Here is a 55,748-nt window from a genome sequence, read left to right on the forward strand (position 1 = left end):
TTTTTTGCTACTTTTTGTTCACAAAAAGTAGCCTTCCCTTTCTTCCCTTTCTTCCCTTGCCTGACCCTTGACCATCGGCCAGCGTTGGGCCCTGTGAGCTTTATGAAGATATTTTCCGATTGGCGGGGGCTGCCGGCTTCGGCGCAAGGGGCGACGGTGGCGTTGGGCAATTTCGACGGCGTGCATCTCGGCCATGCCGGGGTGGTGCAGGCGATGCACGCCGCGCGGCCTGGCGCGCCGTTGGCGGTGCTGACGTTCGAGCCGCATCCGCGCAGTTTTTTCCGCCCGCAGGACCCGCCTTTCCGACTCACGCTGAGCGCCGAGCGCGCCGCCGCCCTGGCCGCCTTGGGCGTGGACCTGCTGTATGAACTGCCGTTCGACGCCGCCTTCTCGCACCTCACCGCGGACGAATTCATCGACCAGGTGCTGCATGCGGGCCTGCGGGCAGCGCATCTTGCCTGCGGCGGGGATTTCGCGTTCGGCCATCGGCGGGGCGGCGATGTCGCCATGCTCGGCCGCCGCGCCGGCGCGCTCGGCATGGGGCTGACGATCGTGCCCCCCGTCGTGGACGCGCAGGGGCCGATTTCCTCCACGCGCATCCGCCGCCTGCTGCAGGATGGCTACCCGGAGCGCGCCGCCGCTTTGCTGGGGCGCAACCATACCATCCGCGGCATGGTCACGCATGGCGACAAACGCGGGCGAACCATCGGCTTTCCCACCGCCAATATTCCGCTCGGCGAGCATCTGGAGCCCGCGCGCGGCGTGTATGCCGTCACCGCCCGGCTGCCGGACGGCGGCACGGTGCAAGGGGTGGCGAATATCGGCCTGCGCCCGACCGTGGGCGGCAAGGAATCCCGGCTGGAAGCGCATCTGTTCGACTTTGCCGACGACCTTTACGGCGCCGAGCTGACCGTGGCGCTGCATGCGTTCTTGCGTGAGGAACGCAAATTCGAGACATTCGACGAACTGAAGGCGCAGATCGCCGCCGACGCCAAGGAAGCCCGCCTGCTGCTTGACAGAAGGCCAAAACCCGCCAATCCCCTAGCCTCATGAGCGATACCAAGGCCGATTACAAAACCACCGTCTTCCTGCCCACCACGGAATTCCCGATGCGCGGCGAGCTGCCCAGGCGTGAGCCTGACATGCTGCGCCGCTGGGAGGAGATGGGCCTGTGGGACAAATTGCGCGCGCAGTCGCAGGGCCGGCCCAGCTTCATCCTGCATGACGGCCCGCCTTATGCGAACGGCAACCTGCATATCGGCCACGCGCTGAACAAGATCCACAAGGACGTGATCAACCGCGCGCAGCAAATGTCCGGGCGCGATGCGAACTACATCCCCGGCTGGGACTGCCATGGCCTGCCGATCGAATGGAAGATCGAAGAGCAGTACCGCAAGAAGAACAAGGACAAGGACGAAGTCCCGGTTCTGGAATTCCGCAGGGAGTGCCGCGAATACGCGCAGCATTGGCTGTCCGTGCAGTCCGAGGAATTCAAGCGCTTAGGGGTGGCCGGCGACTGGGCGCACCGCTACGCCACCATGGATTTCGACTCGGAGGCGCGCATCGCCGGTGAGATCGGCAAGTTTCTGCTCAATGGCGCGCTGTATCGCGGCCTGCGCCCGGTGATGTGGAGCCCGGTGGAGAAGACCGCGCTGGCCGAGGCCGAGGTTGAGTATTACGACAAAAAAGACACCGCGATCTATGTGCGGTTTCCTTCCGCCGCGACGCAAGGCCCGCTCATGGGGGCTTCCGTCGTCATCTGGACCACGACGCCCTGGACCATCCCCGGCAATCGCGGCCTCGCGTCCGGCGCCGAGTTTGATTATATGGTCCTGCACGTCGATGCGGTCGCCGAAGGCAGTTTGGCCAGACCGGGTGAAAAACTCATCGTCGCCCAGGCGCTGCTTGAAGATTTCCTGAAAGCCGTCGGCATTGTCGGCCACACGGTTCTGAGCCTTTTCAAGGGCGCGGCGCTGGAGGGGGCGAAATTCCGCCATCCGCTGGCGCGCCAGGACAAAGGCTACGATTTCGAGGTCCCGCTGATGCTCGGCGAGTTCGTGACCACCGAGGCCGGCACTGGCATCGTGCATATGGCGCCCGGCCATGGCGAGGACGATTTTTTCCTCTGCCGCGCGCATGGCATCGCCGTGCCCGACACGGTGCAGGGCGACGGGACTTATTATCCGTCGGTGCCGCTGTTCGCGGGCGTGCATGTGTACAAGGCGGCGGACCCGGTCTGCGGGGCCTTGGCCGCCGCCGGCACGCTGCTGCACCGCGCGGAGTTCGTGCACTCCTATCCGCATTCCTGGCGCTCCAAGGCGCCGCTGATCTATCGCGCCACGCCGAACTGGTTCATCCGCATGGATGGCGCGGAGCATATCCGCCAGAGCGCTTTGGCGGCGATCGACGCCACGCATTTCGTGCCGGAAATCGGCCGCAACCGCATCCGCTCGATGGTCGAATCGCGGCCGGACTGGTGCATCTCCCGCCAGCGCGCCTGGGGCGTGCCGATCCCGATTTTCGTCCACAAAACCAATCATGAGCCGCTGCGCGACCCGGCGGTGGTGGCGCGGGTGGTGGAATTCTTCACGGCGGAAGGCGCGGATGCCTGGTATGTCCGCCCGGCGCAGGATTTCCTCGGCCCTGACCACAAGGCCGAGGATTACGAGCAGATTTTCGACATCGTCGATGTCTGGTTCGAATCCGGCTCGACCCATGCCTTCGTGCTGGAGGCGCGCGGCCTGCCGACCCCGGCCGATCTTTATCTCGAAGGCTCGGACCAGCATCGCGGCTGGTTCCAGGCCTCGCTGCTGGAGTCCATCGGCACGCGCGGCGCGGCGCCGTTCAAGGCGATCGTGACCGACGGGTTCGTGCTCGACGAGCAGGGGCGGAAAATGTCGAAATCCCTCGGCAACGTCACCGCGCCGCAGGAAGTCAACGACAAATACGGCGCGGACATTCTGCGCCTGTGGGTGATGAACGCGGACACCTCCGAGGATCTGCGCATCGGCCCGGAAATTCTCAAGCAGCAGGCGGAATTGTACCGCCGGCTGCGCAACAGCCTGCGCTGGATTCTCGGCTCGCTGGACGGGTTCACGGAAGAGGAGCGCGTGCCGGCGGCGGAATTTCCGGGGCTGGAGCGGTTCCTGCTGCACCGGCTCTGGGAGCTGAACGAAAAAATCGCCGGCGCGGTGCGGAACCATGACTGGACCGGGGTCTATCCGGCGCTGCATCAGTTCTGCACCACGGATCTCTCGGCCTTCTATTTCGATATCCGCAAGGATTCGCTGTATTGCGACCGGCCGGACGCGCCGCGCCGCCGCGCCAGCCGCAGTTTTCTCGATATTCTGTTCCGCGCCCTCACGGCCTGGCTGGCGCCGGTGCTGCCCTTCACGGCGGAGGAGGCGTGGTGCGCCCGTTTCGGCGACGATGTTTCGGTGCATCTCACGCAGTTCCCGGAAATCCCCGAGGCTTGGCGCGATGATGCGCTGGCCGGGCAATGGACGAAAATCCGCGAGCACCGCGCCGGCGTGACCGGGGCGATCGAGCTGATGCGCAAGGACAAGCAGATCGGCTCCTCGCTGCAGGCCGAGGCCATCCTTTCGCGCGAGGCCGAGGCCGTGCTGGGCGACGCCGATCTCTGGGCCGAGATCTGCATTTCCTCCGCCGCGTTGTTCGGCGCGCAGGATGGCGCCGCCATCGCCGCCGGGCAGAAATGCGAACGTTGTTGGCGCGTTCTGCGAGAAGTGGGCGCGGACCCGAACCACCCGACGCTCTGCCGCCGTTGCTGTGAGGCGGTGGCATAATGGACCGCCGTCTTGCCGGGTACCTGCTGGGGCTGGCGGTCCTGGTGGCGGACCAGGCCACAAAATACTGGGTTTTGCACGGGCTGCATTTGCAGGACGGGTCTCGGCTGGCGGTGCTGCCGGTGGTGAATTTCGTGCTGGTCTGGAATCACGGCATCACCTTCGGGATGTTTGCCGGCGCCGGCGCCAAGGTTCTGCTCGCCACAATCGCCTCCGCCGTCATCATCGCGCTCTGCGTCTGGTTGTGGCGCAGCCGGAACTGGCCGACCGTGCTGGCGATCGGGGCGATCACCGGCGGCGCCATCGGTAATGTCGCGGACCGGCTGCGGTATGGGGCGGTGGTGGACTTCATCCAGGCGCATATCGCCGGGATCTATTTCCCCTGGGTCTTCAATGTCGGGGATTCCGCGATCTGCTGCGGGGTTGCGGTGTTGATGCTGGAAAGCCTCCTCCGCCGCTCCCCAGTTGCGGCCGGCGACAGGCAGAGATAGGAAAGCGGCATGACAATCAGATTCGCCGCCGCCGGTTGCACCTTCGTTCTCGCGCTCGCCCTGACCGGTTGCAGCGATTCGACGAAGAAAGAGTTTGGCCTGGAGGCCAATCCCCCCGACGCGTTCCAGGTCGGCACGCAGGCGCCCCTGGCGCTGCCGCCGGAGCTGAGCCAATTGCCGGCGCCCAACCCCGGTGAGCCGCGGCCGCAACAGGAAAATGCCGCGCAGGCGGGCGCCGAGGTGCTGGACCCCGAGAACGCGCTGGTCGCCGCCCCGTCGACCTTGAGCGCCGGCGGGCAGGCGCTGCTGCAGGAAGCCGGCCCCACGCCGCCGAACAATATCCGCGCCGAGATCAACCAGAACGCCCTGGTCGCCAGCAAGCCGGCGGGCTTTGTCTCGTCGCTGATGGGCAATGGGCCCACGCCGCCCCCGACAGTGAATGCCCCGGCCGAGCAACGCCGCCTGCAGGAGAACGAAGCGCTGGGGCAGCCGGTGACGCAGGGGGCCACGCCGCAGGACAGCAATGCCAACTCTGGTTTCTTGAACCGCCTGGCGAATTTCTTCTGATTTGCCGGGCAAAATCGGCATGTGATTTCGGTTTGTTCAGGAAGCGGCCAATGACATTTCGCGCCCTCTGTCTTGCTCCTGTGCTGGCGATGCTGGCGGCCGCCCCGGCTCTGGCCAATGTCACGCTGGTGCTGGCGAACCCTGCCCCGCGGGCAGCTGTCGCGGCGCCGCCGCATATACTGGTGCTCTCTTTCAGCGCCCCGCCGCAAATGGGCTTTTCCAATGTTGCCGTCACGAATCAAGCGGGCAATCCGGTCCAGGCCGGGCGGCCGGAGGCTGTGGCCGGTCAGCCTTTTGAGCTCGCCGTGCCCGTGGCGATCACCCTGCCGGGCCGTTACACCGTGAACTGGCAAATTCGCGCCTATAACCAGCGCAGCACCGGCAGTTACAGCTTCACGGTCACCCAGTAACCAATGGATGGCGGCGTCTGGCTGGCGCTGCGTGCCGCCATCCGCGGCGTTCAGATGGCGGGTTCCTTCGGGCTGTTCGGCACGTTGCTGCTCAGCGCCACGTTGCTCCGCCGCCATCATGTGGTGGGGCTGAGGCGTCTCGCCTGGGTCTGTCTCGCCGTGGCGCTGGGGGCGGGGCTGGTCTGGTTCCTGTTGCAGGCCGAAGAATTGTCTGAGGCCCAGACCATGCCCGATCTGGTCGCCGCCCTTCCCATCGTGGCCTGGGACACGCGTTTCGGCACAATGCTGCTCGGGCGTTGCGCCGCCTTGGGCGTGGCGGCGGTCTGCTACCAGCTTGGGCGCGTGCGGCTGGCCGCCTTGCTCGCCGGCGGAGCGATCGTCGCGGAGGCCTGGCTTACCCATGGCGGCTCGATGGAGGGCCGGCTCGGCACCGTGCTGCTGTCGACGTCCGTGGTGCATATCCTGGCCGGGGCGTGCTGGCTTGGAACCCTCCCGGCTTTGTATCTGGCGATCCGGCGTTTGCCTGAGCCCCAAATCGCCGCGCTCGCGGCAAGCTACTCGCCGCTCGGTATGGCCTGTGTCGTGGCGCTGTTGCTTACCGGTTTGATCGAATACCTGGTCTTGATCGACCAGCCGGGGGCCCTGGTCAGCACGGCCTATGGCCTCGCCGCCCTGGCAAAAATAATCAGCTTTGCCTTTCTCATCGCGCTTGCCGCCATGAACCGCAATTGGCTGACACCGCGTTTGCCGGCAACGCGGCGGCATTTGCTGCGCAGCATCGGCGCGGAAATGCTGCTCGGCCTGCTCGTGCTGGTGGCCGCCGGGCTGATCCTGCAGTTCACCCCACCCGCCATGGCGGGCATGCAGATGGGCGATTGATCTAAAGCCCGTTTGAAGCAGGCCGGTTAAGCCGCCACCGTGGCCACGAGCGTGGCGATGGCCGTGCCGGCATCGATCTTGCCCTTGAGCGCGTGGCGGCCATGGTCCCGGAACTCGATCCATCCCTCGTTGAAGCCGTCGAGCATCCTGATCCGTGGCATCGGATTTTTCATCCCTTGTGAACGGAACAAGCCTTCCCAGGAATCGCGCGGCACGATCTCAACGCGTACGGGCCTGCCAAGGGCATTTGCAAAAGCCGCCGCCAGATCATTGGGCGAGACGCGGTGCGGGCCTTCCAATTCGACGACGCGATGGCCGCTCCATTCTTCCTGGATCAACGCTGCGGCAACCTGTCCGACATCTTGCGTCGAGACCATCGGGAACGGCCGGTCGGCCGGCTGTAGAAAACTGTAAATGACGCCTGCGTCGCGGGCCGAGGAAACGTCCCAAAGCGCATTATCGATGAACCAGCCGGGCCGCAGGATCGTCAATGGCAGCCCAATGGTGCTGACGGCCTGTTCCAGCATCGTTCGCTGCGACAGCAAATTATCCTCAGCGGCGTCCCCCCCAATGGTCGAGAGACAGAGCACCTTGCGCGGCCGCGCGGCCTTAAGCGCCGCGACGACGCTGTCGATAATGGTCTGTGCCTCGGGATAGCCCGGCTGCGGATCGAACTCGGGTGGCGGCAGGATGAACACTGCGGAAGCCCCCGTAAAGGCGCGCGTCAGCGCCGCCGCGTCATCCATTTCGGCGAGGGCGATCTCGCAGCCCAGGGCGGCCCAGACATTGCCCTTCCGCTCGTCACGCAGGATGGCGCGGACCTTCTGGCCGGCCGTCAGGAGCGTGCGTGCCATTTCTCCGCCGACTTTGCCCGTAACGCCTGTGATCGCATACATTTTCGTTCTCCGGTTCAAACCAACGGGTTGTTTCGCAAATGCTTAGACTTGGCGAGCGCTTGGCCCGCCGCGGGCTTTTACGTAGAGCAAGCGCGGTGATGACTTGAGCGCATAAAGATCAATGCTAAGATGACGTTTAATCACCATGAGGCATGAGTGAGCTTCGATGCGCGGATCCTGACTGGCGTCGGTGTGCTGGCCGCCGTTACGGAGGCTGGAAATTTTGCACGCGCGGCCGAGACGCTGGGCCTGACCCCGTCGGGGGTCAGCCGGGCCATCGCGCGGCTGGAGGCGCGGGTTGGCGTGCGGCTATTCGACCGTACGCCGCGTTCCGTGACGTTGACCGAAGAGGGGAGGCGCTTTCATGCCCGCGTGATGCCCCTGCTTGCAGGCATCGACGAGGCGGCGACCGAAATTGCAGGGGCTGCTGCTGCGGTGAGCGGCAAGCTCAGGCTGAACATCGACCCCTGGTTTGCGCGCATCGTTTTGGCACCGAACCTGCCGCGCTTCCTGGAGCGGCATCCGCTGCTCTCGCTGGACATGATCGTAAGCAACCATCGAGAAGAGATGATGGGTGGGATGGATCTGGCCGTGCGATTTGGACCGATGGAAGGCGCCTCGCTGATCGCGCGCAAGCTTCTGGAAACACGCGTGTCGACATACGCCGCGCCCGCTTACCTCAAACGGAACGGCGTACCCGGCACACCGCACGAACTCCTCCACCACGAAACCATCCTGTTCCGCGACCCGCAAACGGGCCGGCCCTTCACCTGGGGGTTTTCACGGGACGGTGAAACATTCGACGTGGACGTTCGCGGGCGATTCACGACCGACGATCCCACAACGGCCATCGAAGCCTGCATCGCCGGCCAGGGCATCTTTCAAGGCTTGGAGCTGGGAATTGGCCGCTGGATAGAGCGTGGTGAGCTGGTCCAGATTCTCGCCGACTGGTCGGACGAGACCTATCCGCTCTACGCCTACCGCGCATCGCGACACCTGCCGCCCGCAAAGGTTCGCGCGTTCCTGGATTTCGTGCAGGAGATTGCCCGCTAGCTTGTTTATTTAGAGGCGGATTCAGATTTTAGAGCGGATCGCTACGCGATTCGCGATCTAAGATCATCCGGCTCCAGGCGGCAGATACAGGCGCAGCGTTTCGCAATTGGCTGGCGCGGACAGTCCAATCGATCACGACATCGTAGATGATCGGCGGCATCTAAATTTTCAGTTGACGCGACACAAAAACAATTACAACTATGGATTGAAATAACCAAGAGCGAGTTAAAATGCTGCCGCGTTTGTCGATCACAACTCAATTCACGATTATCGGTCTTTTGGGTCTTTTCCTGACCGTCGCGGCATTAGGCCTGAGCCTGAACGCCTCCTATAATCTCGATCTCCAAGCCAAGAAAGACGCAATCAAGTCTCTCGTCGAGGCTGGCGTCACCACGACGGAAGGGTTTGTGGCGCTTGCGCAAGAAGGAAAAATGTCCGAGGCGCAGGCGCAGGCAGCGGCGAAGGCCGTATTGAGCTCCGCGCGGTTTGATGGCGGCAACTACTACTTTGTCGATTCTTACGACGGAACGGGCATCGTCCATCCGGACAAAAGCGTTATTGGGACGAATCGATTTCTCGCTCTGGACTCCTATCGCCATCCAACCGACGGTCCGATGATCGACGCGGTGGTCGCGGGCAAAACGGCCTTTAATCATTATTACAAGCCAAAAGCAGGCTCGAACGTCCCGCAGCCGAAAATTTCCTACATGCAGGGCGTGCCGGAATGGCACTGGGCCATCGGGTCGGGGGTCTATGTCGATGATGTCGAAACGGATTTCCTAAACCGCCTGTATAATCTCGCGATGATTTTCTCACCGCTCTTCCTGGCGGGCATGGTCATCGTCTATCTGGTGCGCCGGTCGGTCGCCAGACTGCTGTCCGAGATGACCCGGAACATGGAGCGTATTGCCAAAGGTGATCTGCAGGCCGAAATTTCCGGGCTCAGCCGTAAGGACGATCTCGGCAGAATGGCGCAAGCGGTGCTGGTGTTTAAAAACGCCGCCATCGAAAAGAAGGCGATCGAGGAAGCGATGGCCACGGAAAGAACCGCTGCCGACGCGGAGCGCGAGATGGCCTCTCAAGAACGTGAAGCAGCGACGCGCCAGTTGGAATTCGTCGTCGAGTCTCTGGCAACCGGTTTGCAAAACCTCTCAGCCGGTCAGCTGACATATCGGCTCCAAGAGACATTTGCCGCAGGGTATGAAAAGCTGCGCGGCGATTTCAATGCGGCGATGGAGAAGCTGCAGGTGACGATGCAGTCGATCGCCGCCAACACGCAAGGCGTGCGCTCGGGCGCCGAGGAAATCACCCAGGCGTCGGACGATCTGTCGCGGCGCACCGAGCAGCAGGCGGCGAGCCTGGAAGAGACGGCGGCCGCACTCGATGAGATCACCGCGACGGTGCGGCGCACCGCCGAGGTGGCGAACGAGGCGCGCGACCTGGTCTCGACCTCGAAGACCGATGCCGAGCGGTCCGGCGAGGTGGTGCGCCAGACGGTGGGGGCGATGGACGGGATCGAGACCTCGTCCAAGCAGATCGCCAACATCATCGGGGTGATCGACGAGATCGCCTTCCAGACCAATCTGCTGGCGCTCAATGCCGGCGTGGAAGCGGCGCGCGCCGGCGATGCCGGGCGCGGCTTTGCGGTGGTGGCGACGGAAGTGCGGGCGCTGGCGCAGCGTTCGGCCGATGCCGCGAAGGAGATCAAGGCGCTGATCTCGGCCTCGACGCAGCAGGTCGATACCGGCGTGAAGCTGGTGAGCGAGACCGGCCAGGCGCTGGGGCGGATCGTCGCGCAGGTGAGCCAGCTGAACGGGCTGGTGGTGGAGCTGGCGGCCTCGGCCAAGGAACAATCCACCGGCCTCGGCGAAGTGAACGCGGCGGTGAACCAGATGGACCAGGTGACGCAGCAGAACGCGGCAATGGTCGAACAGGCGACTGCGGCCAGTCACAGCCTGGCCGCAGAGGCCGAGGCCCTGGCGCGTCTGGTTGGGCGGTTCCACATCGGCGCGGAACATGTTGCGGGACTCAGCGAGCCACTGGCCGATCACGCTTCTTCAAGGAAGGCATTACCGCGCCAGCCACGCTTGATCACGGGAAACAAACGAAACGTCGTTGCTCTTGCCTAGAGCCGGATGATTTTAGATCGAATCGCGTAGCGATCCGCTCTAAAGTCATCGCGCTCTAGCGTCGCTGAAGGGCCACAGATCAAGGGAACAAAACATGCGCACTCAACTTATTGAAGGCGCATGTTTTCTCGGCGAGACCAGATAAACCTCACCGCTGCTGCGCAATCTCGTGTGCCGTGCAAGCGAATCTACCAGCGTGCCAGGTACGGCAACAGCGCGCGTGACAGCAAAGTGACGGCGCCACAGCCCACGCCATACCAGATGACGATGTAGAGAGCATCGTTGAACGGGCAGGCGAAGACGAAGACGAAGGCGCCCCAGGCCGCGGCCGCGATCCCGATCAACCAGGCTGATTTCGCCTGGTCTGTCGGTGCACCACGGCGCATCAGCATACCGAGCCCGACCATCGGCGGTATCGACAAGGCGAACATCTTGAATGCACACTGAACGCCGTCCCGCCAATCGATGCGGTGGATGAGGCCTGCGAGTCCGTCCCAGCCGATATCGAACCATAGCCCTGTCAGAAGACAGATGCCGATCACGGCGTAGATCCAGCGCAGCGCGCGCCGCGGCGAATAGGCCGGGTTGAAGGAAAGTATGGCCGGGATGCAGCTGATCACGGCGATCAGCCCGAGACTTATGAGACGCCACCAGAATGTCGGCTGACGCATTTTCATCGGCATGTTCGGCAGGGCGGCGCCGAGGGCAAAAAAGATGCCGATCTCGGCGATGCAGATTAACGCAATGATCGCCGCATCTTGCCCAAAACGGCGCGGGCGCACCGGTTTCAAATTCCCAGCGAGTTGGTCGATTAGGGGGTCAAACGACATCCTGTGCCTCTATCGGAGACGAAACATAGCATGTGGTGCTACGCGACGCCACGCCAGGGCAACATGGCCGGTCCCCAGGGTCTTGATCCGCGGTGACATTGCCGAGGCGTTGCCCCGCATCAGGCGAAGAGGGCGGCGCGCGCGCGCAGCCGCCGAATCATGATCCGCTGAACCAGTTGTAGCCCTGGTTTTCCCAATATCCGCCGGTCCATTTGTTGGTGACCTCCATGGCGACGATCGATTTTGGATTTTTGAAGCCCAGTTTGGTGGGAATCCTCAGCCGCAGCGGCGCCCCGAAGGGCGCTGTCAGCGGTGCGCCCAAAAAGTCGAGCGCGAGAATGGTCTGCGGATGCAAGGCCGATTCCATGTCGATGCTGGTGAAGTAGCCATCGGCGCAGCGGAACGCGACATAGCGGGCTCTGGTGTCCGCGCTGACGGCGCGCAGAAAATGGCGCAGCGGCACGCCGCTCCATTGCCCGATCGTGCGCCAGCCCTCGACGCAGACGAAGCGGGTGATCTGGCTCTCCTGAGGCAAGGTGCGGAGCTGGTCGATACGCCAGGCGCGCCGGTCGCCGATCTGGCCCGCCAGTTCGAGCTGCCATGCGGCTTCATCGACACGCGGCGCTTGGGCGATGTCGTAGAACGCGTTGAACCGCGGCGGCCGCGTGATCTGCGAAGCCTGGAAGGTGGGCGCCAGCGTGTTCGGGTTGAACAAGGCGGCCTGCACTTCATTGTTCCAGCCCGACATCAGCCGGAGAAAGTCGTCGGCAAGGTCGGGATGGCTGGGGTCGTCGAAATCGCAGCCGGGCAGCAGGCTCACCGCGCCAAAGGCGGCGGCGCGCGTCAACAGTTTCCGGCGCGAGGCAGTGAAGCTGGTCATTGGTGGGTCTCCGAAACATCGAGGCGGCCGCCGGTGATCATCGGCAGCACAACGCGCGGGACGAGAGCGGCGAGCAGAATATGCACCGCCAGAAACAAAACGATGCCGGTCATCGCGATGAAATGGATGACACGCGATATGAAGAAGCCGCCGAACAGATCCGAGAGCGGCCAGAGCTGGACCGGCTTCCACACGGCAAGGCCGGTGAGCACGGCGAGAAGGCCGAGCGCGATCACGCCGAGATAGAGAGCGCGCTGCACGGCATTATAAACCCCGACCTCGTGCGGCAGGCGAAACCGCACGGCGGCCCAGACATCGCGCAGCACCGAGCGTGGCGAAACCGGCCAGAATTTCCGGCGGAAATGCCCGGTGGCCAAACCCCAGGTCAGATAAGCCAACCCGTTCAGCATCAGCAGCCAGATCGCCGCGAGATGCCAGGCGATGGCGGCGCCAAGCCATTCTCCGATCGTCGCCCAGTGGGGAAAAACGAAAGGCAGGAAGGGCGAGGCGTTATAAATCTGCCAGCCGGTGCCAATCAGGGTGACGATGGCGACCGCATTCAGCCAGTGCATGACCCGCAGTGGCCAGGGGTGGATCACGCGCCGCGCCCGGCCCTTGCCGTGGGAACGCGCCGGCGGTGGATTTGCCATTTGTGTGCCGGTCATTGCGGGCTCCTAATCGGCTGAAGCAACGCGCACCTGCGAGGGTGTTGCGCGATAATAAGTCGGGAACAGCTGCGCCAGCGCGGCGACTTTGGGGGCATCGATGATCGCGATGTAAGGGTAGTCGGGATGCAGCACGGCGAAATTCTGATGATAGGCTTCCGCTTGATAGAACGGCATTGCCGCGGCCACCTGCGTGGCGATGGGGGCATCGAATGTGTGCGCGGCGGCCAGCTGCTGCAGATAGGCGGTTGCGACCATGCGTTGTTCCGGGTTTTCCACCCAGATCATGCTGCGGTATTGCGGACCGTGATCCGGCCCCTGATAGTCGAGCTCGGTCGGGTTGGCCGCGACGGACACGAATATGCGCAACAGCGTTCCGTAGCTGACGATGGCCGGATCGTAGGTGATCTTTAAAGACTCGGCATGCCCGGTGGTGCCGGTGCTCACGGTCTCGTACTGCGCGGTGCTCGCGCCGCCGCCGGTATAGCCGGAAACCGCTTGCTCCACGCCGGCAACATGCTGGAAGACATCCTGCATCCCCCAGAAGCAGCCGCCCGAGAGGATCGCGGTTTCGGTGCCATGCGTTTTGGCCAACGGCGCGTCGACGGTCGGCGCTGGCGCGAGCACCACGGATTCGGCGGCTGATGCGCCCCCTCCGGCAAAGGCCGCCAGTACGCCGGCGAGGCAGCTCGATAAAAACAGTTTACGCATCATGCAGTTCTCGGGGTGAAGGACAGCGCCACGCCGTTCATGCAATAGCGAAGTCCGGTTGGTTGCGGGCCGTCGGGAAACACATGGCCGAGATGGCCGCCGCACTGGCTGCAATGCACTTCCGTGCGCTGCATGCCGAAACTGTCATCCCCCGACGTGAGGATCGCACCGGGCAAATGGTCCCAGAAGCTCGGCCAGCCGGTGCCGCTGTCATATTTGGTCGCGGAGGCATAGAGCGGCAGCGCGCAGCCGGCGCAGCTGAAGACGCCCACGTGCTCCTCGTGCAGAAGGGGCGACGTAAAAGGTGGCTCGGTGCCGGCCTCCCGGAGCACCTCGTAGGCGGCGGGATTGAGCAGCTTGCGCCATTGTGCATCGGTGTGAACGACCCGGTAATCAGCGCCCGTTGCCGGGGCCGCGTTCGCGGCACGGCGCCGCGTGAGCCCGGCCATCACCACGGCCGCGATCGCGCTGGATGCGTAAAGAATCTTGCGTCGGTTCATGGTCTCTTGCTCCTGTTCGGCTTGAGATCTCGGATCAGCCGACACCCCGAATACCGGAAGGCTTCCTGGAAGGGCGATCCGATACCTGCCGAATCGCCCTTCGCACGAAAGGGCCACGCCCTTTTCGGCACAATCGGCCGGCTGGTTACTGGGGCTTCGACATGTGGTCGTTGCTCATCATGTTGTGCGCCATCGAATTGCCCATGCTGTCATGCGACATGCCGTTGCTCATCGTGTCGTGCGCCATCGAATTGCCCATGCTGCTGTGCGACATGGAATTGCCCATGCTGTCATGCGACATGCTGCTCGGGGCCATCATGTTGTTGTTCGACATGCTCGACGAGCTTTGCGCCAGGGCCGGGGCGACGGAAGCCACGGTGAGCAGGGCGACGGCAGCAAAGGTCGGGACGCGTTTAAACATAAGAGTCTCCATTGATATGTTGTGTCGACGTGCAGCATCGATCGCGCATGTCTGCCTCTGTATCCGGTCGAATGGGTGCTTTGGTTACAGCACGACAGAAAGATTTTTACGGACAGGGAGATTTTTGGCGTCACCTACGTGTCATGCCCGTGGAGTTGGCGACGGCGCTCAAGTTATTCTATAACACTCATACTAAAACCGGTCCGTCGCCACGGATGCCGGGGCGACACATGGATTTCAGGAGACGGCGTAAGCTGTGGAGCAATTCTTAAGCCTGCCCGGAAGATGCAGTCGGCTCGTCACCGTGGGCTCGGCCAGTCTGCGTCACGGCCAGGGCGGGGCACGAACCCGCCCCGCCGTGAGACCTCACCATCGTAGCGCCGCAGATCGCTAAAGTGCCGGCGTCCACCCCCACACCAGAGCCGGAGGGATCCGTCCCTCATGACGGACAGCGGCTGGGGTGGGACGCGCTGATGGAAGCGGCGCAAGCCGGCGACGCGGTGGCATATCGTCGATTGCTTGGCGAGATCGGCCCCTGGCTAAAGCGCTATTATTCCCGACGCCTTCCGCCTTTCATGGTCGATGACGTCAGCCAGGAGGTGCTGCTCGCGGTCCACGCCAAGCGCCATACCTACGATCCTGAACGGCCGTTCATCGCCTGGCTCGCCGCCATCGCCCGCTATAAATGGATCGATTCGATCCGGTCGCTCCAGTCGAACGCGACCGTGCCGCTCGACGACGAGCTGGCCGCCCCCGGTAATGATGAATCGACGGTAACAAGCGCATGGACGCTCGAAAAACTTCTCGGCACCTTGAAGCCCGCGCAAGCGGAGGTCATCCGGCTGGTCAAACTCGAAGGGCGCAGCGTCGAGGAAGCCTCGCGGGCAACTGGGCAGTCGGCATCCCTGGTAAAGGTCAATATTCATCGCGGATTGGGCCGGCTGGTCGCATTTCTCGAAACGATCCGCGATGACTGAGTGGTTGCGCGCCCGTGGAGATCGCGCTTCGCGCGGTCACACCTGGACCAGGAAATGAGCGGGCTTACCTGGCGTGGCAGCCGAGGCGCCGATGCAGCGCCGCGTGCGTTCATGTCGTTCATGTATGGATGGGGGAATGCCGAGACCAAGGGAATTTGACGAGGACGCCGTGCTCGATGCGGCGATGCAACGCTTCTGGGCGCATGGTTATGAATCGACCTCGGTTAAGGACCTGGTCGAAACAACCGGAATCTCATCGGCCAGTTTGTACAACGCCTACGGCAATAAGCGTGCGATATTCGGGGTCGCATTTGAACATTACGTAAAAAAATCGTTCGTGGAGCGCCTGGCGCGATGCGAAAAATTGGCCCCACGGGAGGCCATCAAAGCATTTTTCGATGACATACTGTGGCGCTCGATCAATGATCCTGAGCACAAAGGGTGCATGGTTGTGAACGCCGCCATGGAGCTTGCAACGCATGATCGCGCGGTGGGCAAGGCCGTGGCGAAGGTGCTCCGGCGATTGGAAGCGTTTTTCCGAACCTGCGTGGAGCGAGGCCAGGCCGAGGGAACGATCACCCGGTCGCGGCCGGCTGCCACCATGGCGCAGCATCTGCTGAGCGTGCTCATGGGCGTCCGCGTCCTGGCGCGCGTGCGCCCGGAGCGGCCGCTTCTGGAAGGGGTGATCGCAACGGCGCTCGCCTCGCTCGATCCGTAATAAAGGCGGGGGCGGTTGCCCGCCATGCGGCCGGTCGCGTCGTTCGCGGCTAACGATAGATTAGGACTTGCATACGATTCATTATTTCGATTACATCTTATTTTGGAAGTGAATTCACGTTCGCTACGGAGGTATAACGTGACCCTTGTTACTTCGCCTAACGCTCCTGCGAGCACGGAGCTGTCCGATAATACCCATGTGACAACGACGGATCCGATCATGTCCGGCCAGAGTCACATTCCTGCCGGTGTCAATGGCACGGTCATCACCGAAATGGGGGGCGGGGCCGCTGAGGTCCTTTTTGGCCCGCCGGTAAATGCGACTGAAACCGTCTCGGATAGCTTGCTCGCCGTCGCGTAAGCACCGTCGGCCGCCCGGAAAATTTTTTGGGCAGGATTTTTAGGGGGATTCCCGGCGTAGATGCACGCGCGGCCGCCTGCGCCGGCGCGGGAAGCTGGCGTTCGGTCCTTCCTCCACGCCACGCAGCCGCTCAAGGGCGGCGATTGAGCTTGGTCCCTGGCGCCATTTTCTTGCAAAAAATCACCGCTTTCCGATCTGGCCGCCCGCTGCCCCTCGTCAATTGTTGGGCGTGAGCAGCCGGTGCAAATAATGATGCGTCGGAGCGGGCAGGCTGGGATCGGCGTCGCGTTTGATGATCTCCTGCTCGATCGCATCGGCGGGGTTGCGGCGCTGGAAGCCGAGATCGGGGTTGGCGTTGTCGTCGTTGGAACCGTTCTGGCTGTCGCCGAAACCGTGCGCGCCGGGCATGCCGCCATTGGTGGCGTCAAGCGACATGCCCTGTTGCATGCTGCTTTGCAGTGCCGCCGCGGCCTGCTGGAGATTCTGGATCGCCGCCGATTCCGCCGATTGCGCGTGGCCGTTATCCTGCCGGCTGAGGGCCGATTGCGCTGCCTGCATGGCTTGCCCTGCCTGGGCCATGCCCGGCAGGTTGGCGATGCCCGCTTTTTGCAATCCGGCGCCCAGGCTTTGCAGGCCGGCGCGAAGCTGCCCTTGCTGGCCGGCGGTGGCGTTGCCTTTGGCGGTCTGGTCGAGCAGGCGCGCCTGATTCTGCATCAGTCGGCTCAGCGCCTGCGCGCTCTGCGCGGCCGCTTGCGCGCGTGCCGCCTCGGCGGCGGACATCGGCCGCGCCGCTTGCAGTGCCCGCAGCGCTGCGGCCAGTTGCTGCAACTCCGCCTGCGCCTGCTGGCTGCGCCCGGCCTGCTGGTCGGCGGCGATCTGCTGCGCCAGCCGGCTCAGTGCCGAGCGGTCGACATTCTGCGCCTGGGACGTGTGGGATGCCTTGGCGAGGGCCGCGAGATGCTGGGCGAGCGCCTGCTGCATGGCCTGCAGCAGCCGGTTCAGCGTGTTCTGGTCGACATGGCCCCGGGCCAGCGCCTGCAGCAGCGCCTGCGCGGCGTGGGCAAATGCCTGGGAGGCGGCGTAATCAGGGCCGGCCTCGAGCTGCCGGATCAGCGCGAGAAGACGCGCTACGGATTGGGCGGGGCTGGCAGCGTGCAGACGCATATCGGTGGCCAGCGCCGCGAGTTGCACATCCACGGCGTAGGATATGCGGCTGGGCGGGGTTTGCGCGGTCTGCATCAGCTCCCGGGCGATGAAAGGCGCGCGCTCCGGCATCAGGGCCAATGTCTGCCGGTCCGCGGCGAGCCGCCGGGCGGTTGGGTCGTGCAGTGGCACCGCCGGCAGGGTTATGCTTTGCGTGCCGGACATTGCGGTGAGCCCGGCGAGGTTTCGCGCCTGCAGCATCACATCGACGGCAAGGCCGCCATAAGGGCTGTCGGAAACATCGAGCCGGGCCGTGCCCTTGCCCGTGGCGGTGGGCAATGACGTGCTTTCAGGCAAGGCGCGCGGATAACCGTGCGGGCGCAGCGTGGCCCGCAGCGCGGCAAGGCCGTAAGGGTCGCTGGCCTGCCAGGAAAGTTGCGGCGCGTCGCGCACCAGCGTGACGGGCGCGAGGCTCAGAACCGGCGCGGCCGGCGGAACGACGGTGACGCGCCAGCGCGCCAGGCGGTGCCACCACGGGCCGATGCTGATGACGCCCGAGGCCGACAGCATCCCCTCGGCGCGCCGGCTATGCGCGGCCAGAGTCGCGGTGGGCAGTCTGGCGCCGGCAAAGCGGATGGCATCATCGCTGCCATTGACGACCACGGTGAGCCGGCTGCCTTGCAGCACCGTCACAGCCTGCCCGCGCGTCAGCAGCAGGGGCGCCTGGCCGGCATAGGCGGGCGGGGTGACCCAGGCGTTCACCTGGGGGACGGCGAAAAGCCGCCAGGCGGGGAGCGAGAACGCGCCGGAAAAGCGGGCCGGCAGCTCCGGCCCGGCGATCACCAGGCCGGTGACGAGCAGCAACCAGAGCAGCGCGCGCAAGGAATACGGGTCGCGCAGCGCCGCCAGCGGCGCCGGCCAGCCGGTGCGGGCCCGGGCCAGTGAGGCAGCCGCCCGCGCCTGGTGCGTGGCCCAGAGCGTCTTGCCCCAGGCGCCCTCGGTCTCCAGCTCATCCTGCAAGGCGAGCAGAGGCCGGTGTTTCAGGCCCGAGGCGCGCTCGATCCGGCGGTCAATGTCCGCGGCGCGGGGGAGCCGGAGGCGAACCGCCTCCCAGCCGAGGGAAACCAGGGCCAGGATCAGCGCGGTGACGAGGAGCGGAAACCCGCCGAAACCGAAGATCACCGCCACCAGCCAGGCGGCGAGGATGAAGGCGGCGGGCATCACCGCGTGGCATAATGTTTCAGTCCACAGCACAAGAGCGGCGCGCCGCCGCAGGCGGAGCAGAATCCGGTCCGGTGCTGCCGCGCTCATCCCGCCAGCGGGGGCAGCATTTCATCTGCCCACAAATTGTCGATGGTCTGGCGCGGCGTGATCAGATGGAATTTCCCGCCATCGATCAGCACGGCGGCGGCGCGGGGGCGGGCGTTATAGGTGCTGCTCATCACCGCGCCATAGGCGCCGGCATCGAGCAGCGCGACCCGCGCGCCCGGCTTCATCGCCGGCAGGTCGCGGCCGGTGGCGAAGCTGTCGGCGCTCTCGCAAACCGGCCCCACCACGTCGGCCGGGGCGCGGGGGGCGCGAAACTGCGTCGCCGAGACCGGCAAAATGCCGTGCCAGGCATCGTACATCGCCGGACGCATCAGATCGTTCATCGCCGCGTCCAGCACGACGAAGCGTTTCTGCCCGCGCTTTTCCAGGATCACCGAGGCGAGCAGCAGCCCCGCCGGGCCGACCAGATAGCGGCCCGGTTCCATCAGCAGCTGCACGCCGAGATCGCCGACTTCTTTCTTCACCACATTGGCGAAGGCGGAAAGCGACATCCCCGGCTCGTCGCCATAGCCGATGCCCAGGCCACCGCCGAGATCGAGCACCGACACGGTCTGACCGGCGGCGCGCAGCCAGCGCACCATGTCCGCCGCCTTGGCATAGGCCTTGGCGTAAGGCGCAGGGGAGAGGATCTGGCTGCCGATATGCACGGCGATGCCGACCGGCTGGATGCCGGGCAGCGTCGCGGCATGGGCGTAGAGGCGGGGCACATCCTGGGCGGGAATGCCGAATTTGTTGTCGGCGAGGCCCGTGGTGATCTTTTCATGGGTCCCGGCATCGACATCCGGGTTCATGCGCAGCGCCACGCGGACAGGGCGGCCCACCCGCAGCGCGATGGCGGAAATCATCTCCAGCTCTTCGGCGCTCTCGACATTGATCTGCCCGAGCCCGGCGACGATGGCCGCGCCCAGCTCCTGCGTCGATTTGCCGACGCCGGAGAACACGACATCGGAAGCCGCGATCCCGGCCTTCCGCGCGCGCATGAACTCGCCGAGGCTCACCACGTCGGCGCCGGCGCCGAGGGCGCGGAACAGGCCGAGGATGGCCAGATGGTCGTTGGCCTTCACCGCGTAATGAATATGCACGTTCAGCCCGGCCTCGGCCAACGCGCCGGCCAAGGCCCGGTAGCGGGCGCGCAGCGTGCCGGCGCCATACACCCAGCAAGGCGTACCATGCGTATCGGCGACGGCGTGCAACGGCACATCCTCGAAGCACAGCCCGTCCTGGGCGTGCATGGTCAAAGCCGGGCGCGCGGCCAGCAGGTCGTCGAGGTCGGGATCGGCGGTCAGTGGTTGTACAAGGGCCATGTCAGTTCGCCGGATAGGTGTGCGGGTAAATGATGTCCGCCGCCGGGCCGGGCGGGGTGGGCGCGCCGCGCCGGCCGCAGGCGGCAAGCGCGAGGCAGAGAGCAAGCGCGATGAAACAGGCTTTCATGCCAGTTGGTCCAGCCATTTTTGCGCCGCGCGGGCGACATTGCCGGGGGCGGTGCCGCCATAGCTTACGCGCGAGGCGACCGAAGCTTCAACCGTCAGGACGTTGAACAATTCGGCAGTGATGCGCGGCTCGACGCTTTGCATTTCCGCCAGGGTCAGGCCGGCGAGGTCGAGCTTCTTGGCCTCGGCTAGGCGGACGATCTGCCCGGTGACATGGTGCGCGTCACGGAACGGCATTTTCAGGACCCGCACTAGCCAGTCGGCGAGATCGGTGGCGGTGGAAAAGCCGGAGCCGGCGAGCTCGGCCATGCGCGCGGTGTCGGCGTCCATGTCCCGCACCATGCCGGCGGTGGCGGCGAGGCACAGGGAGATCGCGGCGGTGGCGTCGAACACCGGTTCCTTGTCCTCCTGCATGTCCTTGGCATAGGCCATCGGCAGGCCCTTCATCACGGTGAGCAGGCCAACCAGCGCGCCGGTGATGCGCCCGGTCTTGGCGCGGGTGAGCTCCGCGGCGTCGGGGTTGCGCTTCTGCGGCATGATCGACGAGCCGGTGGTGAACGCATCCGACAGCTTGATCAGGCCGTAGGGCGAGGAGCACCAGATGATGATCTCCTCGGCGAAGCGCGAGAGATGCATCGCCAGGATCGACACGGCGGACAGATATTCCAGCGCGAAGTCGCGGTCAGAGACCGAGTCCAGCGAGTTCGCGGTCGGCCGGTCGAAGCCCAGCGCCGCGGCGGTGGCGTGGCGGTCGATGGGGAAGGAGGTGCCGGCGAGCGCCGCGGCGCCGAGCGGGCATTCGTTCAGCCGCGCGCGGGCGTCGCGCAGGCGGCCGGCATCGCGGTTCAGCATTTCCACGTAAGCGAGCAGATGGTGCCCGAACGTGACCGGCTGCGCCGTCTGCAGATGGGTGAAGCCCGGCATCACGGTGCCGGCATGCTCGGCGGCGCGGGTGGCGAAGGCGCGCATCAAATCCTGGACCTGCAGCAGCAGATTGTCGATCGCGCCGCGCACATAGAGGCGGAAATCGGTCGCCACCTGGTCGTTGCGGCTGCGCGCGGTGTGCAGGCGGCGGGCGGCCTCGCCGATGCGCTCGGTCAGCCGGACCTCGATATTGGTGTGGATATCCTCCAGCGCGTCTGCGAAACTGAAGCTGCCGGCCTCGATCTCACCGGCGATCACGGAGAGGCCGCTATTGATCGCAGCGGCGTCGTCGGCGCTGATGATGCCCTGGGCGGCCAGCATCGCCGCATGGGCGCGGCTGCCGGCAATGTCTTCGGCCCAGAGCTTGGCGTCGAAGCCGATGGAGACGTTGATGGCTTGCATCACGGCGTCGGGTCCGGCACCAAAACGCCCGCCCCATTGCAGCTGCTGAGAAATCGGAGAATTGCTCTTGTCAGTCAAACCGTCACGCCCACTCTTGTTGTCCCGCCGATCCGTCATCGCCGGTGCATCTGGCTTAGCCCTCGCGGGGGGCTTGGGCAATTGTGCCGTCGCACAAATTGCCGAGGGCGACCTGCCGGACGCCGCCGCGGCGCTGACGCAGGTCATGCCGACTTTGGCGCCGCCGGTGCGCTTCGCCGACCCCGACGGGCGGGCGCTGGCCTTGGCGGATTATCGCGGGCACACGCTGCTGGTGAATCTGTGGGCCACCTGGTGCGGCCCCTGCATCGCGGAAATTCCCAGCTTCGCCGCCTTGGTGCCGCAACTGAAGAGGAGCGGCGTGCTGGTCCTGCCGATTTCCGTCGACCTGACCGGGGCGGCAGTGGTGCGGCCGTTCTACGCAAGGCACGGCATCGACAATCTGCCGATCCTGCTGAACCAGGACGGCAGCGACCTGCAGACGCTGGACGCCAACGGCATTCCGCTGACCGTGGTGATCAACCCGCTCGGCCAGCTCGTGGCGCGTATGGACGGTGCGGCGAACTGGAATACGCCGGGCACCATTGCCTTTCTGCGCGGCCTCAGCGCCGCGACGCCGCGCAGCCCCGCCGGGCGGGTGCCGGCGTGAGCCGCAGGACAAGAAAGGAAGAGGCCGCTTTTTGAAAAAAGCGGCGCAAAAACTTTTGTTTACGCTGGGCCTGAGGCGTTGAACCGGCACGGGCCCAAATTGACAAAGTTTTTTTGCTACTTTTTGTCCACAAAAAGTAGCGCTTCCTTCTTTTTACTTAGGCGTTCCCAACCGGGGCGATACCGGCGGCCTGGGCGCGGCGCGCCTGCCACAGCCCGACAAAGTCGATCGGCCCCAGCATCACCGGCGGGAAGCCGCCGTCGCGGGTCACGTCGGCCAGAATGTTGCGGGCGAAGGGGAAGAGCAAGCGCGGGCATTCCACCAGCAGCACCGGCTCCTGCTGTTCTTCCGGCACGCCGTTGAGGGTGAAGATGCCGGCATAGGACAGATCGGCGATGAACACGACCATCGGCTTTTCCGCGCCGTTTTCGGGCGAGGGGATGGTGGCTTCGGCGCGGGCCGCGAGCGTGACTTCGAACACGGTCTGGCCTTCCTGGACCCGGCGCACCTGCACGTCGAGATTGATGTTGACCATCGGCGCGGTGCGCAGCACGGTATAAATGGCCGGTGCGTTCGGGACTTCGAACGAAAGATCCTTCGTGTACTGAACATTCACGACGAGCGGCGGCTGGGGCTGGGGCGCGGTTTCTGACATATGATGTGCTCTCTGTTGTGCTATGCGGCGATGCTATGCGGCGCCCCGCCTAGCACGGCGGCAAGGTCGTGATAAGGGAGAAGCATGAGCGCGAAACTATTCATCGACGGGCAGGCGGGCACCACGGGGCTGGGCATCGCCCAACGGCTGGAGGCGATGCCGGGCATTGCCTTGGTGACGATCGATGACGCGCACCGCAAGGATTCTTCGGCCCGGCGCGACGCGATGGCGCAGGCGGATCTGACAGTGCTGTGCCTGCCCGACGAGGCCGCGCGCGAGGCGGTGGCGCTGGCGCCCGAGGGCACACGCATTCTCGATGCAAGTTCCGCGCATCGGACGGCGGAGGGCTGGACCTACGGGTTCCCCGAACTCGGCCCGGCGCAGGCGCAGCAAATCGCGCAGGCCCGGCTGGTGTCGAACCCGGGCTGCTATGCCACCGGCGCGATCGCGCTGCTGGCCCCGCTGGTTGAGGCGGGTCTTCTGCCGTCCGACCATGATGTCACCATTCACGCGGTTTCCGGTTATTCGGGCGGCGGCAAGGCATTGATCGCCGCGCACGAAGCCGAGGGCGGCCCGGCCTTCGAGGCCTATGCGCTGGGGCTGGGGCATAAGCATGTGCCGGAGATCATGCTGCGCGCCGGGCTGACCCGCCGGCCGATTTTCGCCCCTTCGGTGGGGCATTTCGCACAGGGCATGCTGGTTTGCGTGCCGCTGTTTCTCGACCGGCTGCCGGGCAAGCCCGCCGCGCTGGACCTCGTGGCGGCCTTTCAACGCCGCTATGACGGCGCGGAAAACATCGAGGTCCATCCCGAGATCGCCTCCGGCACCTTACGGCCTGAGGCGCTGAACGGCACCAACAGGTTGGAGATCTTCGTCTGCGCCAACAGCGCTTACGACCATGCCATAGCGATCGCGCGGTTGGACAATCTCGGCAAAGGCGCTTCGGGTGCCGCCGTGCAAAACATCAAACTAATGCTGGGAAACTAACCGATGCCTGACACCCCTGTTGCCGCCAAAAGCTCGGGCCTGCTTTACGCGCTGAACGGCGTGATGCCGAGCATCGACCCCACCGCCTGGATCGCGCCGACCGCGGTGCTGATCGGCGACGTACGGGTGGGGCCGGGGGCGAATATCTGGTTCAATTGCGTGCTGCGCGCCGACACCAACCCGATCATCGTCGGCGCCCGGTCCAACATCCAGGACGGTACGGTCATCCATGTCGATCATGCGGAGAATTTCACCGAGATCGGCGCCGATGTGACCGTGGGTCATGCCGCGATCATCCATGCCTGCAAATTGCGTGACCGCGCCTTCATCGGCATGGGCGCCACGGTGCTGGACGGCGCGGTCGTGGAGGAAGCTGGGCTTCTCGGCGCGCGCGGCCTGTTGGGGCCGGGCAAGCGCATCGGCCGGCAGGAATTATGGGTCGGCATGCCGGCGCGACGGATCCGGGTGATGACCGATGAAGAGCGCGCGGGCTGGGACGAAACCGTGCCGCATTATCTTGGGTTGTCGAACCGTTACCGTGGCGGCCTGACTGCGCTTTAGGGTAAGTAAGCAGGGCGCTTTTTGAAAAAAGCGCCGCAAAAACTTTTGTTATGCTGGGCATGGGCTGTGTCGGCGACAACGCCCATGGTCCAGGATAAATAAAGTTTTTTTGCTTCTTTTTGTTCACAAAAAGAAGCCTTTTCCTGCAACCTGTTGGCAAGCGGGGCGCGCGGCCCTACATCGGAATTCATGACAGATGTGGAATTTGATACCGCGCTGGTGAATGCGGCTTTCTCTCTGGCAGCGGAGCAGGGGTGGCGGCACGTGTCGCCGGCCGCGGCGGCGCGCCGGGCCGGGCTGGACCTCGCCGCCACGCGGCAGCGTTACACCGGGCCGGGCGGCATTTTGCGTGCCTTTGGGCGCCTGGCGGATGCGCATGCGCTGACCGGCGCCCTCACCGAGGGGCCGGTGCGAGAGCGGCTGTTCGACATCATCATGCGCCGTTTCGATTTCCTGCAGACGCACCGCGCCGGGGTGCTGGCCTTGCTGCGGGCGCTGCCCGCCGAGCCGCCGCTGGCGCTGTGCCTGGCGCGCGCCACCGTCACGTCGATGGGCTGGATGCTCGAGGGCGCGGGGGTATCCGCGCAAGGGGTGCGGGGCGAAATCCGCAAGAAGGGCCTGGCCCTGGTCTGGGGCTATGGAATGCGGGCCTGGTGCTGCGATGAAAGCGCCGATCTCACCGCGACCATGGCGGCGGTGGACAAGGCGCTGGACCGGGCTGACGCGATCGCCGCGCGCTTCCATCCCGCGCCGGCCCCGGCGGCCGAGGAGCCCGAAGCGCCATTGCCAGACGATCCGGCTGGAGTAATCTGACTCTGGGCCGATTTCGGCTGACACGGGGGAAACGATCATGGCTGACAAAATGACAAGTCAAAAGCCGGACGCGGAAACCACTTCCGCGGCCCGCAAAACCGCCTTCGAAGCGTCCGCGGCGGGGCAGGGGGCGGCACCGATGCAGGATTTCGATTTCAAGAAAATGTTCGACGAAATGAAGTTGCCACAGATGCCGGATGTCGAAGCCGTTTTGGGCGCGCATCGGCGTAATCTCGAGGCGCTGTCGGAGGCCAATCGCCTGGCGCTGGAAGGCGCGCAAACGGTGGCACGCCGGCATATGGAGATCATGCAGGCCACGATGTCGGGCCTGACGCAAACCTTGCGGGAGATCGCCGCCACCGACACACCGAATGAGCGCGCCGCCAAGCATGCCGAATTGCTGAAGCAGGCTTACGAGAACGCGGTGTGCAACACGCGCGAACTCGGCGACCTGATCCAGAAATCGCACGCCGAGGCGATGGAGAAGCTCAACCGGCGGTTCTCCGAGGCGATGACCGAGATGCAAAGCGCGCTTAAGAAATAGGGTAGGAAAGCAGCCGCTTTTTTGAAAAAAAGCGGCGCAAAAAACTTTTATTTACGCTGGGCCGCGGGCTGCGTCGCTGACACAGCCCATGGCCCAGAATTAACAAATTTTTTTTGCTACTTTTTGTTCACAAAAAGTAGCGCTTTCTATCGCTTGCCTGCTGTGTCCTAGCCCTTCTTTCATTTCCGGCCCGGCGGCGCATATTAAGCGCATGTCCACCGCTTTGCTGCGCACCGCGCCCGTCACCTTCATCCCTGAAAAGCCGGAGGCGCGCGCGCCACGGAAACCGTTGCGCGTCGTTTCGGATTACGCGCCGGCCGGCGACCAGCCGGAGGCGATCAAGCAGCTTCTGGCGGGGATCGGGGCGCAGGAGCGCGACCAGGTGCTGCTCGGCGTCACCGGCTCGGGCAAGACCTTCACCATGGCCAAGGTGATCGAGGGCTGCCAGCGCCCGACCCTGGTGCTGGCGCCGAACAAGACGCTGGCGGCGCAGCTTTATGCCGAGATGAAGGCCTTTTTCCCCGATAACGCCGTGGAATATTTCGTCTCGTATTACGACTACTTCCAGCCGGAAGCTTATGTGCCGCGCTCGGACACGTATATCGAGAAGGATTCCGCGATCAACGAGACGATCGACCGGATGCGCCATGCCGCCACTCAGGCGTTGCTGGAGCGCTCCGATGTCATCATCGTCGCCTCGGTCTCCTGCATTTACGGCATCGGCTCGGTCGAGACCTATTCGAAAATGGTCGTGCGGCTGGAAACCGGCGGGCAGATCGACCGAGACACGCTGGCCAAGGCGCTGGTGGATTTGCAGTACCGCCGCAACGACATCGCCTTCGCCCGCGGCTCGTTCCGGCTGCGCGGGGAGGTGGTGGATATCTTCCCCAGCCAGTACGAGGACCGCGCCTGGCGGGTGACGCTGTTCGGCGATGAGATCGAGAAAATCTCCGAATTCGATCCCCTGACCGGCGAGCAGACCGCCGTGCTGGAGAGCATCAGCATCTACGCCAACAGCCATTATGTGACGCCTCGGCCCACTTTGACCCAGGCCATCGGGCGCATCAAACTGGAGCTGAAGCAGCGGCTGGACGAGTTGACCGCCGAGGGCAAGCTGCTGGAGGCCGAACGGCTGGGGCAACGTACCGCGTTCGATATCGAAATGATGGAGACGACGGGCGCCTGCAAAGGCATCGAGAACTATTCCCGCTATCTGTCCGGCCGCAATGCGGGCGAGCCGCCGCCGACCTTGTTCGAGTATTTGCCGGCCAATGCGCTGCTGGTGGTTGATGAATCGCATGTGACCGTGCCGCAGATCGGCGGCATGTTCAAAGGCGACTACGCGCGCAAATCCATCCTCGCCGAATTCGGCTTCCGCCTGCCGAGCTGCATCGACAACCGGCCGCTGAAATTCGAGGAATGGGACACGTACCGCCCGCAAACCGTGTTCGTGTCCGCGACACCCGGCCCGTGGGAGTTGGAGCGGACCGGGGGCAGTTTCGCCGAACAGATCATCCGGCCGACCGGGTTGATCGATCCGGTCACGGAAATCCGCCCGGTGGAGCACCAGGTGGACGATCTGCTGGGCGAATGCCGCAACGTCATCGCCAAAGGCGGGCGCGTGCTGGTGACGACGCTGACCAAGCGCATGGCCGAGGACCTGACCGAGTATTTGACCGAGCAGGGCATCCGCGTGCGCTATCTGCATTCCGACGTGGACACGCTGGAGCGGATCGAAATCATCCGCGACCTGCGCCTGGGCGCCTATGACGTGCTGGTCGGCATCAACCTGCTCCGTGAGGGGCTCGATATTCCCGAATGCATGCTGGTCGCCATTCTCGACGCGGATAAAGAAGGCTTCCTGCGCTCCGTGACATCGCTGATCCAGACCATCGGCCGCGCCGCCCGCAATGTGGACGGGCGGGTGATCCTCTACGCCGACGTGATGACGCGCAGCCTGCAACAGGCGCTGGAGGAGACCGCGCGGCGCCGCGCCAAGCAGACCGCCTGGAACGTGGAGCACGGCATCACCCCGCAGAGCGTGCGCAAGCATATCGGCGAGGTGATCCACTCGGTGTTCGAGCAGGATTACGTGACCGTGGCGCCGGTGAAGGATGCCGAAATCGACGAATTCGTCGGCAAGGACCTGCAAACCACCATCGCGACGCTGGAGACACGGATGCGCAACGCCGCGGCGGATCTGGAATTCGAGGAGGCGGCGCGGTTGCGCGACGAGATCAAGCGGTTGGAAGCGCTCTCCCTCGGCCTCGCGCCGCCGCCGCCGGCGCCGCACCGGCCCAAGGAACGCGGCCCGGTGCCGCTGGGGCCGGGCGGCGGGGGGTACGATCCGGCCCTGCGCAAGGGGCGGGGACGGAAGAAAGGGTAAGGGGAGGTAAGAAAGGACTACTTTTTGTGAACAAAAAGTAGCAAAAAAACTTTATTATGCTGGGTCAAGGGCGTTGGCGCCGACACAGCCCATGGCCCAGCATAAAGAAAGTTTTTGCGCCGCTTTTTTCAAAAAGCGGCTACTTTCTTCTCTTTTTCCTATGGGGTTTGACCTGCTTTGCAGAGGCGGCATTATGGCCCGTATGAAATCCGTTTTTTTATTCCTGGCGGCCATGGCGATGCCCGGCGCCGCCTGCGCCGCCGGCCTGACCGGCCAGAATGCGGTTTACGATCTCACGCTGTCGAAAGTCCGCACCCATGACGTGACCGGCGCGGTCGGGCAGATGACCTTCGACATCGTCGATGGCTGCTCCGGCTGGGCGACCACGCAGCATCTGACGCTGCTGGTGCGCAATGTCGACGGCTCGCTGAACAAATCGGTGACCGATTACATCACCTGGGAAGCCAAGGACGGCAAGAATTTCACGTTCAGCCTGCGGGAACGCGACAATGACGGCAAGGAGCAGGTCGACGATGCCGGCGCTGCCGTGCACACCGGCGACAACGATGCCGGCATTGTCACCTACACCACGCCGGCGAATACGCGCATGGCGCTGCCGCCGGGCACGCTGTTCCCGATGCAGCATACCGCGGCGCTGCTGGCCGCCGGGCGCGAAGGCAAGAAATTCATCGCACCGCCTTTGTTCGACGGCACCTCGGCCGATGGCGCGCAATCCACGTTCGTCGCCATTCTCGGCCATCAAGGGCCGATGCCGGACCGCTTCGCGGCCCTCAGCGACCTGCCGAGCTCGAATGTCGACATCGCCTTCTACCCGCGCAAGCCGGGCGACCAGAACCCGGATTTCCGCACGCAAATGCGCTATTTCGAGGATGGGGTGGCGACCAATCTGGTGCTGGATTTCGGCGACTTCGTGATGACCGGCAAGTTGGCACATCTCACGATCCCGCCCACGCCCTGCAAGTAGCAGGAGGAAAGAAAGCGCTACTTTTTGTGAACAAAAAGTAGTTTTTTGTCAGTTTGGGCCCGTGCCGTTTCAACGCCACAGGCCCAGAGTAACAAAAGTTTTTGCGCCGCTTTTTTTAAAAGCGGCTGCTTTCCTTACTTCTTACTTTTTAGCGCGCGCCAGGCTGTCGGCGATCGCCTTTTCGGCGGCGGCGCGGTCGGCCCAGCCGGTGATCTTCACCCATTTGCCTTTTTCGAGATCCTTGTAGTGCTCGAAGAAATGCTTGATGGCGTCGCGGGTGATGGCGGGGAGCTGTGCGACCTCGGTGATGTCGCTGTACTGCGGATGCACCTTGTCGTGCGGCACGCAGACGATCTTTTCGTCCTGGCCGGCTTCGTCTTCCATTTGCAGCAGGCCGATGGGACGGGCGCGGATCACCGCGCCCGGGGTCACGGCGGCCGGGATCAGCACCAGCGCGTCGGCCGGGTCGCCGTCATCGGCCAGCGTGCCGGGAATGAAGCCGTAGGCGGCGGGGTAGCTCATCGGCGTGAACAGCACGCGGTCCACGACCAGGGCGCCGCTGTCCTTGTCGATCTCGTATTTGACACCCGATCCCGCCGGGATCTCGACCACGATGTTGATGTCGTGCGGCACGTCCTTGCCGGGGGAAAGCTTGCTCACATCCATGATAGGGGGCTCCCTGTTGCGTTCCCGCGCCCTATACTCCGCCTGTCCGCGGCTTGCCAGCATGGGGTGGTGCCTTGACGGTATCGCCTGGCTTGTTGATAGGTTCGCGCAGGGCGCGGCGAGCGCGCCATGCGCGCCGGTAGCTCAACGGTTAGAGCGGACCGCTCATAACGGTTTGGTTGCGGGTTCGATTCCTGCCCGGCGCATACCGCTCGCGGCGCGGCCCCCGTTGCTGCTCGCGGGCGCCGCCCTTATACCCGGCTCAACTGTCGCAGAAAGCAAAAGATCATGGCCGCTTATCAATATGTTTATGTGATGAAGGACCTCACCAAGGCCTATCCGGGTGGGCGCGAGGTTTTCAAGGGCATCACCCTGTCGTTCCTGCCGGGCGTGAAGATCGGCGTGCTTGGCGTGAACGGCGCCGGTAAGTCGACGCTGCTGAAGATCATGGCCGGCATCGAGAAGGAATATGGCGGCGAGGCATGGGCGGCTGAGGGTGCGCGCGTGGGCTATCTGCCGCAGGAGCCGCATCTCGACCCGACCAAGAACGTGGGTGAGAACGTTGCCGAGGCGTTCAAGGATCTGCGCGTGGCGATCGCCCGCTTCAACGCCATTTCCGAGGAATTCGCCCAGCCGATGGACGACGACAAGATGAACGACCTGCTGGCCGAACAGGCCAAGCTGCAGGAGATCATCGACGCCCAGGACGGTTGGGACCTGGACCGGCAGATCGAGATCGCGCTCGACGCGCTGCGCTGCCCGCCGGCCGATGCCGCGGTTGGCCCGCTCTCCGGCGGCGAGCGCCGCCGCGTGGCGCTCTGCCGCCTGTTGCTGGAAAAGCCCGATCTGCTGCTGCTCGACGAGCCGACCAACCATCTCGACGCGGAGTCCGTGGCCTGGCTGGAACGCACGCTTCAGAAATATACCGGCACCGTGATCCTGGTGACCCACGACCGTTACTTCCTGGACAATGTGACCAACTGGATCCTGGAAATCGAGCGCGGCCGCGGTTACCCGTATGAGGGCAATTACTCCGCTTGGCTGGAGCAGAAGCGCAAGCGCCTGGCCCAGGAAGAGAAGGAAGAGTCCGCCCGCCAGCGCGCTCTGGCCGAGGAGCAGGACTGGATCGCCTCGTCGCCGAAGGCGCGCCAGACGAAGAGCCGCGCGCGCATTCAGCGCTACGAGGAAATGCTGCAGAAATCCCAGGAGCTGGCGACCGGCGTGGCGGAAATCGTCATCCCGCCGGGCCCGCGCCTGGGCGGCACTGTCATCGAGGCGGCCGAACTGTCCAAGGGGTTCGGCGACCGCGAGCTGATCGACAAACTCAACTTCAAGCTGCCGCCGGGCGGCATCGTCGGCGTGATCGGCCCGAACGGCGCCGGCAAGTCCACCTTGTTCAAAATGATCACCGGGGTGGAAAAGCCGGATTCCGGCGCGCTGAAGATCGGCGAGACGGTCAAGCTCGGCTATGTCGACCAGTCGCGCGATTCGCTGGATGACAGCAAGAATGTCTGGGAGGAAATCTCCGGCGGCACCGATGTGATTCATCTCGGCAAGCGCACCGTCGCCTCGCGTGCTTATGTCGGCGCGTTCAACTTCAAGGGCGCTGACCAGCAGAAGAAGGTCGGCGTGCTCTCCGGTGGTGAGCGCAACCGCGTGCACCTGGCGAAGATGCTGAAATCCGAAGCGAACGTGATCCTGCTCGACGAACCGACCAACGATCTCGACGTCGACACGCTGCGCGCCCTGGAAGAGGCGCTGATGGAATTCCCCGGCTGCGCCGTGATCATCTCCCACGATCGCTGGTTCCTCGACCGGCTGGCGACGCATATCCTCGCGTTCGAGGGCGATTCCCATGTCGAATGGTTCGAAGGCAACTTCCAGGCTTACGAGGAAGACAAGCGCCGCCGCCTCGGCCTGGACGCCGCCGAGCCGCACCGCATCAAGTACCGCCCGCTGACGCGGTAAGTGCGGCACGCGCGCCGGAAGGCCCAAGGGGGCTCCGCCCCCCTGGAACCCCCGCCAAGGGCCGAGCCCTTGGAACTCATGATTCAGGCTTTGAACGGGGATGCCCTCCTGGCGTTGGAGAGGCTTTGGGGCATCCCCGTTCAAAGCCTGGGCGGATTCCAAAGGCTCTGCCTTTGGCAGGGGGCCCAGGGGGACAGCGTCCCCCTGGGTCTTTCGGCATGATCGGGCTTTCGCCTTGGAACCTGACCACGGCGCGGTTGCGGATGACGCCGGTGGGGTATCGGGACCTGCCGGATCTGACGGCTTTGAAGGGCGATCCGCGGGCTTATGCCTTGATGCTGGGCGGGGTGCGTGGCCCCGTGCAGGTGGCCGAGGAGCTGGCGCAGGAGATTCGCGACTGGGGTGCGCATGGCTATGGCATGTGGGCCGTGCGGGCGCTGCGCGGACGGTTTCTTGGGGTCACGGGGCTGATGGCGCGGGCGGATGGGCGCGGCGTGGCGCTGCGGTTTGCGTTCTGGCCGGAGGCGCGCGGGGTTGGCCTGGCGCGTGAGGCAGCCGGCGCGGCGCTGAATTATGCGCACGACTCGGCGGGGCTGGCACGGGTGGTGGCGGTGGCGCGCGAGGACAATTTTGCCTCCCGTACGGTGTTGGGTTCGATCGGCATGGCGGAGGTCGAACGGTTTACCAGGGACGGCGTCTTACTCCTTGTTTATCAATCTATTCGACGGCATGCGGGCGGGTGAAACCTCTTTCATGACCGACATTATGTATTGCGTCGCCCCTGGTTTCGGGTCAAAAAATAGTTTGTGACACGGGATCAGCACAAGGCAATCATCGCTTTCATCAGTGCCATTACCGGCGGTGAACAGCCGCCGATGGATGTTGAAGCGGATGCGATTATCAGGGCGTTGTTTGTGCGCAACCCGGACGCTGCATATCGCGTGACGATGTTGGCGATGTCGCTGGTGGCAAGCGCGGAGACGCAGCGTCCTCCGGATCTGCCACGGCATAAAGGCTGGTTTTCCACTTTGTTCGACAAGCGCTCCGGTGAATCCCAGGGGCCGAACGACCGCCGGGAACCGGTGGTTTCCTGACAACAACCAGTTAGATGTTATGGCTTGAAATCGAAGCCTGCCGGGATTTGATTTCAAGCCATAAAATTTTTGGCGGCGCTGGCCGTTAAGATAGGCTTAAACTTTGTTAATCTTGGCCGCGCAGCTTTCACCGCAGCAGGCCCAAGCTGACAAAAAGTTTTTGCGCCGCTTTTTTCAAAAAAGCGGCCGCTTCCTTTATCCGAGTTGAAACCGTGCGGTGGCCATCACGTCGCCGGCCAGGGCTTCGCGCACCGCCGCCTCGCCCCGCGGTGAGGCCAGCACTACCACCCGTTTGAAAAACGGCGCTGCGCCCGTGGCGCGGGCGCGGAAGAGCTCGCCGAGCGCGGCGGAAGCGGGACTGCGGAAGGTGCAGCAGGCGCAGCCGAAGCTGTGGCTCGGCTGGGCGGGCGGAGAAAAGCGCACCGCATAGCCTTCCGGCGGCATCGCCTGCCCCTCTTCCACAAGCACCGCATCCTCGGCGCGCGGCGGGATCGCGAAGAAAATCGGTATACGCATGTCTGAGACTTGAAGCATTCTCTAGACATGGGGTTATAGCCGTGTATCTGACAAGGATGTCCAGACCACATCTTCTTGACGCCCTGTCCCGCAATGTTCTGCTCTGTGACGGCGGGATGGGATCCCGCGTGCAGGCGCTCACCCTCGATATCGAGAAAGATTACTGGGACAAGGAAAACTGCACCGAGGTGCTGAACCTGTCCCGGCCGGATCTCGTGCGGGAAATCCATCGCGGCTATTACGAGGCCGGGGCGGACATGGTGCAGACCAACAGCTTCGGCGGTTCGCCGATCACGCTGGGGGAATTCGACCTGCAGGACCGGGCCTTTGAGATCAACAAGATCGCCGGGGAGCTGGCGCGCGAGGCGGCGGAGACGTTTTCCGACGGCCGCACGCGTTATGTCCTGGGCTCGATCGGGCCGGGGACGAAGCTGCCGAGCCTGGGCAATATCGCCTACGACCCGCTGGAAGAGGCGCTGTTCGTGCAGTCCCAGGGGCTGATTGCCGGCGGGGTGGATGCGATCCTGATCGAGACCTGCCAGGACACGCTGCAGATCAAGGCGGCCGTGAATGGCGCCAAACGCGCCCGGGCGCAGGCCGGCCGCGACCTGCCGATTTTCGTGCAGGTTACCGTGGAGACCACGGGCACGTTGCTGGTGGGGCCGGACATCGCCACCGCCGCCACCGTGATCAACGCGCTGGACGTGCCTCTGATGGGCCTCAACTGCGCCACCGGCCCGCAGGAAATGGCCGAGCATGTGCGCTGGCTCAGCCAGAACTGGCCCGGCCTGATTTCCGTGCAGCCCAATGCCGGCCTACCGGAGCTGGTGGACGGCGCGACCCATTATCCGCTCGGCGGCGCGGAAATGGCGAGCTGGGTGGAGCGTTTCGTCGTTGAGGACGGCGTGAACCTGATCGGCGGCTGCTGCGGCACCTCGACCCCCCACACGTCCGCGCTCGATGCGATGCTGAAGAAGCTCGGCAACCCGCGCCCGACCCCGGTGCCGCGCAAGTCGGTCTGGGTCCCGTCGGTGGCCAGCCTGTACAGCGCGACGCCGCTGCGGCAGGAGAACAGCTATTTCTCCATCGGCGAACGCTGCAACGCCAACGGCTCGAAAAAATGGCGCGAGCTGCAGGAAGCGGGCGACTGGGATGGCTGCGTGGCCATGGGCCGCGAGCAGGTGGCGGAAGCCTCTAACGCGCTCGATATCTGCACCGCCTTCGTCGGCCGCGATGAGATGGCCGAGATGAACGAGGTGATCACCCGTTTCACCTCCTCCGTGAACGCGCCCCTGGTGATCGATTCCACGGAAACCCCGGTGATCGAGGCGGCGCTGAAACGCCATGGCGGCAAGCCGATCATCAACTCGATTAATTTCGAGGATGGCGAGGGGCATGCGCATGACCGCCTGAAGCTCGCGAAAAAATTCGGCGCCGCCGTGATCGCGCTGACCATCGATGAGATCGGCATGGCCAAGGAGCCGGCGGACAAATTGCGCATCGCGCGCCGGCTGGTGGAGTTTGCCTGCAGCAAATACGGCCTGCCGCAATCGGATCTGCTCATCGACCCGCTGACCTTCACCATCGCCACCGGCAATGAGGACGACCGCAAGCTCGGCCTGTGGACGCTGGAGGGCATCCGCATGATCCGGGAGGAATTCCCGGACATCCAGATCATCCTCGGCCTGTCCAACATCTCCTTCGGTCTCAACCCGGCGGCGCGCGCGGTGCTGAACTCGGTGTTCCTCGACCATGCGGTGAAAGCCGGCATGACCGGGGCGATCGTGCATGTGTCGAAAATCCGGCCGCTGCACATGATCGATCCGGCGGAAGTGAAGGTCTGCGAGGACCTGATCTATGACCGCCGCTCGGAAGGCTATGATCCGCTGCAAAAGCTCCTGGAACTGTTCGCCGACCGCAAGGCGGCGGACGCGACCAAGAAGAAGCGCGCCGACACCGCCGAGGGGCGGCTCAAGGACCGCATCGTCGACGGCGACCGCAAGGGGCTGACCGAGGATCTCGACGAGGCGCTGAAAACCAATAAACCGCTCGACATCATCAATAACATTTTGCTCGACGGCATGAAGGTGGTGGGCGAGCTGTTCGGCGCCGGCAAGATGCAGCTGCCCTTCGTGCTGCAATCGGCGGAGACGATGAAGGCGGCGGTCGCCTATCTCGAGCCGATGATGGAGCGGGTCGAGGGCGAGGAGCGCGGCATCATCGTGCTCGCCACGGTGAAGGGCGACGTGCACGATATCGGCAAGAACCTGGTCGACATCATCCTCACCAATAACGGCTACAAGGTGGTCAATCTCGGCATCAAGGTGCCGCTCGCGGACATGGTGGCGGCGGCGCAACAGCATCGCGCGCATGCCATCGGCATGTCCGGCCTGCTGGTGAAATCCACTGTGGTGATGCGGGAAAATCTCGAAGAGATGTCGCGCCAGGGGCTGGAGATTCCGGTGCTGCTGGGCGGCGCCGCGCTCACCCGCAACTATGTGGAGGATGATTGCGTCGCCTCCTACGCCTCCGGCCACGTCGCCTATGCGCGCGACGCGTTCGACGGGCTGCATCTGATGGACAAGGTTGCCGGCGGCGAGTTGGAAAATTACCTGGCCGCGATCCAGTCCAAGCGGAAGGGCAAGGCGCGCAACACCAAGCGCAAGCTCGGCCAGGCGGATGAAAAGGCGTTCGCGCCGGTGGACGTGAACGCCGCCCAGGCGCGCCGCCGCCGCCTCACGCAGAATGAGCCGGTGATCACGCCGCCTTTCTGGGGGAGCCGGATCATCGAGGCGGCGCCGAAAGCCATCGTGCCGTTCATCAACGAACGCTCGCTGTTCCAGTTCCAATGGGGCTTCCGCAAGCAGGGCAAGTCGCTGGAGGAGTTCCTCGGCTGGGCGCGGCAGGAGTTGCGGCCGGTTATGAAGCGCATGCTCGATCTGTGCGAGGCCGAGCAGATCCTCAAGCCGCAGGCAGCCTATGGCTATTGGAAGGCCGCGGGGCAGGGCAACGATTTGATCCTGTTCGCCGAGGACGGCAACACCGAAGTCGCCCGCTTCTCGCTGCCGCGCCAGCCCAAGGAAGACGGCGAATGCATCGCCGATTTCTTCCGCGATGTGGACGATTCCGAGCGGGACGTGATCGGCTTGCAGGTCGTGACCGTCGGCAGCCGTGCCTCGGACGTGGCCCGGGAATGGTTCGAATCCAACCGCTACCAGGATTATCTCTATCTGCACGGCATCTCCGTGGAGATGGCCGAGGCGCTGGCGGAATACACGCATAAGCGCATCCGCGCCGAACTCGGCTTCGCCGCCGAAGATGACCGTGACATCGAGAAGATGCTGCAGCAATCCTATCGCGGCTCGCGCTACTCCTTCGGCTACCCGGCCTGCCCGAAAATCGAGGACCAGGACCAGTTGCTGAAGCTGCTGGGGGCCGAACGCATCGGCGTGTCGCTCTCCGATGAGTCGCAACTGCACCCGGAGCAATCGACCAGCGCCATCGTGGTGCTGAATTCGAAGGCGAAGTATTTTTCAGTGTAAGGGTAAGGCAAGGCCAGGGCTCCGCCCTGGACCCGCTGGGGCCGGGAGGTCCCAGACCCCGATAAATTTATGCATGGGATAAACAATTTGGGGTCTGGGGCCTTTCGGCCCCAGTGGGGTTCCAAGGGGCAAAGCCCCTTGGCCCTGGCCTTTGCCTCATAATTCCCTAAACTCTTCCCATGACCCACGCCCAGGAAATCGTCGTCGGTGACATCGGCGGCACGCATGCGCGTTACGCGCTGGCCGAAATCTCCGGCCGGCATGTGGTCAGGTTAAGCGAACCGGCCACCTTGCTGACCCGCGATCATGTCAGCCTGGCGGCGAGCTGGGCGGCGTTTGGCCGCATGCTCGGGCGTGAGTTGCCGCGGGCGGCGGCGCTGGCGGTGGCGAGCCCGGTCACGGGGCAGGTGCTGAAGCTGACCAACAATCCCTGGGTGATTTGTCCGGGCACGTTGAAGCAGGAGCTGGGCGTCGACGCGGTGACGCTGGTGAATGATTTCGGCGCGGTGGGTCATGCTCTGGCGGCGCTGAAACCCGCGGATTTTTCGCATCTGGCAGGGCCGGATCGGGACCTGCCCGCCGATGGCGTGATTACCGTGATCGGCCCCGGCACCGGGCTGGGCGTGGCGCAGGTGCTGCGCCGGGGGTGGCAGGCGCACGTGATCGAGTGCGAGGGCGGCCATATCGATTTCGCGCCGCTGGATGCTCTGGAGGATACGATCCTCGCCCGGCTGCGGCAGCGTTTCACGCGCGTTTCGGCGGAGCGGATCGTCTCCGGGCCGGGCTTGCTGAATCTCTACGAAACGCTGGCGGCGATCAAGGGGCAGCCGGTGGCGGTGCGGGACGACAAAACGCTGTGGGTGCTGGCGGCAAGCGGGGAGGATCGCCTCGCCACGACAGCGCTGCAGCGTTTCTGCTTGAGCCTGGGCGCGGTGGCGGGAGACCTGGCGCTGGCGCAGGGGGCGAGCGCCGTGGTGGTGGCCGGCGGCATCGTGCCGCGCATCGCCGCCCGGCTGCCTGAGTCGGGCTTCGCGCAGCGCTTTGTCGCCAAGGGGCGGTTCGAGACCATGATGGCGGCGATGCCGATCAAGCTGATCACGCATCCCTATCCTGGCCTGCTCGGCGCGGCCGCGGCCTTCGTGGCAGAGTAGGAGAAAGTGGCCGCTTTTTGAAAAAAGCGGCGCAAAAACTTTTGGTTGCTCTGGGCCGATGGCGGCGAAACCAGCACGGCCCAAAGTAAACAAAGTTTTTTTGCTACTTTTTGTTCACAAAAAGTAGCGCTTCCTTATCTTCTGCTGGCCTGTCTAAACGACGCGCGTGCTGCGGCGCACCGTCAGGCGGACGCCGATATTGATCGCCAGCACCACCATCATGACCAGGAAAGCCGCGGCGAAGGCGAGGGCGTGCGATTGCGCGTTCGGCTGATCGATGAAGGTCCAGATCACGTAGGTGAGGTAGCCGACCGGCTCGTTAGTGAACCGGCCGTTCCACAGGAAGTTCGACCAGCCGGCGGTGTAGATCAGCGGCGCGGTTTCGCCCACCGAGATCGCCAGGGCCAGCAGCGCGCCGGTCATGACCCCGGTGGCGGCGCCCGGCAGGATCACCCGGAACACCACCGTGGGCTCGGTGGCGCCGAGGGCGAAGGCCGCCTCGCGCATGGAAACCGGCACCTGGCGCAGGGCCAGCTCGGTGATGCGGGCGAGATACGGCACGATCAGAATGGCCAAGGTGATGGCGGCGGCGATCAGCGAGAAACCCCAGCCGAGCGAGGTGACGAAGACGATGTAGGAGAAATAGCCGAGCACGATGGAGGGCGTGCCGGTCAGAACATCGGACAGGAAGCGGATGACCCCGCCGACGCGGTTGCTGCCATATTCGGAGAGATAGATTCCGGCGCCGATGCCGACGGGCACGGCGATCAGCATGCCGAACAGCGAGATGATGAAGGTGCCCTCGATGGCGTTGAGCAAGCCGCCGGTGACCCCGTTGGACGTTGAGGTGAATAATTTGATGGAAAAGGCTGCAAGACCGCGATAGGCGACCACGCCGACGATATCGAGCAGCGGTCCGATGACGCAGAGCAACGCGAGGCCGCAGGCGACCCAGCCGATGCGGCTGACGATGGTCCGCCGCAGTTCCTGCAGCGAGCGGGCAGGGCGGGCAGTCAATTTAAGCCTGGCGCTTGCGGACATTGAGCGCTCCGGAGGTGAGGAGTTTGGCGCCGGCATTCATCGCCAGCGTGATGACGAACAGCACGAGCGCGATCTCCGCCAGCGAGCGGACCGCCATATTGGTCGGGTCGGATTCGGCGCTGTCGAGCTGGGTCAGGATGAACGAGGCGATCGTGGAGATGGGGCTGAAAAGGCTGGTCGGCATGATGTTGAGCGCGCCGCCGGCAACCATCGCGACCGCCAATGTCTCGCCCAGCGCGCGGCCGAGGGCCAGCACGATGCCGCCGATCAACGTGGTGCGGACCATCGGCATCATCGCCTTGGTCACGACCTCGAAATGGGTGGCGCCGAGGCCGAAGGCGGATTCGCGGTTTTCCTTGGGAACCTGCAGGAGGGCGTCGAGCAGGGTGGTGGCGATGATCGGGGTGATCATCAGCGCCAGGACGATGCTGGCGGTGAGCAAGCCATAGCCGTTGCCGCTGGGGCTGACATAATGGCCGATCAGCGGAATGAGCACGGCGATGCCCCAGAGACCGAACACCACCGAGGGGACGACCGCGACCAGCTCCACCAGAAGCGAGAGGACGGGACGGATATGATGCGGCACGGCTTCCGCGAGGAAAATGGCGGCGCCGACCGAAAGCGGCACGGCGATGAGAATGGCAATGAACGAAGAGAGCAGCGTGCCGGTGACGAAAACCAGAATGCCGTAATCGGCGCCGTTCGGCACCGTGAAGCCGCGGACACTCACCGGGTCGCCATAGAGATCGCCCAGGTTCCAGGTGATTCCCGTCACGAAGCCCAGTCCGTTGAAGCCGATGGCCGGCGCCGAGTAGATCAACAGAAATAAAATCACCGCGCATAGCGCGGCGGGGATCAGCAGGCTTAGACTGAGAAGGGAGAGACGGAAGGGCCGGAATTTCATGGGGCACCCGTTACATGAAACCCTCCCGGTTTGCACCGGGAGGGGCAGCCAAAAAGCCTTTACTTGATCTTCGCGATCTGGGTCTGCGAGAGAGTCTGGATCGCGGCCGGCAGCGGCAGGAAGTGGACCTGGTCCAGGAACTGCGACGCATTGCCGTCGGTCACCGCCCAGTTCAGGAAGGTGCGCAGGGAGGCGGCGGTGGCCGCGTCCGCCTGCTTGGCGTTGATGATCGCATATTCGTAGTTGGCGATCGGGTAGGCGTTGGCGCCTTTCGCGAAGATCATGCTGATGCGCTCATCCGGCGGGGTGATGGTCACCACGGAAGAGGCAGCGGCGCCCACGGTGGCGGGGTTCGGCAGCACGTACGCGCCCAAGGCGTTCTTCAGCGCGGCAACGCCCAGACCGGCCTTTGCGGCGGGAGCGGCATAGCTCACGCCGATATAGGCGATCGAGTATGGGTTGGCGGCGGCGGCGGAGACCATGCCGGAATTGCCGTTCGCGCCAATGCCGCCGGCAACCGCCGGCCAGGACACGGTGGTGCCGTAATGCACGCTATGCGCCCAGGAGGGGGTGGAATCGGACAGATACTGGGTGAAAATGAAGGTGTCGCCCGAACCGTCGACGCGGTGGACGGGGATGATCACGTGCGCCGGCAGATTGACGCCCGGGTTGGCGGCGCGGATCGCGCGGTCATTCCACATGGTGATCTTGCCGGAATAGATGCCGGCGAGGATCGGACCGGAAAGGTTGATGTGGGTGTTGGCCAGGCCCGGCAGGTTGTAGTTGATCGCCTGCGCCGAAATCGCCAGCGGGATGTTCAGCATGTTCGGGTTATGCTGAACCAAGGCGTCGGACATATACGCGTCGGACGCGCCGATCTGCACCAGGTTCTTGATCGACTGCGCGATGCCCGCGCCTGAGCCGGTCGAGGTCGTGGTGATCTGGACGTCGGGGTGAGCAGCGGTGAACGCAGGGACCCAGAGGTTGAACAGCGGGTAAAGCAGGCTGGACCCGGTTTCGACCAGGGTGCTCGCAGCATGCGCGGCGCCGGCGGTTGCGACAGTGGCGGCGAGAGCCAGAGCGGCAACACCAGAGCGCAAAGCGGTCGAGCGGCTGAGCAGGTTAGAAAGTTTCACGTTCGCGTTCCTTTTATTAAGAGTCCCTTGAGTGGGTGTTCCTGTCGACTTACGAGGGGGATCCCCCTGCCGGGACCGCAATAATCAATGGATGTGACAAAGGCGACATCTGTTTGATTGCGTTTGTATGACATTTTGTAATGCGTTGAGGAATCGAACGGAAAAAAGATCAAATCTCGTTGTTCGACATGATGGCGAGGCATGCGGCATACCGCCGGCTTTGGCGGCGGTCGCTAAAATGGGGCCCGTGACGCCGAAACGCCGCGGGCCCCATTTTTCAAAAAAGAAGCCTTACCTTCTTTAGCGCAGATGCTCGGCGAAGAAAGCGAGGCTGCGCAGCTCAGCGAGTTCGCAATCCTTGGCGCTGTAGCTTGCCCGCGCCTCGCAGCCGAAACCGTGCTGGGCGCCGGGATAGGTGAAGATCTCCACGCCCGGCTGCGCCTGGCGGATGGCGTCCACATCGGCCATCGGGATGCCGGTGTCGGCCTCGCCGAAATGCAGCTGCACCGGGCAATGGGGGCGCAGCGTCTTTTCAGCGGCGATACCGCCGCCATACCAGCCGATTGCGGCCTTGAAGCGCTCGGTTTTCGTGGCGCCGAGCCAGGCAATGGTGCCGCCCCAGCAATAGCCGATGATGCCGACCGGGCGATTGCCCAAGGCGGTGACGACCGCCTCGATGTCCTGCATCACCGCACTTTCGGGAATTTTTGCGCGCAGTTCCAGCCCCTTGTCGCGGTCAGCGGGGCCATAGCCCAGTTCCACGCCGCGTTCGACGCGGTCAAACAGCGCCGGACAAAGAACATGGTAGCCGTAACTCGCGAGGCGTTCCGAGACCAGGCGCATATGCGGGTTCACGCCGAAGATCTCCTGCACGACCACGAGCGCGCGGGGCGCGTTGACGGTACCGGCTTCGAAACTCTGGAATTCATGCCCGTCGGCAGCGGTCAATTTCAGCATCATAAGGTCCAATCTTGAATGGGTGATCGTCAAATGCGCAGGTCAGAAGCGTGTGTAAGGCGCGAAATCCTGCGCCAGCCTCTCGTAAATCGGACGTTTGAAGGCGACCGCAAGCCCCGGCAGCGCGGCGAGTTCGACCCATTTCCAGGCGTCGAATTCCGGGTGGGCATGCGCATCGAGCCGGATCTCGGCGTCGGCGCCCAGGAAGCGCAGGGCGAACCATTTCTGCCGCTGGCCCCGATAGCGACCGCGGAACGCCTTGCCGATCAGTTCCGGGGGAAGGTCATATTGCAGCCAGTCAGGATGCTCGGCGAGGATATTCGCATGGGCGGTGCCGATCTCTTCCTCGAGCTCGCGGAACAAAGCCGCGCGCGGGTCCTCGCCTTCATCGATCCCGCCTTGCGGCAATTGCCAGGCGGCGTCGGCGAGGCCGGCGCGGCGCGCCACCAGCACCCTTCCGCCGGCGCCGAACAGAACGGCGCCGACATTGAGACGATAGGGAAGGTTGGAATGATCAGTCATAATCATCAGTCAGGGGGCGGTCTGTGTGGCGAAAGAGAAAGCGCGGCTCAACGGCGCTGCGTGCCGGATCGAACCGCGCCGGGACGGCCTCCCGGCCGGCGTCAATTCGTCGATGCCGTGGCCGTGTGCGCGGGGCCCATCGCGTCCACCAGCTTGAGCGCCATCTGCAGCTGGAAGTCGGTGGACGGGTTGGCGGCGTCGAAGGTTGGCCAGCCCACGGGCGGCTTGTCGGGGATGGTCTTGGCGATGGCGGGCAGCGGCGGCGCCGGCGGCAGCGGCGTGGCGGTCTGCCCGGTCGGGTTGGCGAAGGCGTGCAGCAGGTCGGTTTCGCGCAATTGCGCGAACGTGTCCTCCGGCGTGCGGGAGTCGGAGACGATGATGTTCGGGGTCACGCCATAATCCTGGATCGACCGGCCCGAGGGGGTGAAATACAGCGCCGTGGTCAGGCGCAGCGCGCCGGCATTCTCGATCGGGATGATCGTCTGCACCGAGCCCTTGCCGAAGGTCTTGGTGCCGAGCACCAGGGCGCGGTGGTTCTGCTGCAAGGCCGCGGTGACGATCTCCGCTGCCGAGGCGGTGCCGGCATTGGTGAGCACGACCATCGGGATGCCATGGGTCATGTCGTTGTCTTGCGCGTACCAGACCTGGTCATCCTGCGCGTGCCTTCCGTGGGTGGAAACGATCTCGCCGCTATTGAGGAAATCGTCGCTGACGGCGACAGCCTGGTCGAGCAGGCCGCCGGGATTGTCGCGCAGGTCGAGGATGTAGCCGCGGATATGGCCATGCGCCTGTGACGCCAGCGAGGTTACCGCCGTGCGGATATGTGCCGAGGCGTCTTCGTCGAAACTACCGAGGCGGATATAGCCCACCGCGCCGGCCGGTGTGGTGAACAGCCGGTCTTTCACGTCCTGAATTTTGATGATTTCGCGGGTGAGGGTGACATGCACCGGCGTATTGACGCCGCTACGCTTGATCGTCAGCGTCACCTGCGTGCCGGGCGCGCCGCGCATCTGGGTCACTGCATTGTCCAGGTTCAGGCCCTCGGTGGAACGGCCGTTGATCTCGACGATGATGTCGCCGGGCTTGATGCCGGCCCGCGAGCCCGGCGTGTCATCGATCGGGGTGATGACCTTCAGCAGTCCGGACGTTTCGGTGACTTCCAGGCCAAGGCCGCCGAACTGGCCGGAAGTCTGCACCTGCATGTCCGCATATTGCTGCGCGTTCATGTAGCTGGAATGCGGGTCGAGGCCGGACAGCATGCCATTGACGGCGTTGTAGATCAGCTTGTCAGACGGCGGATCGATGACGTAATTTTCTTTCACCAAGGTGAGGATGTCGCCGAAGAGCGAGAGCTGCTGGTAGGTGCTGTCATTGGCCGCCTGCTGGCCCATGGCCCGCTGCAAAGGCTGCGCCATCGTGCCCATCGCCAGGCCGGCGAGAAACACACCACCCAGCATCAAACTGTTCCGCAACCGCATGCTCTTTAATCCTTACCTGATCCCCGACCGCTTCCGTCGCCCGGCGGGGCGATGGCCGTCATCAGTTATTAGATAGTATAGCCGGTCATTTATCCAGAGCCGCATGCGGCAGGGCCCGACTCCGGCGGTTAAAAATGCGCGTGTGCGAGCCAGGGGGCGGGATCGACCGGCGTGCCGTTCCGCCGCAATTCGACATACAGGATCGGTTGCCGGGCCGGGGCGGCGGGATCATAGCCCTGCATCTCGCCGACCGGCTGGCCGTGGGCGACATGCTCGCCGGTGGCGACGTCGAGCGTCGCCATGCCGGCCAGCACGATGTTGGTGCCGCCGCCGCAGCCGGTAATGACGACATGGCCATAGGCCGGAAACGCGCCGGCATACAGCACGCTGCCGGCGCAGGGGGCGGCGACCCGGGCGCCGGGGGCCGCGCCATAACTGATGCCTTGGGCCGGGCCGGCCGCCGTGGCCGCACCATAAGCCTGCAAAACCTGCCCGGCCACCGGCGCGCCGGTGGCCGGCGCCTGTGCCGGGGGGATAGACGTTGCATGCAGCGCCGCCGCCCTGGCCGCCGCGGCGTTGGCGGCGATGCGGTCGAGGGTGCGCTGCACCTCGCGGCTGGCGCTGTCTTCCCGCGCTTCGATGTCGGCTTCGGCCATTTCCGTGGATCGGGCGGCGGCGATCTGGGCCGAGAGCTGCGCTTCGGCGCTCTGCTGCGTGGCGACCGCCTGGGTCAACTGCGCCTGGGCGGCGCGAGTTTGGTCCGCCAGGGCGGTCAGCCGCGCGGTTTCGGTCTTCACCGTCGCCGCCGCGGTCTCGATCTGCGCGGCGATGCCCTGAATGACCGCGATGGCCCGAATCGTGTCCACCGGGGGTTGCGGGACGGCGAGCATGGCGGCGGCGGGCTGTGCGCTCAGCCGCTGCATGACCGGCAACAGCCGGCCGAGCTCGGCCTGCGCGAGGGTCAGGCGCTGTGCCGCCGCCTCCTGCTGGGCGTTCAGGCTGGCGAGCAGCTGCGTGTCGGCTTCGGTCTCTCCTTCGAGTTGCCGCAGGGCGGCAGTGGCGCGCACCTGCTGTTGCGCCAGGGCGGCGGCCCGGCCGGCTTCCGCCTGGGCCTGCTGCCGGGCCAACGCGGCGGCATGGCGGTGCGCGGCGAGTGCGGCCTGGGCCTCGCCTCTGGGGTCGGCCTGAGCCAGGGCCGGCAGCAAGGCGAGCAACAGTGCGGCGCGGCGGAGGGTCAAGCGATGAGGGAGCGGCCGGTCATTGCCGCCGGCTGGGCAATGCCCAGCAGGGCGAGCAGCGTGGGGGCGATGTCGGCCAGCGAACCGTCCCGAAGCCTGGTGCCGGCCGGCGCGCCGGCCAGCAGGACCGGCACCGGGTTGAGCGTGTGCGCGGTATGCGGCCGGCCGGTCTCCGGATCGCGCATCATTTCGCAATTGCCGTGATCGGCGGTCACCAGCAGGGTACCGCCTTGCGCCAGCGCGGCGTCGGCGATCGCGCCCAGCCCGGCATCGGCCGTCTCCACCGCTTTGATCGCCGCCGCCAGCACGCCGGTATGGCCGACCATGTCCGGGTTGGCGAAATTGAGGATGATCAGGTCAAATTTCTGAGTCTGGATCGCGGCGACGGCTTTGGCGGTGAGTTCCGGGGCGGACATTTCCGGCTGCAGATCGTAGGTCGCGACTTTGGGCGAGGGGACCATGATCCGCTCTTCGCCGTCGAACGGCGTTTCGCGCCCGCCATTCAGAAAATAAGTGACGTGCGGGTATTTTTCCGTCTCCGCCATGCGCAGCTGCCTCAGGCCACGCGCCGCGACCACGCCGCCGAGCAGGTCGTTCATCGGCACCGGGGCGAACAAGGTCTGCATCAGCGGGGCCAGCTCGTCGCTGTAGGCGGTCATGCCCAGGGCGGCGCAAAGTTGCGGGCGGGCGCGGGCAAACCCGGCGAAAGCGGGGTCGAGCAGGGCGGCGAGGATTTCCCGCACCCGGTCGGCGCGGAAATTCACGCACAGCACCGCGTCGCCGTCGCGCAAGCCGGCATAATCGCCGATCACCGCGGGCGGGATGAATTCGTCGGTCTTGCCGGCCGCATAACTGGCGGCGATCGCGGCCTCGGCGGTGGGGAAGCGATCGCCCGTGCCGGTCGCGATCAGCTCATAGGCCTGGCGCACCCGCTCCCAGCGCTTATCGCGGTCCATGGCATAATAGCGGCCGATGAGAGTCACGACCCGGCCGCGATCGCCGAGCTTGGCCTGAAACTCGCGCATAAAGCCGGCGCCGCCGTCAGGGGCGGTGTCGCGCCCGTCCATCCAGGCATGGACGGCGACCGGAATGCCGGCCGCATGAAGCAGCGCCGCCAGGGCGACGGCATGGTCGAGGTGCGCATGCACGCCGCCCGGCGAGATAAGGCCGAGCAGATGCGCGGTGCCGCCGGTCTTTTTCAGCCTGGCGATGAAATCCTGCAGCGCCGGGTTTTGCGCCAGCGAACCGTCCTCGATCGCCGCGTCGATGCGCGGCAGTTCCTGCATCACCACCCGGCCGGCGCCGATATTCAAATGGCCGACCTCGGAATTGCCCATTTGCCCCTGCGGCAGGCCGACCGCTTTGCCGCAGGTGGTCAGGAAGGCATGCGGCGCGCCGGACCAGAGGCGGTCGAAATTCGGCTTTTTCGCCAGGGCGACGGCATTGTCCTCGCGGCGCTCACTCCAGCCGAAACCGTCGAGAATGACGAGCATTACGGGCTTTGCGGGCATGTCTGGTCCTTCACTCCGGGCATTGAGTCGTGCCGGCAAATGTCGCCCCGGCGGAGGGCGCGTCAAGGGGTGGCGGGCGCGGCGAAGCTGGCGACGCCGCAGGACGGGACTATTACGAAGTTTATCTAACGTAGGGTTGCAAAAAGATATTGTAGCTTTTGCAATCTAAAGTTACTAAATTGGTAATGATGCGGCTGAATAGGTTTTAAGGTTGAATTTGCATTGGCATGCTCCTGAAGACCCCCACGGCCTATCCGGTTGCGGGGGAGGCTTCGATAAATTGGCGCCGGCGGCGGTGGAGCAGGTCATGCCGCGGCGCTCGCCTCGTGATGAGAGGCTCCCTGGCGGCGTGCCGCATGACGCGGCTTTCGTCTCGCCGGCGCGCGTGCGCGTGTTTGAGGCGCTGCACTTTGCGTCTGCAGCGGACGACATAGTATCATCTCAACGAATTAGCCGATCTGGGTGAGGGCATTGATGCCGACTATTCTTATTATCGACGATTCTGCGACCATGGTGATGAGCCTGGGGCAGATTCTGCAGACGGCGAATTACGAGATTTCCACTGCCAACAACGGCAAGGAAGGGCTGGACAGGATTACCGGTGGGCTTAAACCTGCCGTCATTCTTACTGACCTTAACATGCCGGAAATGGACGGGATCGACTTCATCAAAGCGGCTCGCAAATTGCCCGAGACGAAATTCACCCCGATCATCGTGCTGAGCGGTGAGGCTGACGGGCGGAAAAGGGACGAGGCGAAAGCTGTTGGTGCGTCAGGTTGGCTGACCAAGCCGCCGAAGCCCCCTCAACTGCTTTATGTCGTGAAGCAATTGCTGCCTGTGGCGTGAACGTGCCGGCGTTCAATATGACAATGGACGGTGCAAATGTTTGATGCGACCCAGGATGCCAAGCCGCTGGACCTGCTGGAGGCGGCCCGCACGCCGCAGGCCCGCTCGCAGTTGATGGAAAGCCTCTGCGAACTGATCATGCGGAAGGTCAGCTTCCTGACGTTCCAGAAACTGCGTTGCAAAACCACGATTTTGAGCTGCGTTAACGCCGTCGTGAGCCATGACGCCGCCCTGTCGTCTTTTCCTGACATCATGTTGGCAGGCATCGTCGACCTCAAGTCGCTGCACGCGCGCGCCATCGTCGCGGTGGAGGGCGACCTGATCGGCGCCGTGGTCGATGAGCTGTGCGGCGCCACCAGCACCGACATGTATGTCCGCGAAGAGCTCTCGGTGATGGAAGTGCGCTTCGGCAAGCAGATGATCGACATCACGATCGCGGCCATGTCCGAAGTGTTCGCCAATCTCGTCCAGCTCGATGGCGTGGTCGCGCAATACGAGACGTCGCGCGGTATGTTGTCGATCGACGAGGCGCAGGCCTGGATGATCTCCGCGACCGGCATTTTCGAATCCACCCTCGGTTTCGGCTCGGTCAAGCTGATCGTTCCCTACGCCGCGTTCGAATCGCTCGAAACCAAGATCAATTCGCGCGGCGCCCTGATCTCCGCCGGCGAGGCCGATTTCAAATGGGCGCGCGACCTTGACCATCTGGTGGATGAAACGCCGGTGGAGGTGCAGGTGGAAATCGCCCGGGCGCGCGTTTCGATCGGCCTGCTCGATGCGCTGAAAGAGGGAGACAAGCTGCCCTTTACCTTGCTCCCCGAGGCGATCGGCGTGGTCGACGGCGTTGACCTGTTCCGGGCCGAATACGGGCAGAGCGATGGGTATGTCTGCTGCCGGCTGCAAGCCTCCGTCCGCGACGGTGACGACGCCCAGCCGGCGCTCGCCGTGCCGGGCTCGGACAGCCGGGGGCGTGTTTCGCCTCTGGGGCGCCCCAAAGGCATCGTGCAGCGCATCGCCGTGGAGCTGACGGTGGAGCTGGGGCGGGTGCAGATGTCGGTGGCGAATCTCCGCCAGTTGCGGGAGGGGCAGGTGCTTGTGCTCGACCAGCCGGTCGAAGAGCCGCTCTGCATCTACGCCAACGGCCGCCGCTTCGCTTATGGCGAGGTCGCCGCGATCGGCAAGGACCAATACGGCATCAGGTTCCTGGCGCTGGCCGAAGACTTCAATCCCATGGAGGCGATTGCGGCGTGATGCGCACCTTCCTGTCATCGCTTCTGCCCGCGAGCCGCCTTGCCCGTGCGCAGCATCTCGCGGGCGCGGGTTCGGCATTCATGACATTCATTCCTTATTCTAACGGTTTCGTTGCGAAAGCCCAGACGCATGCAATCTAACGACGTCTCAGATACACTCACATTGCCCGTCAGTCTGGATCTGGCGGCGGCGACGTCCCTCAAGCAGGAGTTTCTCAGCCGGCGCGGGCGGAAAATCCATCTCGATGGCGCCAACGTGGCGCGCGCCGGGGTGCCATGCCTGCAAGTGCTGTTGGCAGCCCGTAGACTATGGGCTGATGATCAAATCGAATGGGTAAGCGGCAAATTTTCGGTCGAACTCGTTTCGGCGTTGAATGAACTAGGCATCGGTCTGGAAAGATTCGGTCTGGAAAAGGAACCAGCCAAATGACGACAACGGTTTTGACGGTTGACGATTCGCGCTCCATGCGAGACATGCTGCGGCACTCGCTCAGCGAGGCGGGCTACCGCGTGGTGCAGGCCGAAGATGGGGTGCACGGGCTGGAAGTGCTCGAAAATGAGACCCCGGACGTCATCGTAACGGACATCAACATGCCGCGCCTCGATGGCTTCGGGTTCATCGAGGCGGTCCGGAAGGATGCGAAACGGCGTGGCACGCCGGTGCTGGTTCTGACCACCGAGGTCGACGCGGAAAAGAAACTGCGCGCCAAGGATGCGGGCGCCACCGGCTGGATTGTGAAGCCGTTTGACCCGGTGAAGCTTGTTGCGGCGATCCGCCGCGTAACGGCCTGAGCGCAGGAGCGACAATCTTGGATCCTATGGCCGCCATTCGGCAGACTTTCTTTCAGGAATGCGAGGAGCAGCTCGCGGAGCTGGAATCCGGTCTCTCCAGCATGGACGGCGGTGCGGCGGATTCCGAGACCGTTAACGCGGTCTTTCGCGCCGTCCACTCGATCAAGGGCAGTGCGGGCATTTTCGCGCTCGATGATCTGGTCAAATTCGCCCATGTGTTTGAAACCACGCTCGACGCGGTGCGCAGCGGCCGCCTGGCCGCGACGTCGGAGGTCATCAAGGTCCTGCTGCAGGCTTCCGATACGCTGAGCGACGTGGTGCGGGCAGCGCGGGGCGACGGTCCGGCCGACGAGGCCAAGACGCAGAAGGTGGTGGCCGAGCTGACCCGGCTGATCTCGCCGGGCGCCAGTGCGAGCGAGCCGGCGGCGGCCAAGCCGGCTGAAGCGAAGCCTGAACCCGCAATGCCGGCGGAAAAAATCTGGGTCATTTCGTTCAAGCCGCGCGCCGCTCTGTACGCCAACGCCAATGAAGCTCTGCCACTGCTGCGCGAGCTCGGCCGGCTCGGCCGGACCGAAGTGGTGCTCGACGATAGCGCGCTGCCGTCGCTTAACGAGCTTGACCCGGAGGGCGCTTATTTCACCTGGACGGTGACGCTGCACTCCGCCTGCGACGAACGCGCCATCCGTGACGTTTTCGAATTTGTCGAAGATGATTGCGTGCTGGAGATCTCGGACCAGACGGCCGACACCGCGGAGTTCGATCCGGCCGATTTGGGCGAAGGTTTTGAATTCGAGATTTATGCGCCGGGCGGCGAGGGCGTCGAATTCGAGATTTATGCCCCTTCGATCGACGAACCCGCGGTCATGCCGGCGGCGGTGGAACAGGCCGCGTCGGGACCGGTTGAGGCGATGGCGGCGAAGGCCGAGTCCGGCGCTCCGGTGGGGGCGACGATCCGCGTCGACCTCGATCGCGTCGACCGCCTGATCAACCTCGTCGGCGAACTGGTCATCAACGAGGCGATGCTCAGCCAGCGCGTTCTGGAGGCAGGCATCGCGCGCGCTTCCGCGGTGGTCGTGGCGCTGGAAGAGCTGGAGAATCTCACGCGCGAGATTCAGGATAGCGTGATGGCGATCCGCGCTCAGCCCGTGCGCTCCGTGTTCATGCGCATGCCGCGCCTGGTGCGCGAAGTGGCGGCGCAGACCGGCAAGCAGGTGCGTCTGCTCACCGAAGGCGAGGGCACCGAGGTCGACAAGACCGTGATCGAGCGGATCGCCGATCCGCTCACGCACATGATCCGCAACGCCATCGACCACGGGCTGGAATCGCCCGAAGACCGGGCTGCTGCGGGCAAGCCGCTCGAAGGCACCGTCAAGCTCACAGCGGTGCACCGCTCCGGCCGCATCGTGCTGGAAGTTGCCGACGATGGTGGCGGCATCAACCGGTCGCGCGTGAAGCAGAAAGCGATCGAGAAGGACCTGATCTCGCCGGACGCGCAGCTTACCGACAACGAGATCGACAATCTGATCTTTCTGCCGGGCTTTTCGACCGCGGCGACCATTTCCAACATTTCCGGCCGCGGCGTCGGCATGGACGTGGTGCGGCAATCCGTGCAGGCCCTGGGCGGCCGCATTTCCATCACCTCGGTGCCGGGCGTCGGCTCGACCTTCAGTTTGAGTCTACCGCTGACTCTGGCGGTGCTGGACGGCATGGTGGTGCGGGTCGGCAAGCATACGCTGATCGTGCCGCTTGGCGCCGTCATCGAAACCCTGAAGCCGAAGGCGGAGAATGTGCATGCGCTCGATGCGCAGCAGCGCGTGCTGTCGCTGCGCGGCGGCTATATTCCGCTGATCGATGTCGCCGGCGCGCTGGATTACAGCGACACGCCGATCGATCTTGCAAACGCCGTGGCGCTGCTGGTGGAGGGCGAGGGAGGACGGCGGGCCGTGCTCCTGGTCGACGCCATCGACGGTCAGCGCCAGGTGGTGATCAAGAGTCTCGAGGCCAACTACCGCGCCGTGCCCGGCATCGCCGCGGCGACCGTGATGGGCGACGGCCGCGTGGCGCTGATTCTTGATATCGACAACATTGTCTCCGTCTCGCGCGATGGCGGACGCCGGACGGATGGCGAAGCCAAGGAAATCTCTTTCAAAAGCGAGATGACTCATGTTTGATTCCCTGACCGGACATCAGGATGCCCGCGAGCTGATCGCGTTTCGCGTGGGGGTCCTGGAATGCTGCATCGACATCATGATGGTGCGGGAAATCCGCGGCTGGACGCCGACCACGGCGCTGCCGAAATCCCCGCCTTATGTGCGCGGCGTGATCAATTTGCGCGGCGCGGTGCTGCCGGTGGTCGACTTCGCCGTGCGCCTCGGCCTGCCGGAAACTGAAACGACCGAGCGCAACGTCATCATCGTCGTGCAAAGCGGCTCGCAGCAGATCGGCCTGCTCGTCGATGCGGTGTCAGACATCCTGACGATGACCGAGGCGGAGATTCACCCGACCCCGGACGTGTCCTCGCCGATGCTGAAAATGTTCGTCCGCGGCCTGCTATCCGTCGACAAGCGGATGATCAGCCTGATCTCGCTGGAGAACGTGCTGCCGGCGCTCGAACCCGAAGCCGCATGACCACCGGCACGACGGAGGCAGGCACGCCTTCCCCCGCCGGCGCCGTTGACGCCGGCGAATTTCCGTTGACGATTCGCGACTTCGAGCGCATCGCGGCCATTGTGCACGCCGAAGCCGGGATCTTGTTGCAGAGCAACAAGGTGAACTTGGTCTATTCCCGCCTGGCCAAGCGCCTGCGGATGCTCAAGCTGCGCAGCTTCAAGGAATATTGTGCGCTGGTCGCCGACCCGGAGGAGCATGAGGAACGCGGCGCGATGATTCGCGCCCTCACCACCAACGTCACGCGCTTTTTCCGCGAGCCGCACCATTTTGAGCATCTCAAGGCCAACCTGCTGCCTTCCTTGCGCGCCCAGGCCATGAAAGGCGGTCGCGTGCGTCTGTGGTCGGCCGGCTGCTCGAGCGGCCAGGAGCCGTATTCGATAGCGCTGACCCTGCTCTCGGCGTTTCCCGACGCCTGCTCCTACGACGTGAAAATTCTCGCCACCGACATCGATGAGAGCATGATCGAGAGGGGACAGGCCGGAATTTTCGACCGCAGCACTGTTGCCGACGTGCCGCCCGATATGCGGCAGCGCTGGTTCACGCCGCTGGAAAGGCAAGGCGGGGCGATGCAGGTGGGCGAGGAGCTGCGCACCCTGGTGACGTTCAAGAAGCTCAATTTGATCGGCGCCTGGCCGATGAAGACCAAGTTTGACGCGATTTTCTGCCGGAATGTCGTGATTTATTTCGATTCCGACACGCAGACCACCCTATGGTCGCGCATCGTGCCGCTGCTGGCGTCGGACGGGGCCTTGTATATCGGCCATTCCGAACGCGTTGCCGGCCCGGCCGAAAAACTGCTGGTCAGCGATGGCATCACAACTTACCGGCCGCAGGGGTGGAGACCGAATTGACCAGGCCTGTCCGGTTGCTGATCGTCGATGACTCGGAGACGATGTGCCGTTTCATTGCCAGCGTGGTGCAGACCGATCGGGATGTCGAGGTGGTCGGTATCGCGGGCGATCCGAACGAGGCGCGCCAGGCGATCAAACAGCTCAATCCCGATGTAATCACGCTCGATATTGAAATGCCGCACATGAACGGCCTCGAATTCCTCGAAAAGATCATGCGGCTGCGTCCCACGCCGGTGATCATGGTGTCGTCGTTGACGCAGGAAGGCGCCGAGGTTTCATTGCGCGCGTTGGAGATCGGCGCGGTCGATTGCGTGGCCAAGCCCAGCGTGGCCAACATGCACAGCCTGGATTCGCTCGCCGATCTGGTGAAAGCGGCGGCGAACGCACGGCATGTGATCCGCCGGAACACTCTGGCCGATAGCGGAGAGCCGGAAGAGTACGCCCCCGATGGCCGCATCATCGGCATCGGCGCGTCGACCGGCGGGGTCGAGGCGCTGATCCGGATCATTTCCGAATTCCCGAAGAACTGCCCGCCCACGGTCATCAGCCAGCACATGCCGGCAACCTTCACCAAGAGCTTCGCGCAGCGCCTGAACAAGTTGTCGCAGGCGGAGGTAACGGAAGCGGTCGACGGCGCGCCTTTGGTCTCGGGACATGTTTATCTCGCCCCGGGTAATCACCATCTCGAGGTCACGAAATCGGCAGTGCCGCGCTGCCGCCTCAGCGATGCGGACCGCGTGAACGGCCACCGGCCCTCGGTGGACGTGATGTTTAAATCGTTGGCGCACAATGCCGGTGAGCGGGCGATCGGCGTGATTCTCACCGGCATGGGCCGTGACGGGGCCGAGGGGCTGCTCGGCCTGCGGCGTACCGGGGCGATGACGCTGGGCCAGGATGAGAGCAGCTCGGTCGTCTATGGCATGCCCAAAGTGGCCTTCGAGATCGGCGCGGTGACGCGGCAATATCCGCTGGATCAGATCGCGATGCGGCTGCTGCAGATGTCGAACGCGAAACGCAAGGACCACGCCTGATGTCAGCCCCGAGGCCGGCCATGCCAGACAGATTGTTAGTTAAAATATCATGACGGTTTCGACGGATACGCAGGTATATCGCCGCATCAATATCGTGCAGGGCGAACAGCATGTGGACGACAACGCGGACGTGGTGCTGACGACGCTGTTAGGGTCATGCGTGGCGGCCTGCCTCTGGGATGCGGAGATGGGCGTCGGGGGGATGAACCATTTTCTCCTGCCCGGGGGCGGCGGCGAGCCGGAGGTGAGGGAGTCGTCCGGCGCGTCGATGCGCTATGGCGTGTATGCGATGGAATTGCTGGTCAACGGGCTGCTGCGCAAGGGCGCGCAGCGGAGCCGGCTGCAAGCGAAATTGTTCGGGGGGGCCTGCATGATGCAAGGGCTGACCGATATCGGAGAACTTAACGCGACGTTCGCCGAGCGTTTCCTGCGCGCGGAAAACATTCCGCTTGTGGGCGGCAGCCTGCGCGGCTCGCACGGCAGGCGCATCCAGTTCTGGCCGGCCACGGGCCGGGTGCGGCAGGCACTCTTAACGGGCCCGACAAAAGCGATTTTCCAGGAAGAGCGCAACGCTTCATTGCCGAAATCTTTGGGCGATGCGGGTGCGGTCGAATTGTTCTGACGGCGCAGATGAAAGTGGAAGCAATGACTCAAACCGGCCTGGGGGCTATGAGCCTGCAACTTGTGTTCTCGCGCCTCGGCGCGGAATGTGCGGACCTTGCCGAGCTGGCAGAACGGTTGCAATCGGTGCTGGCGCCGGCCTTGCTGCGCCTCGCCGATGATGCGGATTGCCATCGCAATGTGCAGAGCCTCGATTTGTTCGCGCAGCGGCTTGCCGGCGTAGCGACGATTCTCGATGCGCTGCACGGGCAGGTGCCCTCGGCCTGGCAAGCGGATGTCGAGGCGGCATTGCGTGACGTGACGCTCTCGGAGCTGGCGACGCGGTTGCGCGGTGAACCGGTCGAGGCCACACCTCATGAGGCGGGCGTGCTCGACTTGTTCTAGAAGATAAGGAAGAAAGCAGCCGCTTTTTTGAAAAAAAGCGGCGCAAAAAACTTTCTTCAAATTGGGCCTGTGGCGGTGAACACCGCACGGCCCAAAGTTAACAAAGTTTTTTTGCTTCTTTTTGTTCACAAAAAGAAGCGCTTGCTTTCTTGTTTAAGGCCGCCCGGCGCGGTGATACGGATGCCCGGCCAAAATCATCTGCGCGCGGTAGATCTGTTCGGCGAGCATCGGGCGGACCAGCATATGCGGCCAGGTGAGCCGGCCGAGCGATAATCTGGCATTCGCGCGGGCGATCACGGTGGCGTCGAACCCTTCCGCGCCACCGATCAGAAACGCCAGTTTCTTCCCGCTCTCGGTCCAGCGCGCCAGCAGCCGGGCCAGTTCCTCGCTATCGGGCGTCTGGCCGCCGGAATCAAGGGCAATCGCGAAATCCTGCGCGGCG

General features: G+C 64.3%; 56 protein-coding genes and 1 tRNA gene (1 of these 57 running past the window's edge). 33 read left to right on the plus strand and 24 right to left on the minus strand.

What is annotated here, in order from left to right; genetic code table 11:
* Positions 1–102 precede the first annotated feature (102 nt).
* Genes VNC39_RS02285 through VNC39_RS02310 form a run of 6 tightly spaced genes read left to right on the plus strand, consistent with a single transcriptional unit; the run spans position 103 to position 6,153 of the window.
* Positions 103–1,053, plus strand: coding sequence for a bifunctional riboflavin kinase/FAD synthetase (locus tag VNC39_RS02285; protein WP_325395750.1), 951 nt, complete (start codon positions 103–105; stop codon positions 1,051–1,053).
* Positions 1,050–3,806: an isoleucine--tRNA ligase gene (gene ileS, locus VNC39_RS02290; RefSeq protein WP_325395751.1), complete on the plus strand. Its 2,757-nt coding sequence runs from the start codon at positions 1,050–1,052 to the stop codon at positions 3,804–3,806. The genes VNC39_RS02285 and ileS overlap by 4 nt, the downstream gene beginning before the upstream one ends.
* Positions 3,806–4,297, plus strand: a complete 492-nt coding sequence (lspA, locus tag VNC39_RS02295; RefSeq protein ID WP_325395753.1) for a signal peptidase II — start codon at positions 3,806–3,808, stop codon at positions 4,295–4,297. Before ileS ends, lspA begins: the two co-directional genes overlap by 1 nt.
* A gap of 9 nt (positions 4,298–4,306) precedes the next feature.
* Positions 4,307–4,864, plus strand: a complete 558-nt coding sequence (locus VNC39_RS02300) for a DUF3035 domain-containing protein (protein ID WP_325395755.1) — start codon at positions 4,307–4,309, stop codon at positions 4,862–4,864.
* A 50-nt stretch (positions 4,865–4,914) separates the two neighbouring features.
* Positions 4,915–5,274: a copper resistance protein CopC gene (locus tag VNC39_RS02305; RefSeq protein ID WP_325395757.1), complete on the plus strand. Its 360-nt coding sequence runs from the start codon at positions 4,915–4,917 to the stop codon at positions 5,272–5,274.
* A gap of 3 nt (positions 5,275–5,277) precedes the next feature.
* On the plus strand, positions 5,278–6,153 hold the full coding sequence (locus VNC39_RS02310) for a copper resistance D family protein (protein WP_325395759.1): 876 nt from the start codon (positions 5,278–5,280) through the stop codon (positions 6,151–6,153).
* A gap of 26 nt (positions 6,154–6,179) precedes the next feature.
* Here the strand turns inward: VNC39_RS02310 and VNC39_RS02315 are convergent, their stop codons facing one another.
* Positions 6,180–7,049, minus strand: a complete 870-nt coding sequence (locus tag VNC39_RS02315) for an NmrA family NAD(P)-binding protein (RefSeq protein ID WP_325395761.1) — start codon at positions 7,047–7,049, stop codon at positions 6,180–6,182.
* 156 nt (positions 7,050–7,205) lie between these two features.
* Here VNC39_RS02315 and VNC39_RS02320 point away from each other — a divergent pair, with 156 nt between their 5' ends.
* Positions 7,206–8,102 (plus strand): LysR family transcriptional regulator, encoded by an 897-nt coding sequence (locus VNC39_RS02320; RefSeq protein ID WP_325395763.1) that lies wholly within the window; start codon positions 7,206–7,208, stop codon positions 8,100–8,102.
* A gap of 230 nt (positions 8,103–8,332) precedes the next feature.
* Positions 8,333–10,231, plus strand: coding sequence for a methyl-accepting chemotaxis protein (locus VNC39_RS02325; protein ID WP_325395765.1), 1,899 nt, complete (start codon positions 8,333–8,335; stop codon positions 10,229–10,231).
* 188 nt (positions 10,232–10,419) lie between these two features.
* On the opposite strand, the gene VNC39_RS02330 is transcribed toward VNC39_RS02325, so the two are convergent.
* The 6 genes from VNC39_RS02330 to VNC39_RS02355 all read right to left on the minus strand — a co-directional run bounded on the left by VNC39_RS02330 (position 10,420) and on the right by VNC39_RS02355 (position 14,238).
* On the minus strand, positions 10,420–11,061 hold the full coding sequence (locus VNC39_RS02330; protein WP_325395766.1) for an NrsF family protein: 642 nt from the start codon (positions 11,059–11,061) through the stop codon (positions 10,420–10,422).
* A gap of 157 nt (positions 11,062–11,218) precedes the next feature.
* A complete protein-coding gene (locus VNC39_RS02335) occupies positions 11,219–11,941 on the minus strand; it encodes a molybdopterin-dependent oxidoreductase (RefSeq protein WP_325395768.1) in 723 nt (240 codons plus the stop codon).
* Positions 11,938–12,606, minus strand: a complete 669-nt coding sequence (locus VNC39_RS02340; protein WP_325395770.1) for a cytochrome b/b6 domain-containing protein — start codon at positions 12,604–12,606, stop codon at positions 11,938–11,940. Before VNC39_RS02340 ends, VNC39_RS02335 begins: the two co-directional genes overlap by 4 nt.
* Before the next feature lie 9 nt (positions 12,607–12,615).
* On the minus strand, positions 12,616–13,320 hold the full coding sequence (msrA, locus tag VNC39_RS02345; protein ID WP_325395772.1) for a peptide-methionine (S)-S-oxide reductase MsrA: 705 nt from the start codon (positions 13,318–13,320) through the stop codon (positions 12,616–12,618).
* On the minus strand, positions 13,317–13,817 hold the full coding sequence (gene msrB / locus VNC39_RS02350; RefSeq protein WP_325395774.1) for a peptide-methionine (R)-S-oxide reductase MsrB: 501 nt from the start codon (positions 13,815–13,817) through the stop codon (positions 13,317–13,319). The genes msrA and msrB overlap by 4 nt, the downstream gene beginning before the upstream one ends.
* 145 nt (positions 13,818–13,962) lie before the next feature.
* Complete coding sequence (locus VNC39_RS02355; protein WP_325395775.1) at positions 13,963–14,238, minus strand: hypothetical protein; 276 nt, start codon at positions 14,236–14,238, stop codon at positions 13,963–13,965.
* A gap of 473 nt (positions 14,239–14,711) precedes the next feature.
* On the opposite strand from VNC39_RS02355, the gene VNC39_RS02360 reads away from it, so the two are divergent.
* Positions 14,712–15,215 carry a sigma-70 family RNA polymerase sigma factor gene (locus VNC39_RS02360; protein WP_325395777.1) on the plus strand — a complete coding sequence of 168 codons (504 nt, stop codon included), beginning with the start codon at positions 14,712–14,714 and terminating at the stop codon, positions 15,213–15,215.
* Positions 15,216–15,384: 169 nt separating this feature from the next.
* Positions 15,385–15,933 (plus strand): TetR/AcrR family transcriptional regulator, encoded by a 549-nt coding sequence (locus tag VNC39_RS02365; RefSeq protein WP_325395779.1) that lies wholly within the window; start codon positions 15,385–15,387, stop codon positions 15,931–15,933.
* Between the two features lie 576 nt (positions 15,934–16,509).
* Here the strand turns inward: VNC39_RS02365 and VNC39_RS02370 are convergent.
* Genes VNC39_RS02370 through argH form a run of 4 tightly spaced genes read right to left on the minus strand, consistent with a single transcriptional unit; the run spans position 16,510 to position 21,638 of the window.
* A complete protein-coding gene (locus VNC39_RS02370; protein ID WP_325395781.1) occupies positions 16,510–18,747 on the minus strand; it encodes a DUF4175 family protein in 2,238 nt (745 codons plus the stop codon).
* Positions 18,744–20,069, minus strand: a complete 1,326-nt coding sequence (lysA, locus tag VNC39_RS02375; protein WP_325395783.1) for a diaminopimelate decarboxylase — start codon at positions 20,067–20,069, stop codon at positions 18,744–18,746. The genes VNC39_RS02370 and lysA overlap by 4 nt, the downstream gene beginning before the upstream one ends.
* A 1-nt stretch (position 20,070) precedes the next feature.
* Complete coding sequence (gene lptM, locus VNC39_RS02380) at positions 20,071–20,196, minus strand: LPS translocon maturation chaperone LptM (RefSeq protein WP_325395785.1); 126 nt, start codon at positions 20,194–20,196, stop codon at positions 20,071–20,073.
* Positions 20,193–21,638 (minus strand): argininosuccinate lyase, encoded by a 1,446-nt coding sequence (argH, locus tag VNC39_RS02385; protein ID WP_325395787.1) that lies wholly within the window; start codon positions 21,636–21,638, stop codon positions 20,193–20,195. The genes lptM and argH overlap by 4 nt, the downstream gene beginning before the upstream one ends.
* 34 nt (positions 21,639–21,672) lie before the next feature.
* Here argH and VNC39_RS02390 point away from each other — a divergent pair, with 34 nt between their 5' ends.
* Complete coding sequence (locus VNC39_RS02390) at positions 21,673–22,206, plus strand: TlpA family protein disulfide reductase (RefSeq protein WP_325395789.1); 534 nt, start codon at positions 21,673–21,675, stop codon at positions 22,204–22,206.
* A gap of 157 nt (positions 22,207–22,363) precedes the next feature.
* On the opposite strand, the gene secB is transcribed toward VNC39_RS02390, so the two are convergent.
* Positions 22,364–22,861, minus strand: coding sequence for a protein-export chaperone SecB (gene secB, locus VNC39_RS02395; RefSeq protein ID WP_325395791.1), 498 nt, complete (start codon positions 22,859–22,861; stop codon positions 22,364–22,366).
* Between the two features lie 84 nt (positions 22,862–22,945).
* Here secB and argC point away from each other — a divergent pair, with 84 nt between their 5' ends.
* Together argC and VNC39_RS02405 are read left to right on the plus strand one after the other, a co-directional pair.
* Positions 22,946–23,848 carry an N-acetyl-gamma-glutamyl-phosphate reductase gene (gene argC, locus VNC39_RS02400; protein ID WP_325395793.1) on the plus strand — a complete coding sequence of 301 codons (903 nt, stop codon included), beginning with the start codon at positions 22,946–22,948 and terminating at the stop codon, positions 23,846–23,848.
* Between the two features lie 3 nt (positions 23,849–23,851).
* On the plus strand, positions 23,852–24,409 hold the full coding sequence (locus tag VNC39_RS02405) for a gamma carbonic anhydrase family protein (protein WP_325395795.1): 558 nt from the start codon (positions 23,852–23,854) through the stop codon (positions 24,407–24,409).
* On the opposite strand, the gene VNC39_RS02410 is transcribed toward VNC39_RS02405, so the two are convergent.
* Positions 24,406–24,600, minus strand: coding sequence for a hypothetical protein (locus tag VNC39_RS02410; RefSeq protein ID WP_325395797.1), 195 nt, complete (start codon positions 24,598–24,600; stop codon positions 24,406–24,408). The genes VNC39_RS02405 and VNC39_RS02410 overlap by 4 nt on opposite strands.
* Here VNC39_RS02410 and VNC39_RS02415 point away from each other — a divergent pair.
* From VNC39_RS02415 to VNC39_RS02430, 4 genes are all read left to right on the plus strand, one after another.
* Positions 24,599–25,222, plus strand: a complete 624-nt coding sequence (locus VNC39_RS02415) for a TetR family transcriptional regulator (protein ID WP_325395799.1) — start codon at positions 24,599–24,601, stop codon at positions 25,220–25,222. The genes VNC39_RS02410 and VNC39_RS02415 overlap by 2 nt on opposite strands.
* A 37-nt stretch (positions 25,223–25,259) precedes the next feature.
* Complete coding sequence (locus VNC39_RS02420) at positions 25,260–25,766, plus strand: phasin family protein (protein WP_325395801.1); 507 nt, start codon at positions 25,260–25,262, stop codon at positions 25,764–25,766.
* Between the two features lie 211 nt (positions 25,767–25,977).
* Positions 25,978–28,152 (plus strand): excinuclease ABC subunit UvrB, encoded by a 2,175-nt coding sequence (gene uvrB, locus VNC39_RS02425; protein WP_325395803.1) that lies wholly within the window; start codon positions 25,978–25,980, stop codon positions 28,150–28,152.
* A gap of 202 nt (positions 28,153–28,354) precedes the next feature.
* Complete coding sequence (locus VNC39_RS02430; protein WP_325395805.1) at positions 28,355–29,137, plus strand: EipB family protein; 783 nt, start codon at positions 28,355–28,357, stop codon at positions 29,135–29,137.
* A gap of 141 nt (positions 29,138–29,278) precedes the next feature.
* Here VNC39_RS02430 and ppa read toward each other — a convergent pair whose 3' ends face one another.
* The gene (gene ppa, locus VNC39_RS02435; RefSeq protein ID WP_325395807.1) at positions 29,279–29,803 is read right to left on the minus strand and encodes an inorganic diphosphatase; all 525 of its coding nucleotides are present in this window, start codon (positions 29,801–29,803) and stop codon (positions 29,279–29,281) included.
* Between the two features lie 133 nt (positions 29,804–29,936).
* Here ppa and VNC39_RS02440 point away from each other — a divergent pair.
* The 4 genes from VNC39_RS02440 (at position 29,937) to VNC39_RS02455 (ending at position 32,865) form a co-directional block, all read left to right on the plus strand.
* Positions 29,937–30,009: transfer RNA gene (locus VNC39_RS02440), tRNA-Ile, on the plus strand.
* Positions 30,010–30,091: 82 nt separating this feature from the next.
* Positions 30,092–31,771, plus strand: coding sequence for an energy-dependent translational throttle protein EttA (gene ettA / locus VNC39_RS02445; RefSeq protein ID WP_325395809.1), 1,680 nt, complete (start codon positions 30,092–30,094; stop codon positions 31,769–31,771).
* A gap of 218 nt (positions 31,772–31,989) precedes the next feature.
* A complete protein-coding gene (locus VNC39_RS02450) occupies positions 31,990–32,514 on the plus strand; it encodes a GNAT family N-acetyltransferase (protein ID WP_325395810.1) in 525 nt (174 codons plus the stop codon).
* 63 nt (positions 32,515–32,577) lie between these two features.
* Entirely contained in the window at positions 32,578–32,865 is a 288-nt protein-coding gene (locus VNC39_RS02455) for a hypothetical protein (protein WP_325395812.1), read from the plus strand.
* Positions 32,866–33,060: 195 nt separating this feature from the next.
* On the opposite strand, the gene VNC39_RS02460 is transcribed toward VNC39_RS02455, so the two are convergent.
* Positions 33,061–33,381, minus strand: coding sequence for a hypothetical protein (locus VNC39_RS02460; protein WP_325395814.1), 321 nt, complete (start codon positions 33,379–33,381; stop codon positions 33,061–33,063).
* 56 nt (positions 33,382–33,437) lie between these two features.
* Here VNC39_RS02460 and metH point away from each other — a divergent pair, with 56 nt between their 5' ends.
* The gene (gene metH, locus VNC39_RS02465; RefSeq protein WP_325395816.1) at positions 33,438–36,923 is read left to right on the plus strand and encodes a methionine synthase; all 3,486 of its coding nucleotides are present in this window, start codon (positions 33,438–33,440) and stop codon (positions 36,921–36,923) included.
* Between the two features lie 179 nt (positions 36,924–37,102).
* Positions 37,103–38,074, plus strand: a complete 972-nt coding sequence (gene glk, locus VNC39_RS02470; protein ID WP_325395819.1) for a glucokinase — start codon at positions 37,103–37,105, stop codon at positions 38,072–38,074.
* Between the two features lie 153 nt (positions 38,075–38,227).
* Here the strand turns inward: glk and pstA are convergent, their stop codons facing one another.
* The 8 genes from pstA to gpmI all read right to left on the minus strand — a co-directional run bounded on the left by pstA (position 38,228) and on the right by gpmI (position 46,861).
* Complete coding sequence (gene pstA / locus VNC39_RS02475; RefSeq protein ID WP_325395821.1) at positions 38,228–39,115, minus strand: phosphate ABC transporter permease PstA; 888 nt, start codon at positions 39,113–39,115, stop codon at positions 38,228–38,230.
* Positions 39,093–40,019 (minus strand): phosphate ABC transporter permease subunit PstC, encoded by a 927-nt coding sequence (gene pstC / locus VNC39_RS02480; protein ID WP_325395823.1) that lies wholly within the window; start codon positions 40,017–40,019, stop codon positions 39,093–39,095. Before pstC ends, pstA begins: the two co-directional genes overlap by 23 nt.
* Positions 40,020–40,078: 59 nt before the next feature.
* Entirely contained in the window at positions 40,079–41,155 is a 1,077-nt protein-coding gene (gene pstS, locus VNC39_RS02485; protein ID WP_325395825.1) for a phosphate ABC transporter substrate-binding protein PstS, read from the minus strand.
* 300 nt (positions 41,156–41,455) lie between these two features.
* Positions 41,456–42,115: a dienelactone hydrolase family protein gene (locus VNC39_RS02490; RefSeq protein WP_325395827.1), complete on the minus strand. Its 660-nt coding sequence runs from the start codon at positions 42,113–42,115 to the stop codon at positions 41,456–41,458.
* 39 nt (positions 42,116–42,154) lie between these two features.
* The gene (locus VNC39_RS02495; RefSeq protein WP_325395829.1) at positions 42,155–42,634 is read right to left on the minus strand and encodes an RNA pyrophosphohydrolase; all 480 of its coding nucleotides are present in this window, start codon (positions 42,632–42,634) and stop codon (positions 42,155–42,157) included.
* 101 nt (positions 42,635–42,735) lie between these two features.
* Positions 42,736–44,112, minus strand: a complete 1,377-nt coding sequence (locus VNC39_RS02500) for a S41 family peptidase (protein ID WP_325395831.1) — start codon at positions 44,110–44,112, stop codon at positions 42,736–42,738.
* Positions 44,113–44,240: 128 nt separating this feature from the next.
* Complete coding sequence (locus VNC39_RS02505; protein WP_325395832.1) at positions 44,241–45,350, minus strand: murein hydrolase activator EnvC family protein; 1,110 nt, start codon at positions 45,348–45,350, stop codon at positions 44,241–44,243.
* Positions 45,347–46,861, minus strand: a complete 1,515-nt coding sequence (gpmI, locus tag VNC39_RS02510; RefSeq protein WP_325395834.1) for a 2,3-bisphosphoglycerate-independent phosphoglycerate mutase — start codon at positions 46,859–46,861, stop codon at positions 45,347–45,349. Before gpmI ends, VNC39_RS02505 begins: the two co-directional genes overlap by 4 nt.
* Before the next feature lie 474 nt (positions 46,862–47,335).
* Between gpmI and VNC39_RS02515 the strand changes: the two genes are divergently transcribed.
* From VNC39_RS02515 to VNC39_RS02560, 10 genes are all read left to right on the plus strand, one after another.
* Positions 47,336–47,707: a response regulator gene (locus VNC39_RS02515; RefSeq protein WP_325395836.1), complete on the plus strand. Its 372-nt coding sequence runs from the start codon at positions 47,336–47,338 to the stop codon at positions 47,705–47,707.
* A gap of 36 nt (positions 47,708–47,743) precedes the next feature.
* Positions 47,744–48,958, plus strand: coding sequence for a FliM/FliN family flagellar motor switch protein (locus tag VNC39_RS02520; protein WP_325395838.1), 1,215 nt, complete (start codon positions 47,744–47,746; stop codon positions 48,956–48,958).
* A 129-nt stretch (positions 48,959–49,087) separates the two neighbouring features.
* Entirely contained in the window at positions 49,088–49,387 is a 300-nt protein-coding gene (locus VNC39_RS02525; RefSeq protein WP_325395840.1) for an STAS domain-containing protein, read from the plus strand.
* Complete coding sequence (locus VNC39_RS02530) at positions 49,384–49,749, plus strand: response regulator (protein ID WP_325395842.1); 366 nt, start codon at positions 49,384–49,386, stop codon at positions 49,747–49,749. Before VNC39_RS02525 ends, VNC39_RS02530 begins: the two co-directional genes overlap by 4 nt.
* Before the next feature lie 26 nt (positions 49,750–49,775).
* Positions 49,776–51,920: a chemotaxis protein CheA gene (locus tag VNC39_RS02535; RefSeq protein WP_325395873.1), complete on the plus strand. Its 2,145-nt coding sequence runs from the start codon at positions 49,776–49,778 to the stop codon at positions 51,918–51,920.
* Positions 51,913–52,377 carry a chemotaxis protein CheW gene (locus VNC39_RS02540; RefSeq protein ID WP_325395844.1) on the plus strand — a complete coding sequence of 155 codons (465 nt, stop codon included), beginning with the start codon at positions 51,913–51,915 and terminating at the stop codon, positions 52,375–52,377. The genes VNC39_RS02535 and VNC39_RS02540 overlap by 8 nt, the downstream gene beginning before the upstream one ends.
* The gene (locus tag VNC39_RS02545; RefSeq protein ID WP_325395846.1) at positions 52,374–53,270 is read left to right on the plus strand and encodes a CheR family methyltransferase; all 897 of its coding nucleotides are present in this window, start codon (positions 52,374–52,376) and stop codon (positions 53,268–53,270) included. Before VNC39_RS02540 ends, VNC39_RS02545 begins: the two co-directional genes overlap by 4 nt.
* Positions 53,267–54,301, plus strand: a complete 1,035-nt coding sequence (locus VNC39_RS02550) for a protein-glutamate methylesterase/protein-glutamine glutaminase (RefSeq protein ID WP_325395848.1) — start codon at positions 53,267–53,269, stop codon at positions 54,299–54,301. The genes VNC39_RS02545 and VNC39_RS02550 overlap by 4 nt, the downstream gene beginning before the upstream one ends.
* A 49-nt stretch (positions 54,302–54,350) precedes the next feature.
* Positions 54,351–54,923: a chemotaxis protein CheD gene (locus VNC39_RS02555; protein ID WP_325395850.1), complete on the plus strand. Its 573-nt coding sequence runs from the start codon at positions 54,351–54,353 to the stop codon at positions 54,921–54,923.
* A gap of 47 nt (positions 54,924–54,970) precedes the next feature.
* The gene (locus tag VNC39_RS02560) at positions 54,971–55,306 is read left to right on the plus strand and encodes a hypothetical protein (RefSeq protein WP_325395852.1); all 336 of its coding nucleotides are present in this window, start codon (positions 54,971–54,973) and stop codon (positions 55,304–55,306) included.
* 153 nt (positions 55,307–55,459) lie between these two features.
* On the opposite strand, the gene VNC39_RS02565 is transcribed toward VNC39_RS02560, so the two are convergent.
* Positions 55,460–55,748, minus strand: the 3' portion of a protein-coding gene (locus VNC39_RS02565) for a 23S rRNA (pseudouridine(1915)-N(3))-methyltransferase RlmH (protein ID WP_325395854.1). The gene runs 167 nt beyond the window's last position; 289 of the gene's 456 nt are visible here — the last part of the coding sequence; its start codon lies beyond the right edge, outside the window; it ends in the stop codon at positions 55,460–55,462.

It is taken from the genome of Acidocella sp., from assembly GCF_035535915.1.
In the GTDB taxonomy this organism is placed as follows: domain Bacteria; phylum Pseudomonadota; class Alphaproteobacteria; order Acetobacterales; family Acetobacteraceae; genus Acidocella.

Bases quoted from the DNA above. Each gene is read 5' to 3' on its own strand.
- VNC39_RS02285 (WP_325395750.1), top strand. From the start codon at position 103: ATGAAGATATTTTCCGATTGGCGGGGGCTGCCGGCTTCGGCGCAAGGG.
- ileS (WP_325395751.1), top strand. From the start codon at position 1,050: ATGAGCGATACCAAGGCCGATTACAAAACCACCGTCTTCCTGCCCACC.
- lspA (WP_325395753.1), top strand. From the start codon at position 3,806: ATGGACCGCCGTCTTGCCGGGTACCTGCTGGGGCTGGCGGTCCTGGTG.
- VNC39_RS02300 (WP_325395755.1), top strand. From the start codon at position 4,307: ATGACAATCAGATTCGCCGCCGCCGGTTGCACCTTCGTTCTCGCGCTC.
- VNC39_RS02305 (WP_325395757.1), top strand. From the start codon at position 4,915: ATGACATTTCGCGCCCTCTGTCTTGCTCCTGTGCTGGCGATGCTGGCG.
- VNC39_RS02310 (WP_325395759.1), top strand. From the start codon at position 5,278: ATGGATGGCGGCGTCTGGCTGGCGCTGCGTGCCGCCATCCGCGGCGTT.
- VNC39_RS02315 (WP_325395761.1), bottom strand. From the start codon at position 7,049: ATGTATGCGATCACAGGCGTTACGGGCAAAGTCGGCGGAGAAATGGCA.
- VNC39_RS02325 (WP_325395765.1), top strand. From the start codon at position 8,333: ATGCTGCCGCGTTTGTCGATCACAACTCAATTCACGATTATCGGTCTT.
- VNC39_RS02330 (WP_325395766.1), bottom strand. From the start codon at position 11,061: ATGTCGTTTGACCCCCTAATCGACCAACTCGCTGGGAATTTGAAACCG.
- VNC39_RS02335 (WP_325395768.1), bottom strand. From the start codon at position 11,941: ATGACCAGCTTCACTGCCTCGCGCCGGAAACTGTTGACGCGCGCCGCC.
- VNC39_RS02340 (WP_325395770.1), bottom strand. From the start codon at position 12,606: ATGACCGGCACACAAATGGCAAATCCACCGCCGGCGCGTTCCCACGGC.
- msrA (WP_325395772.1), bottom strand. From the start codon at position 13,320: ATGATGCGTAAACTGTTTTTATCGAGCTGCCTCGCCGGCGTACTGGCG.
- msrB (WP_325395774.1), bottom strand. From the start codon at position 13,817: ATGAACCGACGCAAGATTCTTTACGCATCCAGCGCGATCGCGGCCGTG.
- VNC39_RS02355 (WP_325395775.1), bottom strand. From the start codon at position 14,238: ATGTTTAAACGCGTCCCGACCTTTGCTGCCGTCGCCCTGCTCACCGTG.
- VNC39_RS02360 (WP_325395777.1), top strand. From the start codon at position 14,712: ATGGAAGCGGCGCAAGCCGGCGACGCGGTGGCATATCGTCGATTGCTT.
- VNC39_RS02370 (WP_325395781.1), bottom strand. From the start codon at position 18,747: ATGAGCGCGGCAGCACCGGACCGGATTCTGCTCCGCCTGCGGCGGCGC.
- lysA (WP_325395783.1), bottom strand. From the start codon at position 20,069: ATGGCCCTTGTACAACCACTGACCGCCGATCCCGACCTCGACGACCTG.
- lptM (WP_325395785.1), bottom strand. From the start codon at position 20,196: ATGAAAGCCTGTTTCATCGCGCTTGCTCTCTGCCTCGCGCTTGCCGCC.
- argH (WP_325395787.1), bottom strand. From the start codon at position 21,638: ATGACGGATCGGCGGGACAACAAGAGTGGGCGTGACGGTTTGACTGAC.
- secB (WP_325395791.1), bottom strand. From the start codon at position 22,861: ATGTCAGAAACCGCGCCCCAGCCCCAGCCGCCGCTCGTCGTGAATGTT.
- argC (WP_325395793.1), top strand. From the start codon at position 22,946: ATGAGCGCGAAACTATTCATCGACGGGCAGGCGGGCACCACGGGGCTG.
- VNC39_RS02405 (WP_325395795.1), top strand. From the start codon at position 23,852: ATGCCTGACACCCCTGTTGCCGCCAAAAGCTCGGGCCTGCTTTACGCG.
- VNC39_RS02415 (WP_325395799.1), top strand. From the start codon at position 24,599: ATGACAGATGTGGAATTTGATACCGCGCTGGTGAATGCGGCTTTCTCT.
- VNC39_RS02410 (WP_325395797.1), bottom strand. From the start codon at position 24,600: ATGAATTCCGATGTAGGGCCGCGCGCCCCGCTTGCCAACAGGTTGCAG.
- VNC39_RS02420 (WP_325395801.1), top strand. From the start codon at position 25,260: ATGGCTGACAAAATGACAAGTCAAAAGCCGGACGCGGAAACCACTTCC.
- uvrB (WP_325395803.1), top strand. From the start codon at position 25,978: ATGTCCACCGCTTTGCTGCGCACCGCGCCCGTCACCTTCATCCCTGAA.
- VNC39_RS02430 (WP_325395805.1), top strand. From the start codon at position 28,355: ATGAAATCCGTTTTTTTATTCCTGGCGGCCATGGCGATGCCCGGCGCC.
- ppa (WP_325395807.1), bottom strand. From the start codon at position 29,803: ATGGATGTGAGCAAGCTTTCCCCCGGCAAGGACGTGCCGCACGACATC.
- ettA (WP_325395809.1), top strand. From the start codon at position 30,092: ATGGCCGCTTATCAATATGTTTATGTGATGAAGGACCTCACCAAGGCC.
- VNC39_RS02450 (WP_325395810.1), top strand. From the start codon at position 31,990: ATGATCGGGCTTTCGCCTTGGAACCTGACCACGGCGCGGTTGCGGATG.
- VNC39_RS02460 (WP_325395814.1), bottom strand. From the start codon at position 33,381: ATGCGTATACCGATTTTCTTCGCGATCCCGCCGCGCGCCGAGGATGCG.
- metH (WP_325395816.1), top strand. From the start codon at position 33,438: ATGTCCAGACCACATCTTCTTGACGCCCTGTCCCGCAATGTTCTGCTC.
- glk (WP_325395819.1), top strand. From the start codon at position 37,103: ATGACCCACGCCCAGGAAATCGTCGTCGGTGACATCGGCGGCACGCAT.
- pstA (WP_325395821.1), bottom strand. From the start codon at position 39,115: ATGTCCGCAAGCGCCAGGCTTAAATTGACTGCCCGCCCTGCCCGCTCG.
- pstC (WP_325395823.1), bottom strand. From the start codon at position 40,019: ATGAAATTCCGGCCCTTCCGTCTCTCCCTTCTCAGTCTAAGCCTGCTG.
- VNC39_RS02490 (WP_325395827.1), bottom strand. From the start codon at position 42,115: ATGATGCTGAAATTGACCGCTGCCGACGGGCATGAATTCCAGAGTTTC.
- VNC39_RS02495 (WP_325395829.1), bottom strand. From the start codon at position 42,634: ATGACTGATCATTCCAACCTTCCCTATCGTCTCAATGTCGGCGCCGTT.
- VNC39_RS02500 (WP_325395831.1), bottom strand. From the start codon at position 44,112: ATGCGGTTGCGGAACAGTTTGATGCTGGGTGGTGTGTTTCTCGCCGGC.
- gpmI (WP_325395834.1), bottom strand. From the start codon at position 46,861: ATGCCCGCAAAGCCCGTAATGCTCGTCATTCTCGACGGTTTCGGCTGG.
- VNC39_RS02515 (WP_325395836.1), top strand. From the start codon at position 47,336: ATGCCGACTATTCTTATTATCGACGATTCTGCGACCATGGTGATGAGC.
- VNC39_RS02520 (WP_325395838.1), top strand. From the start codon at position 47,744: ATGTTTGATGCGACCCAGGATGCCAAGCCGCTGGACCTGCTGGAGGCG.
- VNC39_RS02525 (WP_325395840.1), top strand. From the start codon at position 49,088: ATGCAATCTAACGACGTCTCAGATACACTCACATTGCCCGTCAGTCTG.
- VNC39_RS02530 (WP_325395842.1), top strand. From the start codon at position 49,384: ATGACGACAACGGTTTTGACGGTTGACGATTCGCGCTCCATGCGAGAC.
- VNC39_RS02535 (WP_325395873.1), top strand. From the start codon at position 49,776: ATGGCCGCCATTCGGCAGACTTTCTTTCAGGAATGCGAGGAGCAGCTC.
- VNC39_RS02540 (WP_325395844.1), top strand. From the start codon at position 51,913: ATGTTTGATTCCCTGACCGGACATCAGGATGCCCGCGAGCTGATCGCG.
- VNC39_RS02545 (WP_325395846.1), top strand. From the start codon at position 52,374: ATGACCACCGGCACGACGGAGGCAGGCACGCCTTCCCCCGCCGGCGCC.
- VNC39_RS02555 (WP_325395850.1), top strand. From the start codon at position 54,351: ATGACGGTTTCGACGGATACGCAGGTATATCGCCGCATCAATATCGTG.
- VNC39_RS02560 (WP_325395852.1), top strand. From the start codon at position 54,971: ATGAGCCTGCAACTTGTGTTCTCGCGCCTCGGCGCGGAATGTGCGGAC.